The following is a 44,482-nucleotide window of genomic DNA, read 5'->3' as shown; positions in this document are numbered from 1 at the left end:
GCGTACAGGGCCTGGTGCAGGGCATGAGCTACTGGACCTACAGCGATCTGTTCGAAGAGCCGGGGCCGCCGACGGCACCGTTCCAGGGCGGCTTCGGTCTCTTAAACCCGCAGGGCATTCGCAAGCCGGCGTACTTCGCGTACAAGTACCTGCACGCGCTCGACGGAAGCAGCATCGCGTCGAATGACCCCCAGGCGATGCTATCTACAAAGGACGGAAGCTTCACAGGCGTCATCTGGGACTTCGAGCAACCTGACCAGAAGGTGAGCAACCGCTCTTTCTACACGAAGACGATTCCATCGCATCCGGCTGCCCCTGTGAAACTGCAGATAACCCATCTTGCTGCGAACGCCTCGTATCGGCTGGAAGTGTACCGCACCGGCTATCAGGCGAACGACGCTTACTCCGCCTATCTTGAAATGGGTTCTCCCAAAGAGCTAACGAAGCAGCAGATCGCAAAACTGAACCAACTTACACGCGATCTGCCGAAGACGGACAAGGTCGTTCAGAGCGGAAGAGACGGTACGCTCAAGATGACTATTCCCATGAGCAGCAACGACATTGTGCTCGTCAAACTCGTCCGCGAGGAGGCGAATACCAGCGTTGCACTCAGGAATTGAATGTGGTAGTGACCGAATCATTCGCCCTTTAGGCAGGCTTCACATCATCATCCTACGAATAATTGCGCAATTCGCCAGGACAAATCTTCGCATCATTTGCGCCAGGCATTTCTTCATTTTTGAACCGCACTGAAAGGAGCTGAAAGTGCAACGACGAGATTTCTGCAAGCTTGTGACGATGGCGGCCGCTTACGGGGCCTTGCCCGGCTATGGACAAGGAAGAAAGCATTTCGAACTGCCCAGCGGATTCAATGAATACACCGAGGACTACGCTCACTTTTGCGCATTGCGGCGGGAGGAGCGGACATTCTACGCCCCGAGCAGTAACAAGATTGTCCCTGTGAAGCTGGACAACGCGACGTGGAAGGCAACAGCGTGGGGTTCACCGGAGGCGCTGCCCATTCCAGGAGGATCATGGGACGGAGTGCCGATGGACTCTCCGATCGACGGGCTGGCCGGGACAGGGCCCTACAAGCCAGTCTGGGATTCGTTGCTACAGTACGAAGCGCCCGAGTGGTACAGAGATGCGAAGTTCGGGATCTGGGCGCATTGGAGCCCGCAGTGCGTGCCAGAGGCCGGCGACTGGTATGCGCGGAACATGTATATCGAGGGCTCGACGCAGTACAAGTATCATCTGGAACATTATGGGCCGCCTTCGCGGTTTGGCTACAAGGATCTTTGTCCGCAGTGGACGCTCCTCGATTGGGCACCGGATGATTTGATCGCCCGCTACAAGAAGGCCGGTGCAAGGATCTTCATTGCGCTCGCGAACCACCATGACGGTTTCGACACTTGGAGCTCGAAGCATCAGCCGTGGAACTCCACGGCGATTGGGCCACATCGCGATGTTATCGGCACATGGGCCGCCGCAGCACGGAGACAGGGATTGCGCTTCGGTGTCACCGTTCATCAGGCCCGCAACTGGTGGTGGTTTCAGCCCTCACACGGTGCGGACGTATCGGGCCAGCGCGCGGGCGTTCCCTACGACGGCGATTTAGTCGCGGCCCAGGGGCGAGACGAATGGTGGCAGGGCCTCGATCCGCAGATTCTCTATGGCGTTAAGCACCCCCTCGACGCGTTGCCCGATGTATCGTACGTCAAGAACTTTTACGACCGCACCCGTGATCTTATCGATCAGCACAATCCAGATTTGCTCTACTTCGACAACTCTCTTCTGCCGCTTGGTTGGGCGGGGATGAATATCGGCGCGTATTTCTACAACAACAGCATGAGGCTAGACGGCGGAAAGGTTCAGTCGGTTCTGAACATCAAGAATGTTCCGGACAACCTCGCAAGAGCCGTGGTTGCCGACTACGAGCGCGGCATTACCAGCCAGATTATGCAGTATCCCTGGCAGTCGGAAACCTGCATCGGCGGCTGGCATTATGATCGTGCGCTCTACGACAAGCCCGGTGAATACGGGGCTTATCTGCCGCCGCGCGATGTGATCCACTGGATGATAGATACGGTCAGCAAAAATGGGACCTTCATTCTCAACATTCCAGGCAAGCCGGACGGCACGATCGACAGCAAGGAGATTGCGGTGCTGGACGGTGTGACCTCATGGATGGAGGCGAATGGAGAAGCAATTTATGAGACCCGGCCGTGGAAAATCTACGGCGAAGGCCCGAACAGCGTGAAGGCGGGGTCCTTTCAGGGACAAAGCGTCAGCAAATTGGGCAAGAAGGACATCCGATTCACACGAAATAAGGCGAACAACGTGGTTTACGCCGTGGTGCTAGGCTTGCCGACCGCGCCCGTGGTCGTGAAGGCTATGGGATCAGCGGCAGCAACGCAACCGGGGCGGATCGCCAGGGTGGAAGTTTTGGGAACCAATGAACGGGTGCGCTGGAAGCAGCATGGCGATGGCCTTCACTTAGAACTTCCGAAGAATTACCGGCCGAAAGTGGATTACGCGGTTGCCTTCAAAGTTGGTCTGGACTGAAGCTCATCTTTATACCCACTGTTGGAGCGACACCAAGAGGAGGGACTGCGGTGATGAATCACTCTATTTGAAGTGATCTCATAAGCTCCCTGAGACCGGGCGGCCTGATTATGCGGGAGATGTCTTGCCGCCCGACATCTCCAAGCTTTTTTGCAACTCCATCCAATTTCTTCTGGGCGATCCTCAATGCCGACTGCCGATCGCCACCTCGGTTGCAAACTGAATGTGGAGGGATCGGCCTGTTCGGACGCTTTGATCGAGGAGTTTCGATCAGGGAAGCCCTGTTCGTCATAGTTGACATTTCAGACGTTGAATTCGTCGGGCCTCCTCGGCGTGAACTGGAGTTCACGTGAACGCACTGTAAACCCCGCTTTGCATTAAATGAGAGAAGTATTAGAATTTGCAGGCGCGAAAAGGACATGCTTCTGCGTTCGCGTAAAAAATCGATTTAGTATGGGCTATATGGCAAAAATGTGGACGCACCGGGACGGAGCATATCGGAGATGCCCCAGGAAATGTTCGCGCAGGTCATTGGTCGTTGCGGGGATGTCAGTTTTATTTACGGGTCTCGTTGCCGCTCAGTCCAGACCTCCAAAACCCGCGGCACCTCTGGCGGTAACGATTGACGCACGACAGACATCAACACCCACCTCGCAATACGAGTTCGGCATGTTCATCGAGCATATTGGGCCTCTCGTTTATCGAAGCCTGTGGTCGGAGATGCTCGATGACCGCAAGTTTTATTTTCCGATTACAGCGGAAGAACCCGGCACGCTGAAGGAACATCCGGGCGGCTTCCCGGGCAGGGAGCTGCGCAAATGGCGCATTATTGGGCCGGACCGTGCAGTCACTATGGATAAGGATCAGCCTTTCGTTGGCGACGATAGCCCGCGCATTGTGCTGGATGAGTCCGCTCCGCGAGGCATTCGGCAGTCAGGGCTGTCGGTGGTGAAGAGCAAGCAATACGTCGGCCATATCTGGTTGAAAGGATCGCCGAACAGCACCGTGAAGGCGTCGTTGATCTGGGGTTCGGGAGACGGTGATCGGGAGACGGTTTCCTTTGCGCATCTCACGAACGCTTACGCTAAATTCTTCTTCCGATTTACGGCCAAGGCCGATAGCAGCGATGCGGTGTTTGAGATTACTGGCACCGGTGCCGGGAATTTTCACGTAGGTACGGTCTCACTGATGCCGGCCGACAACGTCGACGGCTTCAGGCCGGACACGATCTCACTGCTGCGCCAGCTTCATTCCGGCTTCTGGCGGCTGCCTGGTGGAAACTTTCTTTCGGACTGGAGTTGGTACAACGGCGTTGGTCCGCGTGATAAGCGGCCACCCACGTACGACTATGCGTGGAATGCGATGCAGTCGAACGACGTTGGCATGGACGAGTTCATGACGCTCTGCAAACTGATCGGAGTGGAGCCTTACATCACAGTGAATGCTGGATTCGGCGATGCGCATTCGGCTGGCGAAGAAGTGGAGTACATGAACGGGCCAGTAACCACACGGCTCGGAGCGGAGCGGGCGCGGAATGGACATCCCGCACCCTATGGCGTGAAGTTCTGGGACATAGGCAACGAGCCTTACGGTGTATGGCAGCTCGGGCGCACTGACCTGAAGTATTACGTTCTGAAGCACAACGAATTCGCGGCGACAATGCGCAAGGCTGATCCAGCGATCATGCTGCTCGCCTCCGGTAATATGCCCGAGCCGATGGATCTGACAGGTGAGATGCGCGCGAAGGACGTTGATAACATGAGGGCAGTCGAAGGCACGCCAGAAGACTGGACCGGAGGCGAGATCGAGCACTGCTGGGGCAATTTCTCCGGTATTACGCAGCACTGGTACGCGCGGCCCGACCAGCGGTTTGACGTTGAAAAGGCAAAGCACCTGCCGTTGGACGCGCCAACGGATGCCGGCTATGACAAAGTGGAGCAAACACCTCTCGAATTCGCGCGCTATCCCGCGAACATCGTGCACCTGAGGGCGCAGGAGTGGAACCGATACGAGCAGCGCTTCCCGCAGTTGGTTCAAAACCATATCTTTCTTTCCATCGACGAGTACGCGTACTTCGGCGGAAGCTTCAATCGGGCTCCGGACCTGAAGTTGGCGTTGGCCTACGGAATGACCCTGAATGAGATGCTGCGACATACCGATTTCCTGCGCATGTCGGCGCGCACCATGGGTGTGTCCACGCTCGATTACACGCCCACCGCGGCGGTATTCAACACCACAGGGCTTGTGTACAAGCTTTACAGCGATAGGTTTGTTCCAGGTTCTATTCCTGTCGCGCTCAGCGGAAACTCGCCGCAGCCGGCGCCACAATATCCGGTGGGCGGCGACCAGCCGGAGACCAATTCCGGCAGCCCGACGTATCCGCTAGATATGTTCGCCGCGCTGACACCAGACCGGAAATATCTGACGCTGGCGGTCGTGAATGCGACGGAGACGGAACAGAGCTTCGATCTCACTCTGGCCGGAGTGCAGATGAAGGGCCAGCCAACGTTATGGCAAGTCACGGGTAAGGATTTGCAGGACACGGATCAAATCGGGCAGACGTCGCAGGTCAGAATCACAAAGACAGCGTTGAGCGGAACGGCTCGAAAGCTGTCAATCGCGCCCATCAGTGTGGATATCTTCCAGTTTGCGGTGGAACAGTGAGTCGGGCGGTGTCATTGGCAAGCTACAGGGTTCGGGGGGAAAAGTGAGGAAGCTAGAAATTTTTGCAGTAACGGCGTCTTTGTTGTTCCTTTTGTCGGCTGGCGCAGGCCCGGCTGTCGCGCAGGTAAAGACGATAGTGCCGGCGGTGGTGCCGGGGGCGCCGCCCGTGACGGTGGAGCACATCAAGGTACATGCAGCCTCGATCGAGGGCAATCTGGAAGGCGACGCAGTCGATCGCGACGTAATCGTCTTCCTCCCTCCCGGCTATTCCAGGGATAAGCAACGGCGGTATCCCGTGCTGTACGCCTTGCACGGGTACTCGATCGGCGCTGAACAGTGGACTCATGAGATTCACGTCCCGCAGACCATCGAGGGAGCATTCGCACTTGGCGCAAAGCAAATGATCGTGGTGCTTCCGGATTCGAAGACGGTATACGGCGGCTCCATGTATTCGCGCTCCCGCACGACCGGTGATTTCGAGGAGTTCATTGCGCATGACCTCGTCTCCTATATCGACGCGCACTACCGGACGATTCCCGATCGCGAGAGCCGCGGACTGGTCGGACACTCGATGGGCGGCTACGGCGCGCTGCGGATTGGCATGAAATATCCCAACGTCTTCGCAGTGCTGTATGTCATGAGCCCGTGTTGCCTCTCGGTACACCGTCCTGACCCCAACTCTCCGGATGAAAAGGCTTTCGACACTGCAGTAGCCGCGATGAAGTCGCCAGCAGATGCTGCTAACTTTCCCTTCTTCTGGAAGGCTCAGTTAGCTTCTGCGGCCGCCTGGTCGCCCAACCCGAAAAATCCTCCACTCTATTTCGATATGCCTGTGAAGGACGGAGTAGTGCAGCAGGATGTCCTGGACAAGTGGGAGGCCAACTCACCGCTAGCCTTCATCGACCAGTACATCGATAACCTGGGGAAGTACCGCGCCATTACGATGGACGTGGGTGACGAGGACGGGCTGCGATTCGACACAATCAAGGCCCACAAGATACTCGATAGCTACGGCATATCGAACGGCTTTGAGATTTACCACGGAACGCATACCAGTGCTGTGGCGGACCGGTTTCAGAACCATGTGTTGCCATTTTTCAGTCGGAACCTCTGCTTTACAAAAAGCTGCAATTGAATCCGGCCTCTGTTGGCTGTAGGCAACGAAGATAAATTTTTTCCTGGGAGTGTGAGGATGAAGAACCACATTATGATCGCGGCATCTTTGGCCGTGTGCGGAGCAATCCTGCTTTCAACCTCCTTTGTTCCTCCGGCAGTGGCGCAGGAAACATCCACGCCGGCCTACCTGAATACAGAGTTTCCTCCCGAGGTACGCGCAAAAGACCTGGTCGGCAGGATGACGCTCGATGAGAAGGCCTCGCAATTAGTCAACGATGCTCGCGCGATTCCGCGGCTCAATGTCCCCGCATATAACTGGTGGAGCGAGGCGCTCCATGGAGTAATCAACAGCGGCGTCACCGAATTTCCCGAGCCGATCGGCCTGGCGGCGACCTTCGATGTGCCGGGAATTCATGAGATGGCGACCGACATCGGCATTGAGGGGCGGATTAAGCATGTTCAGGATGTCCGCGCCGGGCATACCGGCATTATGGGAGGCCTCGACTTCTGGGCGCCCAACCTCAATATTTTTCGAGATCCCCGCTGGGGACGCGGTCAGGAAACCTATGGGGAAGATCCATTCCTCACCGGCCGTATGGGTGTTGCGTTTGTCACCGGAATGCAAGGCGATGACCCAAAGTATTACCTCGCCATCGCTACGCCCAAGCATTTCGACGTGCACAGCGGACCTGAGCCGACGCGGCACTTCGCAGACGTGGATGTAAGCAAGCACGACATGGTGGATACCTATCTGCCAGCGTTCAGGGCGGCTGTTGTTCAGGGCCATGCCGGGTCGATCATGTGTGCCTACAATGCCATCAACGGCGAGCCGGCTTGCGCGAATCAATTCACGTTGATTGATCAGCTGCGCGACAAATGGGGATTTCAGGGCTATGTCGTTTCCGATTGCGATGCGGTTCAGGACATCTTCACCGGACATCGCTATCGGCCTACGCAGGCGCAAGCCTCAGCCATCTCGCTCATGCGCGGTATGGACAATGAATGTTACGGCGCCAACGCTACGTACCCCAAAGATAATTCCGACTACAAGCCGTACATCGAAGCCGTTCAACAAGGCTACCTTCCTGAGAGCGCAGTCGACACGGCCCTGACCAGGCTCTTTACGGCGCGAATCAGACTGGGAATGTTCGATCCTCCGGACATGGTCCCATACACAAAAATTCCCGAGACCGAACTCAATAGCCCGGCACACCGCGCACTGGCCCTCAGGCTGGCGGACAAATCTATGGTTCTGCTCAAGAATGACGGGACTCTTCCGCTCAAGCCTGGGATCAGGAGGATTGCCGTAGTTGGCCCGCTTGCTGATCAAACGCAGGTACTACTCGGCAACTATGCGGGCACGCCGACACACACGGTTTCACTTCTCGATGGACTCAAGACTGAGTTCCCGAACGCAAAGATCACATTCGTCCCGGGAATTCAGTTCCTGCGACGCGACCTCGGCGAGCTGGTGCCCGCTTCTCTGTTGACCACTCCCGATGGCAAGCCGGGATTGGAGGCGCAGTACGAGGTCGGAGGCAGTCCGGAGATGTTCGGAGGAGTACGTCCGAAGCCCGCGGTAACGCGCGTGGAATCTGCGTTGGATCTGACTGCTGACAACTTGCCCTCCGAATTGAAAGGTAAGAAAGGATTCTTCGCAGAGTGGACCGGGTTCCTGAACCCTTCAGAGACGGGCGATTACTTGCTAGGCTTCCGCTCGAACGGATTCACTCAAATCAAAGTGAACGGCGAGGACCTGACGAGCCAGTACGGAGGGAATGGCACCGAATCGAAGTTGGGCCGGATCCACTTCGAGGCCGGTGAAAAGGTATCTGTGCAGGTGGCCTATGGCACCAGGACCGGCGAGAATCCGACCGTGCAATTGCTGTGGACGAAGGTAAACGACACGGTGTCGTCCAAAGCTGTGGAGGCGGCTCGTGACTCTGATGTAGTGATCGCCGCCGTCGGGCTTACAAGCCAGTTGGAAGGCGAAGAAATGCCGGTCCACGAACCGGGATTTCTCGGCGGCGACCGGACGAGCATCCAATTGCCTGAGCAGGAACAGAATCTGCTGCATGCGGTCGCGGCAACGGGCAAGCCCCTCGTGGTGGTGCTGATGAACGGCAGTGCGCTTGCGGTGAACTGGGCAAACCAGCATGCGAACGCCATCCTCGAAGCCTGGTACTCCGGCGAAGAGGGCGGTAACGCGATTGCAGGCACTCTGAGCGGGAAGAATAATCCGGGAGGTCGGCTGCCGGTTACGTTCTACAAAAACGTGAATCAATTACCGAATTTTGAGGATTACTCAATGAAAGGGCGGACGTACCGTTACTTCTCCGGCAAGCCGCTCTATCCATTCGGATACGGCCTGAGCTACACAAATTTTAGCTACAGCAATCTGGTGGTATCGCAGAAAAGAATTGCTGCCGGCAATCCGCTTACCGCGTCGGCTAGGCTGACCAATACGGGCCATGCTGCCGGCGATGAAGTGGTGCAGCTCTATCTGCAGTTCCCCGACGTCGCGGGTGCGCCGCGAATCGCGCTGCGCGGGTTCCAAAGGGTGCATCTCGAGCCAGGCGCGAGCGAGACGGTGACATTCCAACTGAACAAGCGGGATCTGAGTATGGTGACGAAGGATGGGAATCCAATCGTGGCGCAGGGCGATTACGCGCTATCAATTGGAGGCGGCCAGCCAAACACTGGGACTCCCTCCGTGACGGGACACTTCCACGTGAACGGGCAAATCACCCTGTCGCAGTAGAGTATTTGGGGGTAAGTTCAGGCTGGCCCGAATGTTGACACTCCGGCACGAATCGACACAAACGCAAAGCCGTCGTCGTGACTGGGTTCCCCGCCTGCCACGAGGTGGCTCACCTCCGGCTGGAGAGGGTCACGCCCACTACGAAGCGTCTTGCTGTGTGAGACAAACTTACGCTCTGTAGCAACGCTTATAGTGCCTGTCTACGAACAGCTCTGTTCAAAAATATCCACGTTTTTGTTGAGGTTCCCTTCGATTCAATAAGCAGGCACTACCAGAAGAGCAACCGTAAAAATGAAACGCATTTCATCGAAGAAGTTAAGCGGATCAACCATATTGACGCGCCTTCGTACCACACATTAGAAGGGTCATGGATTTTTACAAGACCACTATGCGAAAGCCTTCAGATGCTTGATTAAAGCGGGCGATGAAGGCTTAGGGGAGCTCTATGCCTTCGAGACGAAACCGGCTTGCATTCTTCACCATCGCCTGGATTTTCTCTCTACTGATAAGCGCGACGATCAGCCATGCTCAGGTGAGTTACACGACGACGTGGGTAGGCAACACGTATTCGACTATTCCCACTTACGTGGGGAACGCCATGCGCTCCATGTGGGTGGCACCTGAGGGCATCGTCTATACAGCGTCCATGTGGGACGAGAGCCAGGGAAGTATTAACGTCTACCAGAACGGCAATAAGATAACCACCATCGGCTTGCATGGAGAGGCTCAGGGCGGGGCGATCAGCGGTGATGCGACCGATCTCTTCTCCGCGCTGCAATTCAACACCACGCTCGGCGGCAGCGGCTTTATCGGCCGCTACAACCGGAGCACCGGCGTACGGGATCTGACATGGTCGGCGAGCTCGGATAAGACTGAACGGCGTGCGGATGTGATTACGGGTATCGCCGACACCGGCACGCTCGTTTATGTCAGCGACCATCCGGACAACCTGGTGCGGTGCTACACGACCGCAGGGGTGTGGCAATCGGATTGGAGCCTCACAGATCCTGGCGCGATTGCAATCGACGGATCGGGGAACATCTGGGTCGCCCAAATGAAGGAGGGGACGATTCAAGAATTCGCCCCGTCTGGGAACATGCTGAACACGATCAACATGGGTTCCAGTTCGCGACCTTCGGCCTTGTACTATGACGCCGCCAATAACCAGTTGATGGTCGGCGATCAGGGGCCGAACATGAACATTCAAATCTACGGAAACCTGTCGAGCACTCCGTCTGTGGTGGGTACATTCGGCGTCCAGGGCGGATATCTGGACACGACTACGGGAAACAAGGGACAGACAGGAAGCCAACGCTTCACGCGTATCGTCGGCATTGGGAAGGATGCTGCCGGAAACCTCTACGTCCTCAACAATCCCTGGGGAGGAACCTGGGATTTGGGACGGAACGGCAAGACCGACCTTCACGCTTACAACAGCTCCGGCGTGTTGCAGTACACGGTGCAAGCGCTGAACTTCGAAGGCGCTGCTGCCTTCGACCCCGCCACGGATGGAGCTTACCTCTATAGCGGTCAGGACGTTTACCACTACACCGGTTCCGGCGCGGCCGGATACGTCGGCAACAGCGTTGATGCGCTCGACAATCCGACAGACCCGCGCGTGGATGTAACCAGCCAGAGCCGCGGGTTCGACTTCGGCCTTATGGCAAGCGTCAATGGTCATCGCATCCTCGCGGCTGCCGGCCAGAACTCCGATGCGTTCCTCTTCTCCTATTTCCCCACCAACCAGTACATATCGGTTCCTTTTGGCTCCCTGCCGGGCCAGGCCAGTGCGGCGGGTTATAACTACGCCAACTACTTCAATACAACAGCCCGTATCCGGAACGGATTCTGCCTCGATACGAACGGGGACATCTGGGTGGGATTGGACAAGACCAATGCGATCTCTCATTACCCGCTGACAGGATTCGACGCCAACGGACTGCCGATCTGGGGACCGCCGACGACCACTCCAACGCCCTCGACCATCGCGCCGTTGGGCGGCATCGAGTACATTCCGTCGACCGACACGATGGTCCTGATGAACGCGAACGGCACCGATTGGACCTCGCTGGGTGGCCGCGTCGAGGTCTACCACGGTTGGAAGGCGGGCCACACCACCAATCCGGACCTGGTCATCAACCTGAAGACTGCGCAGAATCCCAAGGGACGAGCCGCGGCAGGCAATTACCTCTTCATCTCCTACGTCCACACTGTGCCCGATATCGACGCCTACAACCTGACAACCGGTGCCGATGACCTGACGATGACCAGCGCCGATCCGAACGTGGCCGTGGGCAACGATGTGGATTCGATGTACGGCATTCGAGCTTATCAGACGAGCACCGGTGACTATCTGATCAGCAAAGACAACTACAACGAAAACTCAATCGTCATTCACAGGATGACCGTCGCGCCGACGCCGGACTTCAGCGTCTCAGCGACGCCCAGTTCGCAGACCGTGACGCAGGGAGATAGCACAACCTACACAGCAACGGTCGGTGCCCTGAACGGCTTCACCGACACAGTGGACCTCAGCGTGGGCGGTTTGCCTGCCGGTGCGACAGCAAGCTTCAACCCCGCGTCAATCACTACTTCCGGAAGCTCGACACTGACTGTTTCCGCAGCGTCTACTACTCCTCCGGGTACGTATACGCTGACGATCACGGGCGCCACCAGCACTCTTTCGCGCACGGCGACAGTGATGCTGATCGTGCCTGGACCGCCCGATTTCAGCACCACAGCAAGTCCGAGTTCGCAGACGGTGATGCAGGGCAACAGCACCACCTACACGGCGTCGATCGCTCCTCTGAGCGGCTTCACCGGTACCGTGAACCTCAGCGTCAGCGGCTTGCCTGCCGGTGCGACGGCAAGCTTCAACCCCGCGTTGAGCACTGCCTCCGGAAGTTCGACGCTGACAGTCTCGACAGCATCAACCACGCCATCGGGCACGTATCCGCTGACGATTACGGGCACCGACGGCACGCTGTCTCACTCGGCCACCATCACGCTGGTCGTGGCAACGCCTGACTTCAGCATCGCGGCTGCGCCAAGTTCGCAGACGGCGGTACCAGGCAACAGCGCAACCTACACAACAACCATCGGTGCACTGAACGGCTTTACCAACACGGTGAACCTTAGCGTGAACGGCTTGCCAACCGGTGCGACGGCAAGCTTCAACCCCGCGTCGATCTCCGCTTCAGGAAGTTCAACGCTGACGGTCTCGACAGCGACCACAACGCCAACAGGCACATACACTCTGACGATTACAGGCACCGACGGCAGCCTATCGCGCTCGACGACAATCACTCTGGTGGTCAACACAAACTCAGGCGGTCTGCCCGCAGGCTGGAAGGATCAGGACGTTGGAACTGTGAGCCTTGCGGGCAGTGCCACCTACAGCAACGGCACGTTCACGGTGAATGGCGCCGGGGCCAGTATTGGCGGCACAGCCGATCAGTTCAACTACGCATATCAGGCCGTCACGGGCACGGACTACACGATTACGGCTCGGGTTGTCAGCTTAACCAACACCAACAGCGGCGCGCAGGCAGGCGTGATGGTCCGCGAGACGCTTGACGCAGGTTCGACGATGGCGGACATCAACGTCACACCTGCGAACGGCGTCACCTGGATCTATCGCTCGACCACTGGCGCAGGCGGGAACCGAACCCCCGGACTTGTGACTCCCTACTGGGTCCGCGTCGTGCGTAGCGGCAGCACATTCACTGGTTACTATTCCGCGGATGGCATGGCCTGGACCCAGCAAGGCACAGTTGCCATATCGATGGCAAACAACGCCTACATCGGACTAGTGGTCAGCAGTCGGGCCGGCTCCGAGTTGGCCACTGCCACCTTCGATAACGTGTCAATCACCACCCCCAACAAGCAGTCTCTGACGATCACTCCGCAGTCGGCGACGACAACCTACGGCAGCGCGGCCACGACGCTGACTGCAACCGCCACCTTTAGCGGCGCCACTCCTCCGAGCGGATCGTTGGTCTTCCAGGTAGGCAGTGGTAGCCAGATGCCGGGTGTTTGCACAGTGAGCGGTGACACAGAGACGTGCACCGTCAACTACCCGACGGCCGGTCTCGCGGCTGGCAACAGCACCATCACGGTCACTTATGCGGGAGATACCAATTACGCACCAGGCTCGGCATCTGCAACATTAACGGTCAGTGGGCAGGGGAACGTGCAACTGGTGACGACCACTGCGCTCGCCTTACAGAATGACGGCAGTTACCAGGCGACCGTGACGGTAAGCAACACCGGAGGCAGCACCGCGCAAAACGTCGTGCTCACTGGCGTGTCCGTGGGCAGTGCAAGCGGCACACCCGTGCCACAGTCGCTAGGCAACATCGCTCCCGGCGGGTTCGTGACGAGTGTTGTAAGCGTTCCAGCCAGTGCAGGCGCTCCCGGCAGTGCCGCCGTCGTGAAGGCCACCGGTACCTACACCGGCGGGACCTTCGGTGGCAGCTTCCGGACAACACTACCCTGACTTCGAACTTACTAATCCCAGAATCTACGGAGAACACATGAAGAAGTCCATCCTCGCAATCGCCCTCGCTCTGGTCCCGGCAGCGTTGTTGATGCCAGCGGCTCATGCCGACACCATCAACCTCACAATCAACGACCCTTTGCAAACAATAGGAACAGCGGGAGGAATTCTCGACTACAGCGCCACCGTCTCGGCGCCCAGCACAAATTCTGCACTGGTTTATCTGAACGGCGACAGCTACTCGCTGAATGCAGCTTTTATGCTGGATGACTCTCCGTTTCTGTTGAACTTCCCTTTGAACCTGGCTCCGGGACAAAGCCATACGAGTACCTTGTTCGAGATCATCGTTCCGGCGGACTCACCACTTGGCCTCTACGTTGGATCGTTCCAGATCCTGGGTGGTGCTACCGGCAGCGACGGCCTGGTGCTGAGCAGCGCCGCTTTTGGCACGGCAGTGTCCTCGGAACCGTCAAGTTTGCTCCTCCTGGGGACTGGTTTGATCGGTGCGTTCGCGTTGTACCGCCGGATGCACCTCACCGACGCCGGAAGGTTGTCCGACGAAGTATAAGGCTGCGCCGCTGATCTTATGCTGTCTGACGCTTTGTTATCCGATGGGTGTGAGCCGTGTTCTACAGGGATTGTGCGCGAGGAGAGAAGTTGCCTCGCGCACAAGATGCGGGAGGGGTGGACGATGGCGTTTCTGTGTGCGAACCGAGTGAAGATCGATCACGGTTGCTGCTGCATCCAGCCGTGACGGGTCAGCCAGGTGGCGAGAAGGCTGGCCATGCGGAGGGGCCGGAGAGATTTTGCGCGAGGACGATGCCGTGAATGATGAGGATACCGGTGGCGGTGGAATTGAAGGCGGGAAGATAGACGTCGAGTGACGGCTGATCAGCGGAGCCATGAGAGAGTGGAGCGGGAGCGGGCCACAGCGGGCGGAAGCTTTGCTGCGCGGCGGCGAGAGATGCGCAGAGGGCGATGCAGGCAAGAGCGAGGGGGAACTCGGCGGCATGTTTTAGGCGAGGGGCGGCGCTGCGTGGCGCGTTCGTAGTCCCAGGCGATGAGGTCGGCCCAGAGATCTGGAGGGAGCTGCGGCGCGGATAGGGAGTGTGAATGACATTCGATTGCTTTGGGTGTGCGATTCCCTGCCCTTATGCAAGCTCCGGTGCGGCGGAGGTGAGGTTGAGTGTGATCTGCTGCGAGCCGAGGCGTGGGTGCTTCGCCGTGAGGGTGACGATGCCGGGGCGCTGCTGGGCGCGGACCCAGACGGCGCCTGTGCCGCCGACGAGCGAGAAGGGATTGTCGCCGATGAGCTGGGCGGGGCCGGTGAGCTCGAACTGGATGGGGTCGTTGGCGATGGGGCGAATGCGGCCATACTCGTCTGTGACGCGGAGGACGATGCGGGTGGTGTCCGCGCCATCGGCGACAAGCTCGTGGTCGTCGGTGAGAAGCTCGAAACGGCGGTCGACGCCGCGTCCGGAGAAGGTTTTGGAGATGACTTGTCTGCCTTGCAGGAAGCCGTCGATGCGGAGATCGCCCCAGTCGCGGATGGATTTTTTATCGAGCGCGATGGAGAAGGGAGCATAGCGGAGATGCGGGAACTGCTCGTGATCGGGGTCGGCTTCGGCTACCTGCTGGAATCCTTTGCCGCTATCGAGAAAGAGCTTGACGTGATCGCAATTGGAGCAGATGAGGGCGACCGTGAAGCCGGTGTCTTCGTCGTTGCGTGCCCAGTGGAATGCGGGCTCGAGGACGATCTCTTCTTCCGGGTCACACTGCGATTTGTAGAAGCCGGCAGCAGGCTTGGGAAGACGGAAGATGTCGGAGACGCCGTGATAGCAGATGCGATCGCCGCTGCCGAAGTTGAAGTGGGTGTTGTAGTCGAAGGCACACCAGCCGATGCCTCCGGAGAACTTCGGGTCGGAGGCAATCTGGTCGTGGATTCGCGCGTGGCGTAATGTGTGTTCGCGCTGGCGCGCGGAGTTGTCGGTGGAGCGCGTGGGGAAGGTGTGGCCGACGAACTCTGTGTTGAGGTAGAGCGGAGCAACGGGAGCGTGCAGCGGGAAACCGAAGTCGTTGTTCGTGTAGACGTCTTCGAGAAGCTCGGAGTGAAGGTTGGAGCGAATGCCCCCGGTCTGGCGGGTCTTGTCGAGGGCGTGAGCGGTCTCGTTGGTGCGCGTGTAGAAGTCGTGATCATCTTTGGACTCGTTGATGCGCACGCCCCAGAGAATGATGGAGGGGTGGTTCCAGTCGCGGCGGATCATGCGGGACACGTTGTCGACGGCGATGTCCTGCCATGCCTGGTCGCCAATGTGCTGCCAGCCAGGGATCTCCTCGAGCACGAGCAGACCAAGCTCGTCGCAGGCGTCGAGGAAGTGGCGAGACTGCGGGTAGTGCGAGGTGCGAACGATGTTGCATTTGAGCTCGCGGCGCAAGATGTAGGCATCGCGGCGCTGCACGCGCGCGGGCATGGCCTGACCGACGAAGGGAAAGGTCTGGTGACGGTCCAGGCCGCGCAGCTTGACGATGCTTCCGTTGAGTGAGAAACCCTGCGGTGTGAAGCGCGCCTCGCGGAAGCCGATGCGGCGCGTGTCATGATCGAGGACATGGCCGTTGCGCAGCAGGCGGGCGTGGACCTCGTAGAGCTTCGGCGTGCGGAGATCCCACAGCTCGATGCCAGTGAGGTGGTTGAAGCGCAGGACCTGCGAGGGCGTGCCGGATGCGCCGGTGTGGGTGGAGAGTGGCGCGGCCTGCTTTGCCAGGATTTTGTCGCCGTCGTACAGCTCGGCCTCGACGGTGATGTTGTCGTCGGTGACGGGGCGCTCGAAGAAGCACTCGACTTCGAGCGAGGGTGAAGAGGAGAGCGGATCGATGGCACGGGTGAAGATGTTTTCAAGGAAGAGATCAGGAACGATGCGCAGGCTGACCTCGCGGTAGATGCCGCCGAAGGTCATGTAGTCAATCTCGTAGCCGAAGGGAGGAATATCTTTGCGCTCGGTGGAGTCGAGGTGGACGGCGAGGACATTTGGCGCGTCCCAGCGCAGGTGCGGCGTGAGTTCGAATGAGAAGGGCGTGTAGCCGCCTTTGTATTCGCCGAGCGAGTGGCCGTTGATCCAGACGGTGCTGGCGGTCATGGCGCCTTCGAAGTCGACGAAGACGCGCTTACCGCGTGCCGACGCTGGGAGGCGGAAGTGGCGGCGGTAGGTGGAGACGAACTCGTATTCGGCGTCGTCGAAGCTGTGCCAGGGGAAGAGCTTGTTGGTGTGGGGAAGGACGACGGAGGTGAAGGCGCGGTCATCGAAATCCGGTTTGGTGTCGCCAAGTGTGGTGGTGGGATGGAAGAGCCAGTTGCGATTGATGAAGATGCGTCGTGGCAGAGACGAGGATGCACGAGGCTGCGCGTAGGATGTGGGACCGATGAGCGCGGCTCCGGCGGTGAGGCTGGAGGATTTGAGGAAGTCTCTGCGATTCATTGTTCCTCCTGCGTTGCGGGGCTGGCCGCCATGTCAAGGGTGAGGGTGGAGCCGCGAAGGATGTCGTTGTGACTGAAGTTCCAACTGGGTTGCGCGTGGCCGTCGAGGCGGACGGAACGGATGTAGATATTGTCGGCGGAGTTGCCTTTTGCGGCGATAGTGAAGGTTTTGCCGTTTGCGAGGTGGATGGCGATGCGCGAGAAGAGAGGCGAGCCAATACTGTAGTCGAGCGTGCCGGGACAGACGGGATAAAAGCCCATCGCGCTGAGGACGTACCAGGCGGACATCTGGCCGGCATCGTCGTTGCCGGGCAGGCCATCCGGGCCTGCACCAAACTGTGTATTCATGAGCTCGCGGACATGCCGCTGCGTCTTCGCGGGAGCGTCGGCGAAGTTATAAAGGTAGGCGATGGCGTGGCTAGGCTCGTTGCCCTGATCGTAGAGATGGTTGCTGAAGAGGCCATCGAGTTTGGCAATGAAAGCAGCGCGGCCGCCGACGGCCTCGATGAGGCCGTCGATATCCTGAGGAACGAAGAAGGTGTACTGCCATGGATCCGCTTCGGTGACAAAAGTAGCGGGTTTGGCGGGGTCGAAGGGCGTGATCCAGGAGCCATCGGCGTGGCGGCCGCGAACGAAGCGGGTCTCGGGATCGAAGACGTTGCGCCAATTGTGCGAACGCCGGAAGAGGAGCGTGGCGTCGTCGCTGTGCCCGAGCGCGGAGGCGAACTGCGCGGTGACGTAATCGTCGTAGGCGTACTCGAGGGTGCGCGAGACCTGCTCGCGCTGATGGAAGGCGTCGAGGACTTCGTCTTCGAGCGGGATGTAGCCGTACCGCAGGTACGAGGCGAGAGCACGGCGGCCCCTGCCTGTGAGGTACTCGGCGAGGGGAGGGCTGATGAAGGCGTTCCGGCGGACGAGGCGGTAAGCCTCGGGAACGTTGAAGTTGCGGATGCCTTTCGCGTAGGCGTCGTAGATGACGGCAACGGCATGATCGCCAATCATCTCGGAGGTGTAGCTGTTCCAGGTGGGAAAGATGGGGAGGAAGCCGCCCTGCTGACCTTTGTCGATGAGGCTCTGAACCATCTGTCCGTCGCGCTGTGGGTCAAGGATGGTGAGGAGCGGGTGGAGTGCGCGGAAGGTATCCCAGAGCGAGAAGTCGTCGTAGTAATCGGTGCCTGGGAGGGTGTGATGGAGTCGGCCCTGGTTGGCGAAGCCGTTGTAGGAGCCTTCGGCGTCGCTGACGATGCGGGGTGCAAGCGAGGCGTGAAAGAGCGCGGTATAGAACATCGTCTGCTGTGCCGGCGTTCCGCCTTCGATCTCGATACGGCTGAGATAGTGACGCCAGGTGGCCTCGGTTTGCGCGCGGATGGCATCGAAGTTCCAGTCAGGTTCTTCGGTGGAGAGATTGCGCTCAGCTTCAGCGAGGCTGGTGAACGATGTGCCGATGCGGACGAGGACGCGCTGCGGTGCGTTGGGCGCGAGCGTGATGTAGGCACCGATGCGATTGCATCCGGAGCCTTGCTGCTGCGCGCGCTTTGCCGTGGCTGTGTTGCACCAGGTACCAAAGTCGGCGATGGGCTGATCGAGCTTGATCACGAAGTAGCCGTCGAAGCCGGCGGGCTGACCGGCACCCTGGTAGATGCGAACGACGGGGTTGTAGCCGACGATCTCGCGTGTCTCGGGATGCACTTCGATGAAGCCCTGGTTGGGGCGGACGTTGGGCTCGACGAGGAGATGGCGCGGGCCCGAGGAGGGGAAGGTGATGCGCATGATGCCGGCGCGGGTGGTACCGGTGAGCTCGACCCTGAGGTGGTAGTCGTCGAGATCGACGGAGTAGAAGGCGGGCGACATGATCTCGGAGGCGTGTCGGAAGCGGGAGGCGCGCTCGTCGGGCGCGACCTTAAGCTCGCCGGTCGTTGGCATGAGGGTGACACTGCCGTAGTCCTGGGTGCAGCTTCCGCTGAGCCAGTGGCTGCCGCGGAAGCCGGTGATCTTTGTGTCGTTGTAGTAGTAGGGGGCGACGCACTTGGCCTCGGTGCTGCGCGTCTCGGGAGTCCAGCCGGTCATGCCGAAAGGGACGCCAACGACGGGGTAGGTCTGACCGTCGTGCGATGTGCCGATGCGGGAATCAACCAGGCGAAACGGGTCGAAGGAGTGCAGCTGTGCGATGCATGGGGCGGCGATAAGACATACAGCGACGATGGTTGCGAGTCTCCAAGGGAATCGTTCCGTCGCGCGATTCCTCTCTTGCATGACCTGTCGGTTCATTCCGTAGCGTTTCCTCAACAGTGCGCTCTGACCCCGTCTCTTCTTTCGATAGAGCGCGGGGTCAGAGCAAGGGCGATGATGGTTCAAGTCTCGACAACAGCTTAGAAGGTGAACTCTCCGCCGACAAGAATGACGCGAGACATACCGGCGGTCTGTCCCTGGTTGAACTGGCCGAAGCTTCCCGAGGCAACGTTTGACACAGAGCCATTCATTCTCGATGCCGTGGTCGAGCTCAACAGATTGTGGTTCACACCATAGTAGACGGGGTGATTGAAGATGTTCATGAAGGTGCTGTTGATGTTTAGGTTATAACGTTCACCTATCTTAAAGCCCTTGGTGAAGCGCATGTCGAACAGCGCTTCGCGCGGCGAACGTGCTCCGGAAAGGGTGCGAGGAGCGTTGCCAAGTGCAGGTGCTCCCGGAGCACCAGGCGCCTGGCAGGTTGTACCAGTGGAGCTGACCATGCAGCCAAAGGCGGCGGGATTGAGGTAGGGGGTAAACCCAGAGTGCAGCGCGTTCTTCTTCCAGTTCTTGTTGAGCAGAGGGACGCCGGGGACGATGTTGGGCCGCAGCGTGTAGCCGACAGGCAAGGCATTGGCGGTGCAGAAGTTGGTCTTGTTGGCTCCCGTGCCGGAAGATGTGCATCCATTCGTCCCCACAGGAGTGACAGAAATGAAATTGCCCACGGTGCCGAGAATGACGGTGTTGGGCAGACCGTCGGCATAAGTGGCGATGCCTGCGGTAGAGATATTTCCCAGAAGGTTGTTGAGAAGGTGGCTGTGAAAGTTGAGACCGTCCTGCGAACCGATGGGGAGATTGTAGGTGTAGCCGATCTTGAGACGGCTGGCCTGATCAAAGCTGGCCACGGCCCATTCGCCGTTGGGGTTGGTCGGATTCTGCGGCAGAACATAACCGAAGCCGCCGCCGTTCGCGCCGGTGTTCGTGTCAGGACCGTTGTCGAGCGTCTTCGACCAGGTGTAGTTGGCGAGCACCGAAAGTCCGCGACCAAAGCGCTGATTGATGCTCAGGTACATCCCGTTGTACTCCATGCTTCCACCGCGCGGATACATTTCATAGAGCGATTGGTTGAAGAAATTCTGATATGGATTGAGCAACTGTAGGTTGGTCTCCGAGAGCAGAGCGCCATTCTGCGTGATGCCCCAGGGATTGGGACTGGACGCGCCGAGGTTCTGGTGCGTCTGGATGGCATTGGTGATGGTGCTGAGCGAGGGTACGTTGAGCGCGCTGGCAAAGCCTCCACCGCCGAACGCTCCGATCAGGTGGGTCCCCTTCGCGCCGTTATACGTGGCCTGTAGGACGGTGCGGGCCGCGGGCTGATATTGGAGTGTGAGGTTCCAGGACTGCGTGTAAGGGACCTTGTTGCTCTGGTTCACATAGACCAGAGCGAGGCCGGTGGAGTAGAGGATGGGTCCGCGGTTTCCATTGAGCGCAGTATAGGCCGAGGTGAGCGGGCCGATGGGATTCGTGATGTAGTTGACCGTGGAGTTGGGGGTGACGCCGCCGTTCTGGTTGCCAACTGCCTGCGAAGCAACATTGAAGTCGGGATCGGGGATATTCTCGTAACCGGTGAGCGGAAGACGCTGAAGCGTGTAGGCCGCACGCACGGTAGTCTTCGTCGTGGGAGCGTAGGAGAAGCCAATGCGAGGCTCAAAGCCCTTGTAGTTGATAGGCCACAGGGTCCTGGGATTGCCGCAGGCTCCGGAGAAACAGAAGGCGGTGGAAGTGACGAGGCCATTGAGGTTGCCGGGGATGCCCTGGCCGACGTATGCCTGATTGTTGAACTTCTCCATACGCGGGGTCTCAAGCTCATAGCGCATACCGGCATTGATGGTGAGGTTGGGCAGGATCCTCCAGTCGTCCTGAAAGTAGCCGGCATAATAACGCCAGCGATAGTAGCCTGGCACTTCGACAGGAGTGTTCGTAAAGGCGGAGATGGTGCCGAGGATGAAGGTGGCGAGTGGTGCTCCGCCGGCGGAGCCGTTGTTGGTCTGCGCGGCAGAGAAGCTGTAGCGGCCGCCGGTGGCTCCGCCGAGATCGTATTGGTTGGACTGGAGCCAGCGGGTCTCACCGCCGAACTGGAAGAGATGATGGCCGTGGGTCCAGGTGATGTCGTCGCCAGCGATGAAGTTCTGGTCGACCTGAATGGCCGCGTTGGAGAGGCCCATCTGCATGGTGTAGCCGACACCATTGGCGTTCAGGTTGCCGAGGCTGGGGAAGCCGTAGCCAAAGGAGGCTCGCGCGAGACCGTAGGCCGCGGCGTAATCTTTGGAGCGCGTGCTGGGTGGCGCGAGGCGCTGCTGGTTGACGCGCATGAAAGAGTAGTGGAAGCTGTTGACGATGTTGCTAGAGAAGACGTGCGTGTAGCCGAGCGCAATGTCGTGTGTGGCAGCCGAGTCGGTGGGTACGATGGTCAGCGGATTGGAGGCGGCAACGGCGAAGAAACGCGCTGCATTGACCGGGACGACGGTGTAGCGAACGAAGAACTGATTGTTATTGTTGAACTGCTGATCAATGCGGATGGAGTAGCGATTGTCGGTGTTGAGAACGCCACGCTTGTAGGTTGCGTTGGTGCCGTCGTTCTGGGGCGTGGCCTGGGCATTATCGAACTTGATATACGGGCCGGGGTTCGATGGCGTCGGAAATTGCGATAGCACAAACTGCGCGAATTTATTCTGAGCAAGTTGCGCGGAGACGTCGTCGTTGGCGATAGGGCGGATCTGCGACGAGGCGTAAGGGCCGTTGGGAAAACCATTGGCGTCGACGGTGGACTGATAGTTGATAGAGCCGATGCGCGGAGCAGCGAGAGCCGCAGCATAGCCGGAGCTCTTGAGGATGCTCTGATTGAGCAGTGTGAGCGAATCGTGTAGATGGCCGGCAAGCTCATCAGGCGTTTGGAATTTACCGCGGAAGCCGAAGGTATTCTGCATGCGGGCCGGCTCTACGCCGACATAGAAGAACGTTTTGTCTTTGTGGGGGTAAATCTTGGGAATCCAGATCGGGCCTCCGACATAGAAGCCATAATAGTTTTCGTGCAGCGCACTGGGGATTGTGCCGCCGTCGGGAAAGGCGTTGAAGTAGGGGTCAGTGTGACTGTATGTGATCGCGCCGTGATACTGGCTGGTTCCTGCCGAGCTGCTTTGAACGATGACACCGCCGCCGGTGCGGCCGTATTTGGCCGAGAGTCCGGTGGTGATGACCGTAGCCTCCTGCACCAGGCGACCGGAGAGGTTGACTCCGGTGCGCGCGAGGCTGGGCTGGGTGACGTCGGAGCCATCGACGACGATGGAGCTTGTTCCCGGAGGTGCGCCGCCAATCACGATACCTGCTCCGGGGGTCACATAGCTGGTATAGGCACCGGGATTTTCGGTTGAGATGCCACCGGGCTGTAGCGGGTCGCCGACGACGCCGGGCACGAGCAGTGAGGCCTCAAGTGAGCTTCGCTCAGGATAGGGGAGGTTCTGGACGATGGCATGATCGACCGTGGTGACGACATTGGATTCGGTCTTCGTGAGCAGGTCGGCGTCAGCGTTGACGGTGACGCTCTGGGTGACGGTACCGACGGACAGCACGATGTCGAGCGGGGTGGAGCCTACGCCGGAGACGCTTACCGATTGCGTTTTCGTGCGCTGGAAGCCGCTTTTCTGCACGACAACCGTGTAGACCCCGGGATTGAGGGACTGCATATGGAAGAGGCCGCTCTGGTTGGTGACCGTGGTCTGGCGGACGCCGGTGGCCATGCTGACAATATCAACTTCGGCACCAGCGATGAAGGCTCCAGAGTCGTCGCGCACCGAGCCGGCAATGGCTCCTTGCCCAGTCTGCGCGGAGACGCTGATGGCGGAAATAAGGACAGCTACGGCGGCGCCGCGGAGGGCCCAGGGAATGGAGAACGCTAGGCGTGCGGCGGAGTGGAGACGGAAGCTTCGCAGGAGACCTCTCTCTGCGCTCTTGTTTTGTTGACGGACTTGCATGAAACCTCCTGGGAAAACTCACAGACAACTGCGCCATGAGTGGCACTGGCTAACTGAATTAGCAGTTTTTATCCGCTGACAGAAGCGCGTGTCAACGATCTCAACAAAGCCAATGCAAGGCCGAGGTCCGTATCACGATACGATACAAACTTGCGAGATAAGCTGTTACAAGAACAGCATGGGAATTCAAGACAATGGTGCAGATATCTCCCGTTTCGAAGGTAAATTTAACTCTTGTGAAAGGTCGAGGTGGATTTGCATGCAACGTCTCACAATATGAGACGATATTCAGTCGTCAACGAACCTTTTGCTGCACTTCTCTCAAATCGGCTCGGGCGCAGATTTCATCCATGCATCGTTGGGGTAGACCTTGTCGACGTTCTGCGCCGTGAGCAGTTCGTGCTGCACGAAAACCGCGGGCGCTACAGGCTTGTGCTTGAGGATGTCGAGGGCCAGACGGATGATTCGTTCGCCGTAGGTCTCGGGGAAGTATGCAGCGGAGCAAATGAGACGACTGGACGGCCTTCGCATCTCTTCGCGTGCTGCGAAACTTCCGTCCTGTCCGGCGATGGCGCAGGATCGCTCCAGTCCGACCTCACGAAAGGCCTGCAGGGCGGCGAGCGCAGTGGAGTCGTTGACCGCACCAATAAGAGCGCGCTCGGGCTTTCTGCGGCGGATATGGCGGCGGACGATGTCGAGCGTTGCTTCGAACTGGCCGCCCTTGGTGTCGTAGTGATGCGTGGGAATGCGATGGCTGTAGGCGCCGACCTCATTGATGCCGTCGAGGACTCCGGTAAGACGGGCATTGAGCAGAGGGCCAGCAGCGTCGACGCCGAGGAGGATAATCTGCTCGGGCCCGCTCTTCCAGTTCTTTGCCGCCCATCGCGCGAGGTGACGGCCTGCCATGCGGCCCGCCTTGTAATTGTCGGCCCCGAAGTAGATGGCGCCAGGATGGGGAATATCGAGCGCGATGAAAGGGATGCGCGCCTCGGAAAATTTTCCAGCGATCTGTGCTGCAACACCGATGTTGATTTGCGAGTCGATGACAAGATCAACTCTTTCCGAGACGAAGGTGTCGGCGTTTTGAAGCGCAATTCGCGGGCTGAGACCGTTATTGAGCACCAGCAGGTCGACGTTGGCAGCGTTCGCCGCGATGACGAGACCATCACTAACGGTCGCTGTGAAGGGCAGCAGGCTGGTCTGCGAGCCGTAGCCGATGCGGTATCGCTTGGTGCGGGCAGGCTGGACACAACAGCGATAGCCCTGCTTCCCTGCCCTCTCAAGCAGGTGCGTCTCTACCAGGGTTTCAAGCAGCCGGAAGGTCGTTGCTTTGTGAAGTCCGACACGGGAGGCGACGACGCGGAGGCCTAAGACCTCGGAAGTGGACTGGAATGCGTTAAGGATCGCGGCTGCGCGAACGACAGACTGAACCATGTATCCGCGCTTCGCTACAGTATTGTTGCTGGCGGTCTTCGAGGGTGACTTCATGCGGCTCTCCCTATGCGGCTCTCTCTGCACACGCAACTACCAGACTTCTGACGTTGGGCGAAAACGGAGCTTGATAAGTTTCACTCTGCAAGACAGCAGACCTCTGCGGGAAATTGCTCTTTCCTGTGAGGCTTTTGGCGCCTTAGGATCGTGAAGCTTACAGAATCACCTTCTTCGTAACCTCGAAGCCCGCACGGCAACGTTATCGCATAGTGTGCGGCATACGCAAGCAAATGGCTCCATCGCTATGCAGGACGATGGGAGAGTTTTGGAAAGGGCGAGGATGTTACTGGAGCAGACCTGGCGTTGGTTCGGTGCCAATGACCGTATCACATTGCGAGACGCACGCGAAGCCGGGGCAACCGGTATCGTCACCGCGCTGCACGAGATGCCGCCAGGCGAGGTATGGCCGGTTAGGGCGATTCGAGAGCGTCAGGATGTGGTTCGCGCGGCGAAGCTGGAGTGGACGGTCGTCGAGAGTCTCGATGTAACCGAGCGCATCAAAATGCGCGCCCCAGGATGGCAGCGGGATGTGGAGAGCTTCGCGCAGTCAGTTCGCAATCTTGCGGAGTGCGGTATACGGACGGTGGCGTACAACTGGATGCCCCTGTTCAGTTGGATGAGAACGCATCTGCATGAGCCTGCGCCAAAGGGCGGCTTTACAACGCGCTTCGATGCGACGGCATTCGCGGCGTTCGATCTATACATGCTGAAGCGCAAGGGCGCGGAGGAGGAGTGGGGCGAAGAAGCAGTTGTCGCCGCCCATGCATATCTCGAGCAACTCTCGCCTGCCGAGGCGGAAACGCTGCGCGAGACGATTCTTGCCGGACTGCCGGGAGGGCACCATCGACTGACGTTGCATGAGACGGCGGAGATGCTGTGTGGCTATGAGGGTATCTCGCTCCAGGATCTGCGTGGGACCCTGGCGGAGTTTCTTGAGCACATCGTCCCGGTGGCGGAGGAGTGCGGCGTAAGGCTATGCATTCATCCGGATGACCCGCCGCGTCCACTGCTGGGACTGCCGAGGATTGCGAGCACGGCGGAAGATCTGCGATGGATTCTGGCGCGGCATGACGGCAATGCGAATTCACTGACCTTCTGCACGGGAGCACTCGGGGTTCGCGCAGACAACGATTTACGCGCGATGGTTGCGGAGTTTGCACCGCGAATCGGCTTTCTGCACCTGCGCTCGACGGAACGGGAACCGGGGTTAGTTGCAAGCATGGAATCGTTCTTCGAGGCCGCGCACCTGGAGGGCGACGCAGATCTGATCGGCATCGCGGTCGAGATCATGCGAGAGAAGCACCGGCGCGAACTGAACGGTGACGAGCGCAGCCTACCGTTTCGTGCGGATCATGGGCAGGAACTTTTGAACGACCGCGAGCGCGGATCCGCTCCGGGGTATCCAGCGGTAGGGCGTTTACGTGGCCTGGCGGAGCTGCGCGGGGCCTTTACTATGGCGGAACGATGGATGACGAAAGTTGAGCGGGAATGCAGGATCCCTTAAACAAGAATGCGCTGATCTTCGGTGGAGCTTCTGGTATTGGATGGGCAGCCGCCCAGACGATGATGGAGCATGGCGCGAAGGTAACGATCGCGGATGTGCACAGGTCCTCAGAGTGCAATGATGCGGCACGGTACATCGACTGCGATGTGTGCAAGGCGGAGCAAGTGTGCGCAGCGGTGCGTTATGCGACAGAGCGGGATCCGCTGGACTGGCTAGTCTACAGCACGGGCATTCAGCGCTATGGGTCCGTGGTGGACACGTCGGTGGAGGAGTACGACCTGGTGCAGTCGATCAATGCGCGCGGGGCGTTTCTGGCTTGCCGGGCGGCAATTCCGCGAATGCCCAAGGGTGGCGCGATTGTGTTGGTGTCGTCGGTGCAGGCGCTGGCCTGCCAGGAGAGCGTGGCAGCGTATGCGGCGAGCAAGGGGACCCTGGAAGCGTTGACGCGTGCGATGGCGGTGGATCACGCAAAGGACAATATCCGCGTGAATGCGGTGCTACCGGGAACGGTCGATACGCCGATGGTGCGCTCGTCGGCGAGACGATTCGGAGGAGCGGACGGGTTGGAGCAGACTCTACAGCAGTGGGGTGAGAGTCATCCTCTGGGGCGCGTGGGGCATGCGGACGAGATCGCAAACCTGATTGCGTTTCTGCTGAGCGACAAGGCCTCGTTCATTACTGGGGCTTCATATCGTGCCGATGGTGGGCTGCTGGCGCAGCTTGCGGTGCGACTATAGCCGAAGCGGCGTGCTGGGCATGCCGCGTACGTTGGTTTCGAGAGAGAAGAGAGAGCCATCGAGCCCGTTAGGCTGCGCGCTGTCGGCGGCTGAGGTGAAGAGAAACGTCGAGGCCTCGCCCGTGGCGAAGGCGCAGGTGGTGGGATTGCGCACAGGCGTATCGATGATGGCGGCGATGGAGCCATCTGGCGCAATGCGGGCGATGCATGAACCACCGAAACGGCAGTTCCAGAGATGTCCCTCGGAATCGATCGTGGAACCGTCGGGAAGTCCGCGCGGGAAGCCAGCGAAGAAGACCTCGCGGTTCGCGATACGGCTGCGGACGGGATCGAAGCTGCCACGATAGAGGCAGTTTGCGAGTGTATCGCCAAAGTACATGGTTTCGCCGGTGGACGACCAGGCAAGCGTGTTGACGATGCCGAAGCCGCTTTGCCATTGCTTTGCTTCACCGCCGGGAGCGAGCGAGTAGAGCGCGCCCTGCCACGCTGTGACCTGCGCGGTAGAGCCGTCGGGCCGCACATTGTTCTGCATGGTGCCGAACCATAGGACGCCCGCGGGGTCGACGCGAGCATCGTTGCATCGGAGGGCAGGCCAGCCGGGCAGGCGGAAGAGGACGTCAGTCTCCTGGTGGGTGCGAGAGTCCCAGAGGACGATGCGACCGCCAAGGATAAGCGCGAGCAGATTTTGGTCCGTGGTGAGCGCAACGGCGGTAACAGGCTGGTCAAAGGCCCAGGTCTCGATGCTGCCGCTTGCGAGCGAGCAGCAATGAAGCAGGCCGCGGTTGATATCGGTCCAGAACACGGCGTTCTGCTGCGGGTGCCAGACGCAGCCTTCACCGCAGATGTCCTGCGTTGCAGCGAGGCGGCGAATGTGGGGGTGAGGCATCAGACGCTTCCATGACGAATGAGACGCTTAGAAGCGGAACAAACCCCACTGAGCAGGGTCGAGATTGGCTTCGCTGGGGACGTCGGCGGTCATGACATCAGCCTTATTATGCCAATAAACACGGGCCTGCGCGCGCGTGCCATCGCTGAGCACAAGGCCGACATCGCCGCGGTATTCTCTGCCGGGCGATGGATCGAGGCCGAGCAGGGACAACGGGACGGTCAACTGGTAGAAGTTTCCGTCGGCTGAGAGCGCGACGCGATCGCTGACGTCCTGGACATCGTCAAAGACGACCTCGCCGACGGGAGAGGAGAAGGTGACGCGGTTGCCTGGCCTGGCGGCCTTCTGGTGATAGAGCACGGCGAGTAGCCTGCCGTTGCGGCGCGTGACGAAGAGGCGCTGGTCGCCGATGGTGGCGTGGCTGTTGTCGCCTGGGCCGGTAGAGCGCAGCATTAGGTCAAGGCCGCCACCCTGCGTGAACGCGAAGGGAAACTCGGCCGCGGAGTTGCGCAGCAGGCCGGGATGGCTGGTGCGATAGGCGACGATAAGATTTTTGCCGTCGGTGGCGAGCTGGAAGGAGGAGCCCTTGTCGATCGCGGCCCAGTCATTTTCTGGCCAGCCTTCAGAGGCGGCCTTCGGGATTGCAGTGAAATGATGGACCTCGACCTCGGCCTTTCGTTTTTCAATCGAGAGCGATTGGGCGCGAAGCGGCGCGGCCTGCGCGAGCTGCGAGCGGCTGACGATGATGCTGCCTAGATCGACACGCTTGATGGAGTCGAGACCATCCAGCCGCACGATGGAGCTGTGCCACTTGCCCACGGAGAGGTAGACGTTGCCGTCGTCTTCGCCAAACATGAAGGGCCAGAACTGCTCGGCCTCAAAGCTGAGGTTGGTAATCTCCATGCCAAGCGTTTGTTTTGGATAAGGCCAAAAGGGCGAGAGGCGCGTGTCGCCGCCGAGCGTAGTGACCAGCAGACCGTCAACGGTGTAGACATAGATCTCGCCCATGTAGGAGTAGCGAGCAACAAGATAACCCGCCTCTCCGTGCGCCGGGCGCACAGGATAGCCGAGCATGCGCTTCGGATCCTGAATGTCGCCCGGGCCGGCAGGCGGAACGGAAGAGGGGTGCGTGGACATTGTCCAACGCAAATGACCATCCTTGTATCCACTCATGCCTGCGAGAAACCATCCGTCAGGGCTGAGCGCGACATCGCCTGCACCAGGTGTATGCGAAACAAGGGTGAGTTTTGTCAGGTCGTAGGAGGGAACGCCTGCGTCATCAACCGAGGCCGTCGGCAGATGATATGGTCCGCCGCTTATAACGGAGAGGTCGGGCTGAAAGACAACACCTGCGGAACCCGGCACGGCAGGGCGAATGAACTCGACTTCATCAGGTTGCACCGCATGATCGTGATTGTGATCGGTCCAGATGAAGAATGTCTGATCGGGATTGCCGGCAGGGATGTGTCGCTCGATATCTGGCCGATCAAGCGCAACCCAATGATGTGCACTTCCCTTAGCGCCGACCCAGCCCGCACTGGCGATGGGGCGGCAGACGCCATCTTCGAGGATCCAGAGCGTTGTGACGGTAGTCTGGTTATACCAATAGGTGTTGGAGGAATCAGTGAAATACTGATGGCCGTTGCGATAGAAGGTTTGTGCGGGCGTGATACCGCCGTGCGAGCCAACGGGAATCATGTCGTTCGGAAAGAAGATGGGCTTAGGCGAATAACCGCCGTAACTGATGAGGTCGTTGAGCGGATCGGGGAAGCGATAGCGTACAGCAGTGAGGCGCGAATTGCCGGTCGCCGGATCGACGCGGAACTCGAGCAACCCCATGCTGCCGGGGTTCCCAATCGAGGGATAATACGCGCGATAGAGATCGTGCGGGTCGGCGAAACCTCCACCTCCGTACTGCGTGGGACCATACCATGCGTTGAGGAAGCGCCCGGTTCTGGCGTCCCAGCGACTGATGCGCTTGGGAAGATAATCCTCTTCTGCAACCCATAGAACACCCTTCGAGTCGATGGTCATGCCGAGCGGATGAGCCATGCGCTGCTCATCGTATGCTCCTATCTGCGGGCCACCCGGACGCCCGATAACGCGTAACCTCTTACCGGTAGTCGCTGAAAAGACCTTGACCTGATGGTTGGAGCCCCAGTCGGTGACATAGATCTCGCCGGCGGATTCGATGATCTGCTTAGGAGACTCAAGCGCCGAAGCAGGAACGACAACGTTCGGATCGGCAAGCGAGAGTGTGTGCCAGTCATTGACGACAGTGAAACGTCTGATGGCGCCTCCGGTTGCGACCAACAGATGACCATCTGGCTCGAAGGCGAGCGCGCCGACACGAGAGAGCTTGATTTTTGCGAAGGGCGCCTGTGCGCCGTTGCGAACATCAAAAGCGACGATTTCGCCGCCCGCAGGACTCGAAAGCAGAAGTAGGCCGTTGGAGGCGGCAAGGCCGACCAGCTCACGGAAAGCATCGTGAGTCTGAATGCCGCTGACAATTTTCGCTATCGGTGTGAGACCGGTCTTCGTGATCGCGAAGACCTGGAGCGCTCCGGGATCGGTCTTGCCGAAGTCGCGGCTCGGATTGACGACGTAGACGGTATAGGCGATATGGTCAGGGTTGCGGTGATAACCAATGTCACGCGCAAGCGCAATACCGCCGTTCCAGCCGCGAATCTTAATCCCATCGAGTTTGCGGCCGTTTAGATCCGTCCACATCAAAGCATGACCGGCCTCGGCGGCCTGAGCCCCAAGCAAAATCTGCGGCGCGGTCGAGTGCGTGGGCCAGGGGCTGCCTTCAGGTAAGAACAGCACAGAAGCTGGCGGAGTATGATCGGCGAGCCATGCGCCCGTACCGTCGGCGGTTGGCCATGGAGGCGTACCCGGGGAGTAGATGGAGTACTGCAAGCGCGGGACGATGCGCTGATGGAACAGACCGCGAACATGATAGCGACCAGGAACGGCGACGCCGTCGAGAGAAGTTCCATCCCAGGCGATGGTGTTGTGCCCCCGGCGGACGGGATAATCAGCAACCAGATTCTTGATTCGGTTTCCATGCTGATCTTCAATCACCAGCGTAAGCAGACCGTCTCGCGTTGCTTCATACGGAATCGAGATGTCCCTGGCAGGGGAAGATGGTGGCGAGTCAATCTTGCGAGCCCGGAGAGCAGGCGGAAAAGACAAAACACCAATGACTGCAAGGGTTGCCATGGTTCGCCGCATACATCTCCAAGGAATTTCCTCGGCGAGGGTAACGCTCTACAGAGCGCTGCCCGTCAGCCACAGTCATCCTAATAAGGATAGAGAGAGGATCGCGACACTCCCTACCTATATGCAGTTTCGTTTCACGATTCGAGCTGTAGGGATTGCCGAAGAAGTGGCTCATCAGCGCTGAAAACCCGGTCTATTCACTTCGCGACGACCGCAAAACAGAATTCCTGACGAACAAATGCATCTCGCGATGCGATATGGATACCATTCCTGCCTAAAACTAAACCAGCCGATCGAGCCTTCTCGGAGTTGCCATGCCAGAGCAGGTGGGTCATGCTCTCCAACCTCTTTGAGGCATCCATGCTTCTCGCTTCTGTTTGGAGGCCGCATCTCTGTTTTTGACAGGGTTTCCACATTAGAATACATTTTTGTATACACTTTGCGAGGTATTGGATGGCTGGCAACCGCCGTGAGTTTTTGCTAGGGGCAGCTACATTTACCGCGGGCATGTCTTTGTCGTCGCTTTCTTCGGCTTCAGAGCACGGCAAGACGACCGACGTATCCGGTTCCCCCAGTGCAGCTTCCCCGTTTCTTCTTGAGTTTGAGGGAAATGCTCTGACCAGCCTCCGCTTCGCGGGGGACGCCTTTCCGACGAACTATGTAGCAACAGGGCAGAAACTCGGCCACGTTGAGATTGCGTGGCGGCGTGCGAACGGTGCGTGGCAGAGGTTCAATTCAGGGGATACGACGGCGTCGGCAAACACTAATGGGACGTATGTCGTGCAGGATGATCGCGGCGAGGCGCTCGCAATAACGATTCGGCTGAAACCTCGGGGCAACCTACTGCGGTGGACGATCCGTTTACTTAACACATCGTCCGATCCGATTGAGGTTGGCGACCTGGCGCTTCCCTTGCCGATGCACTCCACGTTTAGCCCTAAAGGGGCTGAGAGCATTCCGGTTTTGAAGCATAGCTTTATCTCCGGGCACGGTTCGTTTCTGTTCTGGATGCGCGCGAACAGCGTCGGACCCTATCTGGTGATGACACCTGAGCGCAATACATCGTTGGAGTACTGGGACCATTCTCGGGGAGAACGGGGAGAGAGAGGCCAACGCCCTGCCTTCCGCGCGTATGTCCATTCGGTGGCTGTGGGCGAGGCGGTGCAGGCGGCCGGAGGCAGATGGCGTCAGCCGCGCACGAGCGTTACGCTGGCGCCCGCAGGTAAAGCCGGGGCCGACCGTACCTATGCCTTTCAATTTGCCGGTGCACGGGATTACGCTGGCGTGCGACAGCGGCTGGTGGATGCGGGCCTGCTTGATGTCGAAATTGCGCCCGGCATGACGGTGCCGGCGGATTTGTCTACCTGTGTGGCCATCCGGTCGCGTGATCCGATTAAGAGCATCGTTGCCGAACACCCGGAGCAGACGAGGATTGAACCGCTTGGCGAGAGGGAGGGAGGCAGGCTCTACCGGGTAAAGTTCGAGCGGCTTGGTGAAAACATGCTGACGATCAACCACGGCGCGGGCCGCTCGACGCGGCTGGAGTTCTTCGCCGCCGAGCCGCTGGAGACGCTCATTCACAAACGAGCCGCGTTCACCACAAAGCATCAGATCCGCGACGCTGACAAGTGGTACAACGGACTGCTGGCCGAGTGGAACATGGACTCGCAAGTATTGCTGAGCCCGGACAACTACGACCGCATCAAGGGCTGGCGCATTTACGAAGTGACCTGCGACGACCCGGGTTTGAGCAAGCCCGCGTATCTGGCCAGCAAGAACGCGGAGTTCCCCCATCAGGCCCAGGTGGAGACGCTGGACTATTACATCGAGCACTTCGTCTGGGGCGGCCTGCAGCGTACCACCAAGGAGAGCCACAGTTACGGCATCTACGGCATCCCCGACTGGAAGCACAACCGCGACAGTAGTGATCCGGGGCCGAAGGGCAAGCTCCATATCTGGCGGCCTTACGATTATCCGCACATCGTGGTGATGTACTTCAGCATGTACCGCATTGCTCGCGACTATCCGGGCATCAAGACGAAGCTGGACCGCACGACCTACCTGGAACGGGCATACGGCACGGCGCTCGGCATGTTTACGATTCCCATGCAGGTGACTGGGTGGTCCGCGTACCAGACGGGCTTCTATAACGAGGTCGTGATTCCGCAACTGATCGAAGAGCTGGACCTGGTGAGCAAGCATGACGAGGCTTCGCGGTTGCGGATGCATTGGGAGAAGAAGGTTGCGTTCTTCGTCGCAGGAAACCCGAACCTCTATGGTTCGGAGTATGCGTTTGATTCGACCGGCTTCGAATCAACCCAGGCCATTGCGCGATATGCGCTCGATCATCCATCGACGCCGGGCATCACGCCTGAGGCAACCGTCAAGTTTGCGAGCGAGCAGATCAGGGACAATCTCTTCTGCCGCGGCGTCATCGAGAAGGCGTACTACTGCTACGGCAGCGACTATCGCGGTGGCGGGGGCGACTCCTTCACGCTGAGCTACATGTCTCCGATGGGCGGGTGGGGCGTGCTGAACCATGCACTCTACGAGGGCCGTGAGCCCGACGCCACAATCCGGCTTGGCTACGCTTCTTTCCTCAGCTCGTGGGCCTTGATGAATACGGGCACGCGGGAATCCGGCTTTGGATATTGGTATCCGAGCGAGGCAAACGATGGTGGAACGGGCGGTGGATTCGAGCCGGCTGCCTACGGTATGACGTGGCTCGGACAACCGCATCACCGTGGCCCCTGGTACTACTCCTGCGAGACGGACCTGGGCTACTGCGGTGCGTTACGGACGGCTGCGACCATCGTTGCCGATGATCCGGTCTTCGGACAATTCTGCTTTGGCGGCGAGATGCGCGCCGGAAAGGCTTCTCTACGCATCGTTCCCCGCGATGGATTACGCCGTCGTCTGCATCTGCGCGTGACTGGTCAGAAGATCGATTTCGAGCTGACAGGCGCGCGGTTTGCGAAAGAACAGCCGATCGAGTGGTTCAAGGATCGACAAAGGTTCCTCTTTACGCTGGAAACCGAAGCCACAGCCAGCGGGGAAGCGCAGCTTCTGGTTACAGGATTGCCAGACCATACTTACAAGATCATTTGCGGCCAGGAGACGAAGGAATTCCATTCTGGCGCAAAGAAGCCGCTCCAACTCCGCATTCCTGCCGGAAGCTCGAACGCTCAAGTAGAAATCGTTCCGAGTTAGCGTCGGAAAATCTTACATCGCATCGTCGAGGGAGAGAACAATGACGGCAAAGCTGACACGCAGGTCCGTGCTGAGCGGCTTAGGGGCAGGGCTGGCGCAATCGCTGCTGCTGCGCCAGGTCAGCGCGGCGAACCTGTTTTCGGTGCAGGCTGGTGAGCCCGGAAAACTTGACCTGAAGCTCACAGCAATAACGCCGCACGTGCTGCACATCGGCATCGCGCCTGCGGTTGCGCCGCCTCCCGTGCGCGAGTTGGGAATCATGGACCATCCGCATGAAGTTGCGCTTGCCCGAAGCGCCTCAGGAAGCTATGTGAACTGGGGGAAGTACCGCATCCAGGTGGCCGAGAATCCGCTACGGATCACCGTGGCGGACGAAGCGCAGAAGGTGCGGCAGGAGATCGAGTTTGAAAAGGACAGCACGTCAGTACGGTTTCTCCTGGGTAGCCAGCCACTGTTCGGAATGGGCGAGGGATTGAGCGGCCTCGACCGTCGCGGCACCAGAGACGGGATGAGGAATGGCGAGGGTTCGCCGGGCCTGCGCACGGCCGGTGCCCGCGTGTCGATTCCATGGCTCATCAGCCCGGAAGGCTGGGGCATCTTCATTGGTCAGCCGGTTGGAGCGTTCAATTTGACCGGTGATCGCGGAATGGTACAGTCGTCGGTTGCCAATTCGACGCGCAATGTGTATCTGGTACTCGGCGATACGCCCGCCGACGTGTTGCGCGGGTATGCCGACCTGACCGGGTATCCGCACCTGCCTCCGCTGTGGTCGCTCGGATATATGCAGTCGCACCGCACGCTGGCCAGCCGCGACGAGGTTCTCGGCATTGCGAAGACCTTTCGCGAGAAGAAACTGCCATGCGACGCGCTGATCTATCTGGGCACAGGGTTCTGTCCTTCGGGATGGAACACCGGACACGGCTCGTTCACGTTTAATGCCGATGTCTTTCCGGACCCACGAGAGATGCTTCGGGAGTTTCACGAGCAACACCTTAAGGTTGTGCTGCACGTGGTGCCGCCTTACGACTTTCACGGGAAGCTCACCGACACAGGCGCCGCCGCTCACGAGCTGGGCGATGCCGTTCCCTATTGGGCGGAACACATGCCGCTCGAAGAGATTGGCGTCGATGGGTGGTGGCCCGATGAAGGCGACTCGCTCCCGGTGACGGCTCGGCTTGAGCGTAACGAGATGTACTGGGAGGGACAGATCAAGGCGCATCCGGAGCGGAGGCCCTTCGCTCTGCACCGCAACGGATATGCGGGCCTGCAACGATATGGATGGCTCTGGTCGGGAGACATCGATTCGAGCTGGGAGGCGTTGGCCACTCAGGTAATGAATGGGATCAACGTGGGCCTTTGCGGCATTCCTTATTGGGGAACAGATACGGGCGGCTTCGTGCCGACGCGCGAGCTGACGCCGGAGCTTTATGTGCGGTGGTTTCAGTTCAGCGCGTTCTGCCCACTCTTCCGCTCGCATGGTCGCGCCTGGAAGCTGCGTCTGCCGTGGGGCTGGAACATGGGAACGCCTGGTCCGCTGGAGGGAGCCGAACGGCTGACCGGCTGGCCCCGTCAGCAGGATTTGCACAACGACCAGGTGGAGCCGATCTGTAGGAAATATCTCGAGCTTCGCTACCAGATGCTGCCCTACATCTACTCCGCTGTTGAACAGGCGCACAGAACAGGCTTGCCGCTAATGCGCGCGCTCTGGACTGCATGGCCACAGGATGCAAAGTCCGTCCTGATCGAGGACGAGTATCTGTGGGGCGATCATTTTCTGGTTGCGCCGGTACTGGAAGCAGGAGCGACAAGCAGGAAGAGCTATCTGCCGCCGGGGACGTGGTGGGACTTCTGGAACAATCAACGGGTCGAAGGCGGCAGCGAGGTGACACGCGAGGTCGACCTGACGACGATTCCTCTGTATGTGCGGGCGGGCGGAATCGTGGCAATGGGACCGGTACGGCAGCATACGGCGGAGCATGGTGAAGAACCGGTTACGCTTCGGGTCTATCCCGGCGCGGATGGCCGCTTCAGTTGGTATGAAGACGATGGAACGAGCTTCCGATACCGGCAAAGCGAGTTCACAAGAATCGACTGCGCCTGGGATGATGCATCGAGAAAACTAACGATGGCATGGGCGGCAGGAAGCAGACCGTCATCTGGAAGGAAGGTGTGGGTTCAGGCAATGGATCATGGAGCAAAAAAGCTCGTGACCGTTCAAGGCCACATCACCACAGTCAATCTATAAGCTCAAAAACACTGGCTTCTCGAACGGCAGCCTTGTTCAGCTCATAAGCTGGAGCGGATTGAAGGAACCAACAACTGTGCGACATCAAGAGCTTGCCGAAGTTCTATAGCGTGCCCATTTTTCCCCCAATTTTCCTACCGGGGGATGCGATTCTGCAAGAATTTGGTATCACCCTGTTTCGGGAGGTTACTACCAAGACGAACTGCCTCTCGCGCCGCAAAGTAAAACCGTCTGAAAATAAGCCCATTCCACCGCACGCCCTTTCCGCGATGATCTCTCCTTGCATTGCAACAAAGGGCAAGAATCTCGAGCCATAGTCTGAAACAGTAATGTCTGCTGGGTACTGTGCTACGGAGAGCAGATTGACTACGAGCGCACAAGTGTAGCGGATAACACACCGACCACAATTCCATAGAGTTTCACTTCGATGGAGAGGTTGCGTAGCGGTCTGTCAGGATCAAGCGCAAGCTCTACGATGGTCGCCGCTCCGCCCTCGACGGTAGTTCCCTTTCCGCGAAAGCTGATGGGATCGAGGATGCGGACGGATCCGGTCCGGAGATCGACGCGGGGAGGGCAAGGGGCTTCGTCAACGAACAGATAGTCGTCGATGAGATAGTCTTGCTCCATGGGCCACCAGTTTTCTGGATTGCGCAGCTCAAGCGTGGACGAGCTACCGTCTATGTAGTGTGCGCGGATTACGGCGTGGGTCATGCGGCTGCACTGCGGGAATGTTGTACCCGCCAAGAGAAGATAGAGCGAGCTTGCTTTGCCAGAGAGAGGAATCTCGATCGACGAGCGGTCCTGCTGCCAGTGGGAGAGGAAGATGCAGTTTGGCGCGCTGCGGTCTTGGGGAACGTGGAATGGGACGTTGAGCGGAGTTTCGAGGATGCCGCTGGCGCGGTAGATTCCTCGATCATCTATCTGCGGTTGGGTGTCGAAGGCGGCCCATGCGCCAATTCCCTGCTCCGGGATTGAGAGCGAGCAGTAGGGCGAGCGGGGAGCGGTGTAACTACGCGTGAAGAGGTCGCTGAGGCGATGCGTGAGCAGGGCGGAGAGGTCGATTGGCTCTGCGTGCTCTTCGCTGCGGATGGTTCGAGCTGGTTGCTGCGTATGCGCGAGTACGCGCGCTGCGATGGCGGGTTGCGGCGCGATGAGTTCGCCGGACCACTCGACTTCAATGTTCCATGATGAACTTTTGCTTGCACGAATCTCGATTTGGGCGTTTGGCGAGTTGTGAAGATGTGTTGCATGGACAGCCGATCCGTTGATCTTTACTGCAACAGCTCCAGTACGCGGCGCGCGAAGATGCAGGATGAGTTCGACGGGCTTTGCGAAATGTGAGATGACGGCGAACGATTCGTGCTGCTCTTTACGCTGCCATTTGAGATGGATGTCGGGATGGTCGAGCGCGGCGTTGTTCCACGAGCTGGGAAAGCCGGGTCGTATGGTGACGGTCTCGTCGAGCAGGTTGGGTTTGATGCCGAAGAGGCCTTCGATCAAGGCGCGTGATGCGATGCCGATGGGGTCGCCAAAGTCTCGCTGCGCCTCCTGGCGGTGCACGTCAAGCTGCGAGGTCATGTGGAAGTTGCCGGGGGTGAGGCCCTGGAACATGGAGTCGATCAGGTTGCCCTTGAAGATGCGGAAGGCTTCATCGGCCCGGCCTGCCTGCCAGAGTGCGAGCGCCATGTGCATGTTTTCGGCCAGCAGGAGAAGATTGAGTGACCAGATATAGGGCATCCAGTCGGAGCACGGGAGAATGTAGAGTCCTTCAGTGGGTACGCCTTCGCCGTGAATGGGAACGTGCCTGAGCGCGGCAAGGCGCTCGGCTACCATCTGCTGCGCTTCGCTGGGCGATGCGACCTCGGAGTCGATGGTGTGGTAGATCGTCCAGAGCGCGGGCGAGGTGTAGGCCGTCTGCATGCCGAGGATGTCTTTTGATTCTGCGAAGGTTCCCTGTTCCGGCAACCAGAGGAGTTCGCTCATGCCTTGGCGGATCAGATCGGCTTCGCGTTCATATGGCGCCGGGTCTTCGCCGATCAGTTTGGCTATGCGCGCTGCCCACTTGTTCGCATAGTAGTTGTAGGCTGTGGAATGAGCCGCACCTCCGCCGTTGTATTGCAGATTATCGCTCGCCCAGATACATGCGTAGGCTTCATAGAGTGGGAGGTTTGCGCCATCGACGGTGTAGGTGCGGCGGAAGAGACGGCGCTCCCAATCGAGATGCAGCATGAGCGCGGGCCATATCTCTTTTGCGAAGTCGAGATCGCGCGTCCACTGTAGATGCCGGAGGACAGTATCGAAGAAGACCAGGTTCATGTCGTAGTGGTTGTGCGAGATGTCTCCCCGGCTATGCAGAAGATTCTCGGTGCGCGCGAGATGAGAGCCTGGGTCGGGATGTCCTGTTGCCGGATCGGACGTTGTGATCGGCGAGCGATTCTGGCGGGCGATCCAGTGCCTCGCATGCTGGCGGAAGCGGTCGTGCTGGCCGGTTGCGTCGAGCACGTAGGGGCCGCGCCATCCCGCGAGCGGAACACGCCATGCGACGGCACCGTGCATGACGCAGCCTTGTGCGCTGTCCCAGAGGGCGTCGGCTGCGGTGTTGAGCGCACCGGCAGCAAGGTTGATGTATTCATCGGGCGTGGTTATCGAGACGCGAGTGGAGATCGCGTCCAACTGCAAGGCGCGTGCAGCGATTGCGTCTGCGAATGGTTCGTTGAGCGGCGATTGCGATTCGGTCTCGCGGCGCAACGCAATCGAGAGCGGTTCGCCGCTGGCTATCTCGACCGATCCAAGCAGGACAGGCAGGGTGATTTCTGCGGCAGACGGGCGGGACAACGCCTCCCAGCCTGCGTTCCACCGCGCCGCATCTCCAAGCCCGAGCACGGAGCCACGCGGGAAGTGGAACATCATGTCTGCGGCTTTGCTGTGAAGCGACGAGGTATTTTCGTGAAGCGCGTATGCATTGCCTTTGCACTCTTCCGGCCTGAGCTGGAAGAAGAGACTGACGGGTTCAACTTCGCAGCCGATGTCGCCACCGCGTTTTCCCTTGCGCCCGCTGACGCCGCCGAAGGCCCATAGCAGCCGCGCACCGGCGGGAAGCTCTGCTGCTTCGACATGGATGTAGAGGCCGGAGCCTTCCGCCATAGTCATGATTTCAACGCGCAGAGCCCCCTGCTGAAGCAATGGGTCGCGGACCTCGTAGAACATTCGCCCAGCGCGATAGACTGCGTCGATCTTGTGCGCTTCGTGAAGCCACTTCGCCGAGCCTTCCGCCGCGATGCCGAGGCGAAGATTGCCTCCGTGACCGGGCAGATAAAGCGAGAACTCCGGCAGGTCTCCGGCGTCGACGCGAAATGCGTTGTTCGGTCCGTAGAGCGGGCGGTTGAAGAACTCGCTGCCGTTTTGAACATGAAAGCCCCCGTTGCCGGGAAGGTAGCGCATGGGACGCGCTGTCTGGCCTTTCATCAGCCCGCGCACTTTTCCGGTAATCTCTTCAGGCGAGGATGCTGCGGAATGTGGCGACTGATGTCTTTGGGCGAAGGCGAGGGGGTCTCCTGCTATAAGGGCGGCAGCGACGGTCGAACCCGCGAGGAAGCGGCGGCGTGTCCAGAAGGGGAAATAGCTCATGCTGATTTGCCATCCACAAAAAACGGGCGGCCGCGGCGGCTATAGGATAGCAGTCGCCGCGGCCGTGAGTTGGAAGCTGGTTTAGAGCATTTCGATTCAGGTGGGTACAGAAGTTCGGCTGCCCCATCCCTTGTGCGCTTTTTGCACAAAGGGTGGGAAATGCAACTCTCTGCCTCTCCCGTCTACAACCAAACCGAAACCGCTCTAAGTTCTCAAAAAGGTATAGAGGCGCAACCATCGAAGGGCCGAAGGCCCGCTCCATACCATCGAGAGAATAGCCTTAGAAGTTGAGCTTTCCGGCAAACTGCCAGTCGCGTGAGCTATTGCCTTGCTTGGACAAGCTCCCGAACGAACCGCTTGCCAGCGATACGCCCAGGCCTCCGAACTGAGTGTGATTGGTGACATTGAGCGCGTCCGCCTGAAAAATGAAGTGAACACGCTCGAAGATCGGGAACTCACGCCGAACACCGCCGTCGAGGTTATAGTTGCCCGTGTTGTACAGGTTATACGGCGCGTTGCGATCGGCGTTGCCGAAGTTGTAGCCTCCGTTGCCGGGGGTTGCCACGAAGGCCGAAGCGTCGATGTACTTGACGCTGCCGAAGGTCGTTGCTGTAACTCCCTTGCCATAGCCGCCATTGATGCGAACAGGGCCGGAGTGAGTCGTGTTGTAGCTGGGATAGCAGCTTCCGGGCGTCTGGCAACTTCTTCCAGAGATCGAGAGCGGACCGCCGGAGATCTTCGTGAAGATGAACGACAGCTTCCATCCGCCGGCAAGGGCGCGGACCCAGGCGCTGTTCGCCCCGAACTGGCGTCCGCTGCCGAATGGCAGGCTGTAGACGCCAAAGATGCGCAGGTTGTTCGGGATGCTGCTGGAGCTGACTGTGCGGTCGATTCGGTTCGCTTCGACGGTACCGTGTCCGCCGTCGATGACGTTGTTCGGAATCGCGTAGCCGCTGCGCGAACCGGAGATATCGTCAATCGTCTTCGCATAGGTGTAGTTGAGCGTGTAGCTCAACCCGTGCCAGGGACGCTGCGCAAGACTGATCTGAAGCGCGTTGTAGTTGCTGTTGCCCACATCGCCCCACGTGTCGGTCATGCCGGAGTACTGCGGGAACGGCTTGAGCATCTGGCCGATCGTCGCCGACGAGCCGCCGTAGTTTGCATACGGAAGGGCAATGCCGGGAAGAATGGCCTGCGCCTCCTGTAGATAGGTCTTGTGAGTGGTATTGTCCACATTGCCCGGCAGTTGCTTCAGCAGCGTGCCGAGCACCTGATACTGCGGCGCCATCTGGTTGTGGTAATAGCCGCGCAGTCCGGCAACCAGGAAGTGCCCCTGATTGGCGGCGTAGTCCACGCTCAGGGTCAGGTTGCTTGTCAGCAGGTGCTGAATGCCGAAGTTCCAACTCTCTGTATAAGGAGCGCGTCCAGAGAGATATGGATCGGCGTAAGAGACGCCGGAGGCCGTCGGCGCGACTCCGTTCACCAGGTAATTGCCCGCGTTTGCAGTTGCGGTCGGATTCAGCGCGGTCGAGTAGGTGGGAATGCTCGTGTTGCCAAAAGCCGGGTTGAGGTAGAAGGCAGGCTGGCCGCCCTGGCCGGAGTCGGCAAACGGTGCGCTCACGGTCAGGCCCGTCTGGCCCGTGCCATTGTAGTTGCCGCCGCTCGATCCGCCCACGCCGCCGCTGTGCGTGTACATGACGTCGAACGCGCCGCGGACCACATCGCGCGGAGTCGCATGATACGCAAAGCCCACGCGCGGTCCCAGGTTCTTGTACCAGGTATTCACCGTGGTGTGACAATTGCAAGCTCCATTGCCGCTGCCCATGTAAATCACCGCGCCTGGAGTGTTCGTCGCGGGATTGATGACGGTTGGGCTAAAGCCGGACCAGCGGTTCTGCGCTTCGGTAAACGGCGTATAGAGGTCCCAGCGAAGACCGAGGTTGAGCGTCAGGTTCTTGGTGACTTTGTAGTCGTCCTGCACGTAGGGCGAGAATGCCTTGTAGCGCGCCCCCAATGTCGAGAAGTTCTGAATGTAAAGCGAAGTTGAATCAACCGCGCCGAGCAGGAAGCTGGCATAGGAGAAGCCGCTGGTAGGAATGATCTGTCCCTTGCTGTTGTATCCGGCCGTCGTGGTGTTCTTGTACGTAAAAGAGACAGGCTTCGACGCGCTGTCGGAGACGGACTGGTTGAACTGCAACCACTGATACGTGCCGCCGAAGGTGAACGAGTGGCGCCCATGCACCCACTGGAACTCGTCGCCCAGCGTGTAGGTATTGACCGCCTCGTGGTACCCGGTTGGGGCCGAGAAGCCGGATGGGCCATCCACACCGCCCGAGAAGGAAGCGCCGGGGAAGGTCGTGGAGGCCAGACCGGCAGGCAGGTTGCCGATGCCGAGACTCTTCGCCGTCACGGACCCGCCATCGGTAGCGTTCTTGATCGGGGCCCAGAACCGGGTGAGGCCGTACCGAAGCTGGTTGACCGCGTGCGGGGTCACGATGTAGGTGTGCTTGATAATGTCGGTCGTCGTGGATTCGGTTACGAGTGTGCCGTTGGTATAGGGGAAAGGCAGGACCGAGCTCGAGCCGTAGTCATACGGTGGGATGTGCTTGACACCGGAGGTCGAGATCAGCGAGATCTGCTGCTTCGAGTTGAGCGTGTAATCGAGACGCCCAGTGAAGCCCCACACGTCCAGCCCCGTCACGCGCCCCGCTAGGTAGTTGTTGGTGAGCGAGGAGTTCGCCACCGGCGGCAGATACTTCTGCATCGCCTGCGCAATAGTCGATATCTTCGAAGATGGAATGACGTTCGGCGTAGGCACTCCGTTCTTCATGCCCATGAACTGGTTGGCGCAGGTCACGCCGCCGTGTGCAGCCGTGCAGGCCGCCACCGTCGTCGGGTCGTAGATGTTGTAGCCGGGGTTCGCCGCGGCGTATGCCGTGAAATCGCCATTCCGCGCATCCGGCGTGGGGATCGTCTGGTAGGTCGGGTTCGTCGTGCCGCGATAGTGGAAGCGATCGTAGTTGGCGAAGAAGAACAACTTGTTACGAAGGATGGGACCGCCGAGAGAGAGCGAGAGCTCGTTCTGGTGCTCGGGCGTCTTCGAGGTCGGGTATCCCTTGGTGCCATCGGACCGGACAATCGTGGTCCAGGGCTGCGTGTAGCCCCAGGTGTCGAATGCGGTGTTGCGGATGAAGAAGTTCGCGCCGCCGTGGAAGGTGTTGCTTCCCTGCTTGATCGAGTAGTTCTCGACGCCTAGGCCCTGATACTGGGCCGAGGAGCCGCTGGTCTGCACCTGAAACTGATCGACTGCATCCACAGAGAGGTTCTGGTTCAGCTTACGGTCGTCGCCCTGCGAGTCAACCGTCGTCTGTGGAACGCCCTCGATGTACATCTCGTTCGAGTTGCCCGAACCTGCGCCGTTGAAGATGCCGGAGCGTCCTCCGCTGGTGACGCCGGGCATCAAGGACGCAAAGCTGGTCGGGTCGCGCGGGCCGCCCGAGGTGATCTGGAGAGGAAGCTCCGAGTAGGTCGAGTTCTCCATGACCGCTCCGAGGGTGGCGTTCTCCGTCTGTAGCGGCGGAGGCGCGGTTGATACCGTCACCGTGTCTGATGTGCTGCCAAGCGACAGCTTCGCGTTCAACCCAACCGTGCCCAGCGCGTCGACCGTGACCTTCTCCTGCTTGAAGCTGCGAAACCCTGGCGCGCTCACAACGACCGTGTACACGCCCGGCATCAGAGGCGACAACATATAGTAGCCATTGCCGGTGGACTCGCGCGTGGTGGTAACACCGGTCGCGTTGGCCGTCGCCCGGACCGTAGCGCCCGGAATAACCGCGCCGCTCGGGTCGGTGATTGTCCCGGAGATAGCGCCCTGTCCGGCGATCTGCGCATGGGCAGCCGGCAGCAGCCCAATGGACACAAGCATCACCGGCAGCAATGACTGGGCAAGTCGGCGCAGTGCAGATTGAAGTTCGGAAAAGAGCGTCATGAAACAATTCCCCTGTTGGATTTCGGAAGGTGGCTTTGAATGTATGGTGGCGAACATGTGTTTGTCAATAGAAATTGATTTTCATTTGAAAACAACGGGGGAAACGGCAGGAAAGGCTATCTAGAGCATATTACCTTTTACTGTAGCGGTGCGAAGGGGAGTCTGAACCAAGCGTTTGCGTCTTTGGCGGTGATGGTGGGGAGTAGTTGGGCGATAGCATTGTGGAGAGCTTGTTCG

The 44,482-nt window shown here is 59.3% G+C and carries 19 protein-coding genes; 11 read left to right on the top strand and 8 right to left on the bottom strand.

Features of this window, described 5'->3' with window-relative positions:
* From VFU66_RS05340 to VFU66_RS05310, 7 genes are all read left to right on the top strand, one after another.
* Positions 1-620, top strand: a 620-nt coding sequence (locus VFU66_RS05340; protein WP_414649378.1) for a GH39 family glycosyl hydrolase, incomplete at its 5' end; no start/stop codon positions are given.
* Between the two features lie 145 nt (positions 621-765).
* Positions 766-2,565: an alpha-L-fucosidase gene (locus VFU66_RS05335; protein WP_326445205.1), complete on the top strand. Its 1,800-nt coding sequence runs from the start codon at positions 766-768 to the stop codon at positions 2,563-2,565.
* Positions 2,566-3,234: 669 nt separating this feature from the next.
* Positions 3,235-5,229, top strand: coding sequence for an alpha-L-arabinofuranosidase family protein (locus tag VFU66_RS05330; RefSeq protein ID WP_326445204.1), 1,995 nt, complete (start codon positions 3,235-3,237; stop codon positions 5,227-5,229).
* An 82-nt stretch (positions 5,230-5,311) separates the two neighbouring features.
* Positions 5,312-6,364 carry an alpha/beta hydrolase gene (locus VFU66_RS05325; RefSeq protein WP_326445203.1) on the top strand — a complete coding sequence of 351 codons (1,053 nt, stop codon included), beginning with the start codon at positions 5,312-5,314 and terminating at the stop codon, positions 6,362-6,364.
* Between the two features lie 57 nt (positions 6,365-6,421).
* Positions 6,422-9,106 carry a glycoside hydrolase family 3 C-terminal domain-containing protein gene (locus VFU66_RS05320; RefSeq protein ID WP_326445202.1) on the top strand — a complete coding sequence of 895 codons (2,685 nt, stop codon included), beginning with the start codon at positions 6,422-6,424 and terminating at the stop codon, positions 9,104-9,106.
* 445 nt (positions 9,107-9,551) lie between these two features.
* Entirely contained in the window at positions 9,552-13,604 is a 4,053-nt protein-coding gene (locus VFU66_RS05315) for an SMP-30/gluconolactonase/LRE family protein (RefSeq protein ID WP_326445201.1), read from the top strand.
* Between the two features lie 37 nt (positions 13,605-13,641).
* Positions 13,642-14,172: a PEP-CTERM sorting domain-containing protein gene (locus tag VFU66_RS05310; protein ID WP_326445200.1), complete on the top strand. Its 531-nt coding sequence runs from the start codon at positions 13,642-13,644 to the stop codon at positions 14,170-14,172.
* Between the two features lie 583 nt (positions 14,173-14,755).
* Here VFU66_RS05310 and VFU66_RS05305 read toward each other — a convergent pair.
* The 4 genes from VFU66_RS05305 to VFU66_RS05290 form a co-directional block, all read right to left on the bottom strand.
* A complete protein-coding gene (locus tag VFU66_RS05305) occupies positions 14,756-17,077 on the bottom strand; it encodes a glycoside hydrolase family 2 TIM barrel-domain containing protein (RefSeq protein ID WP_326445199.1) in 2,322 nt (773 codons plus the stop codon).
* Positions 17,074-19,344 (bottom strand): GH92 family glycosyl hydrolase, encoded by a 2,271-nt coding sequence (locus tag VFU66_RS05300; RefSeq protein ID WP_326445198.1) that lies wholly within the window; start codon positions 19,342-19,344, stop codon positions 17,074-17,076. The genes VFU66_RS05305 and VFU66_RS05300 overlap by 4 nt, the downstream gene beginning before the upstream one ends.
* A gap of 101 nt (positions 19,345-19,445) precedes the next feature.
* Positions 19,446-23,336 carry an outer membrane beta-barrel protein gene (locus tag VFU66_RS05295; protein WP_326445197.1) on the bottom strand — a complete coding sequence of 1,297 codons (3,891 nt, stop codon included), beginning with the start codon at positions 23,334-23,336 and terminating at the stop codon, positions 19,446-19,448.
* A 321-nt stretch (positions 23,337-23,657) separates the two neighbouring features.
* Positions 23,658-24,824 carry a substrate-binding domain-containing protein gene (locus VFU66_RS05290; protein ID WP_326445196.1) on the bottom strand — a complete coding sequence of 389 codons (1,167 nt, stop codon included), beginning with the start codon at positions 24,822-24,824 and terminating at the stop codon, positions 23,658-23,660.
* A gap of 283 nt (positions 24,825-25,107) precedes the next feature.
* On the opposite strand from VFU66_RS05290, the gene uxuA reads away from it, so the two are divergent.
* Together uxuA and VFU66_RS05280 are read left to right on the top strand one after the other, a co-directional pair.
* The gene (gene uxuA, locus VFU66_RS05285) at positions 25,108-26,331 is read left to right on the top strand and encodes a mannonate dehydratase (protein ID WP_326445195.1); all 1,224 of its coding nucleotides are present in this window, start codon (positions 25,108-25,110) and stop codon (positions 26,329-26,331) included.
* Positions 26,316-27,068, top strand: coding sequence for an SDR family NAD(P)-dependent oxidoreductase (locus tag VFU66_RS05280; protein ID WP_326445194.1), 753 nt, complete (start codon positions 26,316-26,318; stop codon positions 27,066-27,068). The genes uxuA and VFU66_RS05280 overlap by 16 nt, the downstream gene beginning before the upstream one ends.
* Here VFU66_RS05280 and VFU66_RS05275 read toward each other — a convergent pair.
* Both VFU66_RS05275 and VFU66_RS05270 read right to left on the bottom strand, forming a co-directional pair.
* The gene (locus VFU66_RS05275; RefSeq protein ID WP_326445193.1) at positions 27,063-27,953 is read right to left on the bottom strand and encodes an SMP-30/gluconolactonase/LRE family protein; all 891 of its coding nucleotides are present in this window, start codon (positions 27,951-27,953) and stop codon (positions 27,063-27,065) included. The two genes, VFU66_RS05280 and VFU66_RS05275, sit on opposite strands and share 6 nt — an antisense overlap.
* A gap of 27 nt (positions 27,954-27,980) precedes the next feature.
* Positions 27,981-31,175, bottom strand: a complete 3,195-nt coding sequence (locus VFU66_RS05270; RefSeq protein WP_326445192.1) for an NHL repeat-containing protein — start codon at positions 31,173-31,175, stop codon at positions 27,981-27,983.
* A 453-nt stretch (positions 31,176-31,628) separates the two neighbouring features.
* On the opposite strand from VFU66_RS05270, the gene VFU66_RS05265 reads away from it, so the two are divergent.
* Together VFU66_RS05265 and VFU66_RS05260 are read left to right on the top strand one after the other, a co-directional pair.
* Entirely contained in the window at positions 31,629-34,385 is a 2,757-nt protein-coding gene (locus tag VFU66_RS05265) for a DUF5695 domain-containing protein (protein WP_326445191.1), read from the top strand.
* A gap of 40 nt (positions 34,386-34,425) precedes the next feature.
* Positions 34,426-36,630 (top strand): glycoside hydrolase family 31 protein, encoded by a 2,205-nt coding sequence (locus VFU66_RS05260; RefSeq protein WP_326445190.1) that lies wholly within the window; start codon positions 34,426-34,428, stop codon positions 36,628-36,630.
* A gap of 366 nt (positions 36,631-36,996) precedes the next feature.
* Here the strand turns inward: VFU66_RS05260 and VFU66_RS05255 are convergent, their stop codons facing one another.
* Together VFU66_RS05255 and VFU66_RS05250 are read right to left on the bottom strand one after the other, a co-directional pair.
* On the bottom strand, positions 36,997-40,257 hold the full coding sequence (locus VFU66_RS05255) for a DUF4450 domain-containing protein (protein ID WP_326445189.1): 3,261 nt from the start codon (positions 40,255-40,257) through the stop codon (positions 36,997-36,999).
* Positions 40,258-40,537: 280 nt separating this feature from the next.
* Positions 40,538-44,245, bottom strand: coding sequence for a TonB-dependent receptor (locus tag VFU66_RS05250; protein WP_326445188.1), 3,708 nt, complete (start codon positions 44,243-44,245; stop codon positions 40,538-40,540).
* Positions 44,246-44,482: the final 237 nt, after the last annotated feature.

The organism is Edaphobacter sp. (assembly GCF_035763405.1).
Taxonomy (GTDB): domain Bacteria; phylum Acidobacteriota; class Terriglobia; order Terriglobales; family Acidobacteriaceae; genus Edaphobacter.
Note: the sequence above shows the minus strand (reverse complement) of the source record. Positions and strands in the feature narration are given on the sequence as shown.

Bases quoted from the DNA above. Each gene is read 5' to 3' on its own strand.
- VFU66_RS05330 (WP_326445204.1), top strand. From the start codon at position 3,235: ATGTTCATCGAGCATATTGGGCCTCTCGTTTATCGAAGCCTGTGGTCG.
- VFU66_RS05320 (WP_326445202.1), top strand. From the start codon at position 6,422: ATGAAGAACCACATTATGATCGCGGCATCTTTGGCCGTGTGCGGAGCA.
- VFU66_RS05315 (WP_326445201.1), top strand. From the start codon at position 9,552: ATGCCTTCGAGACGAAACCGGCTTGCATTCTTCACCATCGCCTGGATT.
- VFU66_RS05310 (WP_326445200.1), top strand. From the start codon at position 13,642: ATGAAGAAGTCCATCCTCGCAATCGCCCTCGCTCTGGTCCCGGCAGCG.
- VFU66_RS05305 (WP_326445199.1), bottom strand. From the start codon at position 17,077: ATGAATCGCAGAGACTTCCTCAAATCCTCCAGCCTCACCGCCGGAGCC.
- VFU66_RS05300 (WP_326445198.1), bottom strand. From the start codon at position 19,344: ATGAACCGACAGGTCATGCAAGAGAGGAATCGCGCGACGGAACGATTC.
- VFU66_RS05295 (WP_326445197.1), bottom strand. From the start codon at position 23,336: ATGCAAGTCCGTCAACAAAACAAGAGCGCAGAGAGAGGTCTCCTGCGA.
- VFU66_RS05290 (WP_326445196.1), bottom strand. From the start codon at position 24,824: ATGAAGTCACCCTCGAAGACCGCCAGCAACAATACTGTAGCGAAGCGC.
- uxuA (WP_326445195.1), top strand. From the start codon at position 25,108: ATGTTACTGGAGCAGACCTGGCGTTGGTTCGGTGCCAATGACCGTATC.
- VFU66_RS05280 (WP_326445194.1), top strand. From the start codon at position 26,316: ATGCAGGATCCCTTAAACAAGAATGCGCTGATCTTCGGTGGAGCTTCT.
- VFU66_RS05275 (WP_326445193.1), bottom strand. From the start codon at position 27,953: ATGCCTCACCCCCACATTCGCCGCCTCGCTGCAACGCAGGACATCTGC.
- VFU66_RS05270 (WP_326445192.1), bottom strand. From the start codon at position 31,175: ATGGCAACCCTTGCAGTCATTGGTGTTTTGTCTTTTCCGCCTGCTCTC.
- VFU66_RS05265 (WP_326445191.1), top strand. From the start codon at position 31,629: ATGGCTGGCAACCGCCGTGAGTTTTTGCTAGGGGCAGCTACATTTACC.
- VFU66_RS05260 (WP_326445190.1), top strand. From the start codon at position 34,426: ATGACGGCAAAGCTGACACGCAGGTCCGTGCTGAGCGGCTTAGGGGCA.
- VFU66_RS05255 (WP_326445189.1), bottom strand. From the start codon at position 40,257: ATGAGCTATTTCCCCTTCTGGACACGCCGCCGCTTCCTCGCGGGTTCG.
- VFU66_RS05250 (WP_326445188.1), bottom strand. From the start codon at position 44,245: ATGACGCTCTTTTCCGAACTTCAATCTGCACTGCGCCGACTTGCCCAG.